The organism is Marinifilum caeruleilacunae (assembly GCF_013141825.1).
Classification (GTDB): Bacteria; Bacteroidota; Bacteroidia; order Bacteroidales; family Marinifilaceae; genus Marinifilum; species Marinifilum caeruleilacunae.
The window spans coordinates 115,344-162,820 of sequence record NZ_RZNH01000006.1 but is presented as its reverse complement, the minus strand read 5'-3'; the positions used below and the strand labels follow the sequence as shown (position 1 = coordinate 162,820).

26 protein-coding genes (1 of these 26 only partly in view) are annotated in these 47,477 nt (G+C 38.9%); 2 read left to right on the top strand and 24 right to left on the bottom strand.

Features of this window, described 5'->3' with window-relative positions; translation table 11 throughout:
- Positions 1-6,523 (bottom strand): DUF6359 domain-containing protein (locus ELS83_RS22060; protein ID WP_216616400.1); only part of this gene is annotated, 6,523 nt, incomplete at its 3' end.
- 327 nt (positions 6,524-6,850) lie between these two features.
- Here ELS83_RS22060 and yccS point away from each other — a divergent pair.
- Entirely contained in the window at positions 6,851-8,995 is a 2,145-nt protein-coding gene (yccS, locus tag ELS83_RS05960; RefSeq protein ID WP_171594621.1) for a YccS family putative transporter, read from the top strand.
- Between the two features lie 147 nt (positions 8,996-9,142).
- On the opposite strand, the gene ELS83_RS05955 is transcribed toward yccS, so the two are convergent.
- From ELS83_RS05955 to ELS83_RS05875, 17 genes are all read right to left on the bottom strand, one after another.
- Positions 9,143-10,258, bottom strand: a complete 1,116-nt coding sequence (locus ELS83_RS05955; RefSeq protein ID WP_171594620.1) for a PLP-dependent cysteine synthase family protein — start codon at positions 10,256-10,258, stop codon at positions 9,143-9,145.
- Positions 10,259-10,466: 208 nt separating this feature from the next.
- Positions 10,467-11,423: a thioredoxin-disulfide reductase gene (gene trxB, locus ELS83_RS05950; protein WP_216616398.1), complete on the bottom strand. Its 957-nt coding sequence runs from the start codon at positions 11,421-11,423 to the stop codon at positions 10,467-10,469.
- A 21-nt stretch (positions 11,424-11,444) separates the two neighbouring features.
- Positions 11,445-12,725 (bottom strand): L-cysteine desulfidase family protein, encoded by a 1,281-nt coding sequence (locus ELS83_RS05945; RefSeq protein ID WP_171594619.1) that lies wholly within the window; start codon positions 12,723-12,725, stop codon positions 11,445-11,447.
- A gap of 135 nt (positions 12,726-12,860) precedes the next feature.
- Positions 12,861-15,659, bottom strand: coding sequence for a M16 family metallopeptidase (locus ELS83_RS05940; protein WP_171594618.1), 2,799 nt, complete (start codon positions 15,657-15,659; stop codon positions 12,861-12,863).
- 358 nt (positions 15,660-16,017) lie between these two features.
- The gene (locus tag ELS83_RS05935; protein WP_171594617.1) at positions 16,018-18,009 is read right to left on the bottom strand and encodes a protein-disulfide reductase DsbD family protein; all 1,992 of its coding nucleotides are present in this window, start codon (positions 18,007-18,009) and stop codon (positions 16,018-16,020) included.
- A gap of 475 nt (positions 18,010-18,484) precedes the next feature.
- Positions 18,485-19,534 carry a 4Fe-4S binding protein gene (locus ELS83_RS05930; protein ID WP_171594616.1) on the bottom strand — a complete coding sequence of 350 codons (1,050 nt, stop codon included), beginning with the start codon at positions 19,532-19,534 and terminating at the stop codon, positions 18,485-18,487.
- On the bottom strand, positions 19,524-20,159 hold the full coding sequence (locus ELS83_RS05925) for a 4Fe-4S dicluster domain-containing protein (RefSeq protein ID WP_171594615.1): 636 nt from the start codon (positions 20,157-20,159) through the stop codon (positions 19,524-19,526). Before ELS83_RS05925 ends, ELS83_RS05930 begins: the two co-directional genes overlap by 11 nt.
- 8 nt (positions 20,160-20,167) lie before the next feature.
- Positions 20,168-21,106 (bottom strand): phosphate/phosphite/phosphonate ABC transporter substrate-binding protein, encoded by a 939-nt coding sequence (locus tag ELS83_RS05920; RefSeq protein WP_171594614.1) that lies wholly within the window; start codon positions 21,104-21,106, stop codon positions 20,168-20,170.
- 554 nt (positions 21,107-21,660) lie between these two features.
- Positions 21,661-23,241, bottom strand: a complete 1,581-nt coding sequence (locus tag ELS83_RS05915; RefSeq protein WP_171594613.1) for a DUF4369 domain-containing protein — start codon at positions 23,239-23,241, stop codon at positions 21,661-21,663.
- Between the two features lie 187 nt (positions 23,242-23,428).
- A complete protein-coding gene (locus ELS83_RS05910; protein ID WP_171594612.1) occupies positions 23,429-23,833 on the bottom strand; it encodes a thioredoxin family protein in 405 nt (134 codons plus the stop codon).
- Positions 23,834-23,912: 79 nt separating this feature from the next.
- Positions 23,913-25,796, bottom strand: coding sequence for an FG-GAP repeat domain-containing protein (locus ELS83_RS05905; RefSeq protein ID WP_171594611.1), 1,884 nt, complete (start codon positions 25,794-25,796; stop codon positions 23,913-23,915).
- A 277-nt stretch (positions 25,797-26,073) separates the two neighbouring features.
- Entirely contained in the window at positions 26,074-27,723 is a 1,650-nt protein-coding gene (locus tag ELS83_RS05900) for a DUF4369 domain-containing protein (RefSeq protein ID WP_171594610.1), read from the bottom strand.
- 140 nt (positions 27,724-27,863) lie between these two features.
- On the bottom strand, positions 27,864-29,585 hold the full coding sequence (locus ELS83_RS05895; RefSeq protein ID WP_171594609.1) for a DUF4369 domain-containing protein: 1,722 nt from the start codon (positions 29,583-29,585) through the stop codon (positions 27,864-27,866).
- Positions 29,586-29,666: 81 nt separating this feature from the next.
- The gene (locus ELS83_RS05890) at positions 29,667-30,935 is read right to left on the bottom strand and encodes a thioredoxin family protein (RefSeq protein WP_171594608.1); all 1,269 of its coding nucleotides are present in this window, start codon (positions 30,933-30,935) and stop codon (positions 29,667-29,669) included.
- Between the two features lie 117 nt (positions 30,936-31,052).
- Positions 31,053-32,270 (bottom strand): thioredoxin family protein, encoded by a 1,218-nt coding sequence (locus ELS83_RS05885; protein WP_171594607.1) that lies wholly within the window; start codon positions 32,268-32,270, stop codon positions 31,053-31,055.
- 456 nt (positions 32,271-32,726) lie between these two features.
- Positions 32,727-33,989 (bottom strand): thioredoxin fold domain-containing protein, encoded by a 1,263-nt coding sequence (locus tag ELS83_RS05880; protein ID WP_171594606.1) that lies wholly within the window; start codon positions 33,987-33,989, stop codon positions 32,727-32,729.
- A 262-nt stretch (positions 33,990-34,251) separates the two neighbouring features.
- Positions 34,252-36,144, bottom strand: coding sequence for an FG-GAP-like repeat-containing protein (locus tag ELS83_RS05875; protein WP_171594605.1), 1,893 nt, complete (start codon positions 36,142-36,144; stop codon positions 34,252-34,254).
- A gap of 766 nt (positions 36,145-36,910) precedes the next feature.
- On the opposite strand from ELS83_RS05875, the gene tnpA reads away from it, so the two are divergent.
- Positions 36,911-37,375 carry an IS200/IS605 family transposase gene (gene tnpA / locus ELS83_RS05870; protein WP_171594604.1) on the top strand — a complete coding sequence of 155 codons (465 nt, stop codon included), beginning with the start codon at positions 36,911-36,913 and terminating at the stop codon, positions 37,373-37,375.
- 478 nt (positions 37,376-37,853) lie between these two features.
- Here tnpA and ELS83_RS05865 read toward each other — a convergent pair whose 3' ends face one another.
- The 6 genes from ELS83_RS05865 to ELS83_RS05840 all read right to left on the bottom strand — a co-directional run.
- Positions 37,854-38,924, bottom strand: a complete 1,071-nt coding sequence (locus ELS83_RS05865; protein ID WP_171594603.1) for a TlpA disulfide reductase family protein — start codon at positions 38,922-38,924, stop codon at positions 37,854-37,856.
- 172 nt (positions 38,925-39,096) lie between these two features.
- A complete protein-coding gene (locus ELS83_RS05860; RefSeq protein WP_171594602.1) occupies positions 39,097-40,518 on the bottom strand; it encodes a RagB/SusD family nutrient uptake outer membrane protein in 1,422 nt (473 codons plus the stop codon).
- A gap of 100 nt (positions 40,519-40,618) precedes the next feature.
- Positions 40,619-44,371, bottom strand: a complete 3,753-nt coding sequence (locus tag ELS83_RS05855; RefSeq protein ID WP_171594601.1) for a SusC/RagA family TonB-linked outer membrane protein — start codon at positions 44,369-44,371, stop codon at positions 40,619-40,621.
- Positions 44,372-44,484: 113 nt separating this feature from the next.
- Entirely contained in the window at positions 44,485-45,684 is a 1,200-nt protein-coding gene (locus ELS83_RS05850) for a FecR family protein (protein ID WP_171594600.1), read from the bottom strand.
- Positions 45,685-45,758: 74 nt separating this feature from the next.
- Complete coding sequence (locus ELS83_RS05845; RefSeq protein WP_171594599.1) at positions 45,759-46,319, bottom strand: RNA polymerase sigma-70 factor; 561 nt, start codon at positions 46,317-46,319, stop codon at positions 45,759-45,761.
- 230 nt (positions 46,320-46,549) lie between these two features.
- Positions 46,550-47,477 carry the 3' portion of a DUF481 domain-containing protein gene (locus ELS83_RS05840; RefSeq protein ID WP_171594598.1) on the bottom strand. Its footprint extends 326 nt past the window's final position, so the window shows 928 of its 1,254 coding nt (coding positions 327-1,254); the start codon falls outside the window, past its right edge; its stop codon occupies positions 46,550-46,552.

The window sequence follows — 47,477 nt, the reverse complement described above, 5'->3', positions numbered from 1 at the left end:
AACCTGCACCAATAATCGTAATCTCGTTGCCAACCAGTGTAGCCGGACCAGATACCAACTCAAAGCTTACTGCCAGTTCCGATGAAGCGCTTGCTTCCAAACTGAAGGCTGCATCGCCATAAGTTTTATCTGCAATTTCTGCGAAAGTGATTGCCTGAGCGGCTTTGTTTACAGTGAAAGTTCTTACCACTTCTTCTGCTGCTGCATAATTATCATCACCCAATTGAATTGCCTTAACGGATACAGAACCTGCTCCAGTAATTGTCAATTCATTTCCAGTTAAAGTCGCCGGACCAGATACCAGTTCAAAACTTACTGCCAATTCCGATGAAGCGCTTGCCGTTAATTCAAAGGCTGCATCGCCATAAGTTTTATCTGTAATCTCTGCGAAAGTGATTGCCTGAGCGGCTTTGTTTACAGTGAAAGTTCTTACCACTTCTTCTGCTGCTTCGTATTCATCATCACCTAACTGAATTGCCTTTACACTAACTTCTCCTGTTCCGGTAATTGTCAATTCATTTCCACTTAATGTAGCCGGACCCGATACCAACTCGAAGCTTACTGCCAGTTCCGATGAAGCACTTGCTTCAAGATTAAAGGCTGCATCTCCATAGGTTTTATCAGAAATCTCTGTAAAAGTGATGCTTTGCGTCTTTTTAGCATTTTCCTCCGTATTCAGTTTCAATCTCAACATGATTGGATGGTGATCAGAAATACTCACATTGGTTTGAGAAGTATTATTGGTCAGCAACTGATACTCATCGTACAATTCATTTGAAATGGCAATGTGATCGATATTAGTTGATGATGTCACAACATGATCAAAATAATCCTCCGTTTCGAACCATGAACTGTAAGGTGAACTTTTACCGGAAGTCATACTGCCTTCCAAATAATCATTGTAGTCTCCCAATACAATTAAATTATCAGTAGTATAATTGGTATTCAGTTCATTCATTAAGAAAGTAGCATCTGCTAATTTTCTTGAGTGGCTGTCCTGGCAACACTTGGCGTGGATATTAATCAATTTAACCACATCCTTTTTGCCATCGATTACCACCTCTGCTTCAAACAAATATGGCATACGACCCGATGCCCAAAATTTAGAAGCATTGCCGGTATATCCATCAATGGAAGTTGTTGATCCTCCCTGGTACAAATCCGAAAACATGGAGAAATCGTTCAGATTGCTCACTGATGTTTTATTGAAAATATAGCAAACTCTCTGAGCAGGATATTCTGTTGTTGGTTCGGAATCATCATGTGAATAACGCGGACCAACAATACCTTCGTAAATTTGATCTCCTGCCAATTCGTTTAGTTTATCCACCAATGGAGTCATAAAATCTCCATTCACATTGTCAACTACCAACTCCTGAAGAGCATAGATATCTGCATTTAAGTTGATAATTTCCTGCGAAACTGCATTCAATTGTTCCGTAAAACTCGATGCACTTTTCGATTTTGAAGGAACTCCAAACCACTCAATATTCCAGGCTACAACATCCAATGTTTTATCCATTCCTAATGTAGAAGCATCTGCAATATCAGGAGAAGCCGATGAATTCAAAGAAAGTGTCAGGTTTTCCGCTCCTTTTGCTTTGTGAAGAATTTCACCTGTACTTCCATTCACCACAGCAAGCTCAGGAGTCAATCTCACCTGAATCGTCATTGGAGAAGTCTCCGTTTTAGCAATTGTAAGTTCTGAATTCCAATCTGTTCCATTCAAAGAAAGTTGGTAATTCTTACTTGCCTGAACGGTGATATCACCTTCCAATGTTTCGAAACTCAATTCATAAGTTTGAGCTGTACTGCTTTCACCTACTTCGGTATATGGGAACTGAAGGGCAGCAGTTTGGTTGTGCGACAATGTACCTGTAATTGGTACTCTTGTTCCCTCAATTACTACATCATCAACCTGGTAAGTGGTGGTAAGGTTGCTACCATTACCCGAGTATTTAAAAGCGATATAAATGCCACCTTCATAGGCTGACAGGTCTACTTCACCAGACGCTACAAAGTCAGGTCCATAAGATGAGTTATTTCGTTCATCAATGTTTGCCGGCAAAGTATTCCATGTTGCCGATGTCACATCTGAGCCATCAAAATCGGTCGAAATCAATACTTCTAAAGTGGTTCCTTTGTAGTAACCATTTTTGGTTTTAAAGTTTAGTTTTTCATTATTGTAATTCTCCAGATCGATTTCAGGGGTAATTAACCAGGAAACAATATCGCCGCTTGCCTGGTAGGCCGACATCTGCATGTACTTGTTGCTCGAGTACTCAGTAATTTCCCAGCTTCTGTCGCCTACTTCAGTTTTCAAAATCCAGTTCGAATGTGTATCCGATTCAAAATCTTCGTTTAAGAAGGCCACCGGAACCAATGCTGGATCTCCTTCGGTTCCAACCACCGAAACACTTTTTGATTCTTCCCCACTTGTAATCTCGATATTAGCTCTTACTTCTGCCCCAAGTTCCGACTCAGGAACAAATTTTACAGAAATCGTTGTTTCCGCCAGGCTTCCATCTGTAATTGTAAGGCTTAAGTTTGAAGTAAATGTGCTTCCATCGCTTGAAATCTGGAAGTGTTGAGGCGCTGTAATGCTCACATTTTCACTCAGCTCACTTGCCGATAATGTAAAGCTTTGTACTGCAGATTCATTGCCGTACTTCACCATTCCAAAATCTGTAAGTCCACCTGTTACTCTTAGTTTAGACGGAGTTGTTCCTTGTCCGCCATCCCAGGCAATATTCTTTGCTTCTCCAAAAATATACTGCACCAATTCAGGATGATCAACAAATGGATTTCTGTTTTTTTGGTAGCCAAAAATCACATTATTTCTTCTCACCTCATAAGGGTCAACCGGATCTTCCTCGTGCCATTCCAAAAGGTGGGAAAGTTTCCCGTGTCGTGCAGCCGATTCTGATGATTTGCACTGGTCATCGACTGTCATTTCCCAACGGGTAGCCATATAAAAAATCATACGTGCCACATCACCTCTTGCCGATTTTGGCGGAGTGTAACCTGGCGAGTCATTTCCAAAATCTCTCGATCCGCGATTGCTATTCTCTTGAGCATCGGTTGCTCTCAAGTGGTGACCATCGGTACCAGGACCATTTGCTGTTCCAAACCCTCCATGAGATTTTGCCCAGGTATGCTCTCGGTTCCAACCTGTACTTCCCGATACATGTGCAGATTTTGCAATTCCTTCTTCAATGTACATTTGCCATACCTGCGAAGCATTTTTAGGATTTTCGTCTCCATCTTCACACATATCCCAAACCGAACTGTAGCTAAGTTGTAACGAACCAGCCTCAATAATGTCATGGATTTTAGCTCGCAATACACTTCCGGTTAAACCTACAGCTTCACCATAATAATCAACTGGAACCTTTACACTGTTCATATGGTGGCTGGCGCTTACCGTTGCCACATACTCTTTTGGAGTCAGGTTTACCACAATGCTTCCATCGCCTGTGGTTGAAGGATCAAGGTAAACGTACTGATCAAGAATGCTGCCTGAACTTCCATCATTATCAGTGATACTGATATTTCCTGATACTGTTGTTCCCAATACAACTCCCGCCGAAGGATTCGTCAGGCTAACACTTAGGCTTTCAGTGCCTTCATTCTCCGAATCATCGATAATACTTAAAGTACTGGTTGCAGTGTTCGATCCTGCCTGAATGCTAAGTGTAGTTGCTGAAATGCTATAATCACCTGCTGTGATTCCACTTCCCGAAATGCTCAAATCAATGCTTTGATTTTCTGTCACATTTTCGGAGGTAGTAGCAGTAATGGTAATGCTTGTTTCATCGGCTTCCGAAGCTGATGTTGTTGATAAGCTAAGCTCAACTGCTGGCAATGCTGGTCCCGACGATAGTTCTTCAATCACAGCATTCCCTTCAAAAGAAGCATGACCACTATAGGTATCTCTGAAACCATCAAATTTGATTTGCTTGCCCAAATTTTCGGGATTGTCCTTTAAATTCCAGGTATCACGATTGGCACCAGCCTCTAATTTCAGGTTCAAACAATTGTCGAAATTGGTTTCATCCTTCGAATCGGCAACAGAAATGTAGTAAGCATTCTCAAATGGAGCTTCAAAATCAGTTCCAACACTTACAATATATCCATAAGCAAAATATTTGGTCGATGATTCTGCCAAAGCCAAAGCCTCTGTAATGGTAAATGGTTTTTCTTCTGATCCATCGTTTGCTTCAACATCATTATCAGTAATTGTAATATCGCCGTTAATGCTTGAGCCCAACTCAATTCCTGCAGAAGGATTACTAATCGAAACCGTCATGTTCTCCGATTCTTCCACTTCAGAGTCGTCAACAATAGTTAGAGTAGCTGTTCCGGAAGTTTCTCCTGCCATAATCGTAATCTGGTGATTCGACAGTGTATAATCATCAGTCGTAATTCCTGTTCCTGTTACACTTACATCAACAGTTTGGTTCTCGCTTACACTTTCACTGGCATTTGCAGTAAGAGTAATCACACTTGCGTCGGCTTCAGATGCCGAGTTTGTAGATAATGCCAACTCAACAGTTGGTAATACGGGTCCCGATGACAGCTCTTCAATCACACTATTCCCTTCAAAAGAAGCATGACCACTATAGGTATCTCTAAAACCATCAAATTTGATTTGCTTGCCCAAATTTTCGGGATTGTCCTTCAAGTTCCAGGTATCACGATTGGTACCTGCTTCTAATTTCAGGTTCAAACAATTGTCGAAATTAGTTTCATCCTTCGAATCGGCTACAGAAATGTAGTAGGCATTTGTAAATGGTGCTTCAAAATCGCTTCCAACGCTAACAATATAACCGTAGGCAAAATATTTTGTTGATGATTCTGCCAAAGCCAAAGCTTCTGTAATGGTAAATGGTTTCTCTTCCGAACCATCGTTTGCTTCACCATCATTGTCGGCAATCGTAATCTCTCCGCTAATGCCTGAGCCTAATTTAATTCCAGCTGAAGGATTGCTAATGGAAACCGTCATGTTTTCTATTCCTTCCACTTCAGAGTCGTCCACGATTGTTAGTGTGGCACTTCCTGAAGACGCACCTGCTAAAATGGTAATCTGATTTCCTGATAGTGTATAGTCGCCAGAAGTAATTCCTGTTCCTGCAACAGTTATATCTACAGTTTGGTTCTCACTTACATTTGCACTGGCATTCGCTGTTAGTGTAATGACTGTGGCATCGGCCTCTGATCCTGCATTGGCAGAGAACTCAATATTCACCAAAATATCATCACTGGCATTGGATGTTCCTGGTGTTGGAATACCTACCACATAAGCTGTGGTGTTTCTCGCACCGCCTTCACCATCTGTGGCCCTGTAAATGGAATGATTGTCCTTATCATTTTCCTCATTTTCATTGATCTGTCCTCCTGCGAGTAATCCAGCCAATAAGCCTGCATCATCCGAATCATTGGTATCATACACCAATAGATCAACCAAATTGTTGGTGGTAAAAGGAGTTCCGCTGGCAAAATCGGCAGCTGATGCCTGGTAGATCGCAACTGCATCGGCTCCATTTTGCAATCCATTTTCCGCAAATGTAATTCCAACATTAGCAACACCAGCATTTCCAACTACGAAAAATCCTTCTGCATTTGTGTTATTCCCTGATAAGTCAATGGCCTGGTAAGATTGATCGCTACTTCCGTTAAAAAATACAAGTACATGACCATCCATTGAGGTATTTCCTGCACCTCCATCGTATAATTCAATAAATTCTCCTGCATCCGTTCCGCTCTGATCACAATCCAATTCATTGATTAACAAATTTGAAGATACCACGCTCTCTTTCGTAACAGTAACCTGATAATCCTGGCTTGAGGCATCTTCGGCTGTAACAGTGTATGTTACCGGATTACTAAAATCCTGGGCTTCACCACTGGCCGGACTCACACTTGCTTTGTCCGAAATTTCGATTGCAGGTGTTAGAGAAGTCAAATCAGCGGAAGCTGGTAAAGTAAGACTTATGCTGTGCTCACTTTCGTTGATAGTGGCAGCCTTTCCATCGATTGTGAATGATGTAATGGCTTTGGCAGAGCTTTGTGTTGGTGCATCACCATATGCAGTCCATTCGATGTCATCCACACTAATTTGCTTGCCGCTACCTGAGGTATTCTTAATTTCTAAACTAAATACTCCCTCAACATTAATATTATTTACGACAAATTCCTGCACCGTAGTTATCGCAGGAGATTCTCCATAAGACACTCCATTGATAAACAGTTCTACTTTTCTTGTTGGAGATGATGTAAACTCTTTTTCAAGTTTACATTTAAAATCTTTAATCCCATTAGGAATATTTTCTGCTTTAATTGAGCTTGAAGATTTTCCAAAGCAAATGGACTTTCCATTTATCTGTTGGTCACCTCTACAAAGCGTATAATTCCAGGTTAAGGAGTTATTTCCTTCAAAACTGCCCGTTTGATACGAACCAGCTGAATGAGTCATTTTTGAGAAGTCTTCCAATCCCTGTCCCAGTAATAAATTGACAGGCATAAGAATCACAGTTAGCAATGCCGCGAGGCACCACTTCCGCAAGGTGTAAAGTGTTAACATAGGCTTAGTTAATAATAATGATTTGTTTAGTTTTCACTTTATCACGAAGAGCCTACAAAATGGTTGTTGAGTCGCTAAAATAGATAAAAAACCAACTCAAATATAGAACATGGATTAAGTTTATGTGAAGTTTTGATTAACAGACCTATTTTACATTTAAACATCTTACAGTATGAAGTTTATGAATGGAAAGTTTGAAATAAATTCTAAAATACACACTTTCAAATTTGAAGTTCTGCTATCTTTGTCAGTTAATCTTGATGAGCGATGAAAAATAGAATTAGAGGAAATAGATTTCAAGGACAACAGTGGTATGAATTCTGGATTCGCAATTTGTGGCGTTATCCAAATCGCTTATTGGCCCTAAAGGCGGCCATTTCAATGGGAGTGCTACTGATTCCATTTGTTGCCTTTCAAATGTCTTTTATCGGGGTAACTCTTGCTTTGGGAGCATTGGCCGGTGCATTATCCGAGACCGATGACCATCCGAAAGGAAGAATTAAAGCCTTGCTCTTAACTGTGCTCAGCTTTGTAATTTCGAGTGCTTCGGTACAGCTCTTGCTGCCCTACCCGATATTATTTGGGATTGGTCTTGTAGGTTCAACTGTTACTTTTATCCTGATTGGAGGATTGGGTGAACGCTATCGCGGAATTACATTTGGTGCCTTGCTCATTGCCATTTATACCATGCTTGGCGCCGAAATTTCTCCCAACTGGTACTTGCAAATTATATTATTACCTGCCGGTGCATTGTTTTATGGTTTGCTCTCTTTAATTCTACTTTACCTGCATCCTGCCCGATTACTTGAAGAGCAATTGGCAGATGGTTTTGAGAACCTTTCCTTATACATGAAGGAAAAATCAAAACTATTTCCAAGCGATAAATCCATACAAAAGAAAACCAGGCAAAGGCTTGCCTCTTTAAATGTGCAGATGATTGCCTCCTTGGGCCGCTGTAAGAATGTTTTGAATTCCTATGCTGATGCCATTCAGGATAGCAATGAGTTGCGTCCTTACCTGCACAAATTTATCCTTTTGCAAAGTTTACATGAACGTGCAGCCTCGAGCCATGAGCGATACGATTTGTTGAGTTCCGATTCGGACAACCGAGAAATTCTGGAAGGCCTGGGACAGTTGATGCTGCAGTTGTCACTTGCAGCGCACGAGGTATCTAAAAGCTTGCTGATGGGAACGGAATACCATCATCCTGTATCCATTAAATGGACCATTAATGCCATCAAAACTCAACTGAAAGAAATCAGGAAATCTGCGAAAAAGAACGATCTCGGTTTACTTTTACAGAATTTGAATCAATCGCATATTTCCCTGCAAAACATGAATTTTAATGTAAGTTCCGGCTTTTTACCACGAGTTGACAAAGATACAAACAGCTTGTGGAACCGATTTACAAGTCAGTTAAACTGGAACCACCCAAAATTAAAATATGCATTTCGTTTGTCGACCTGTTTTCTTTTGGGTTACATTTTAATGCTTTCCTTTGATATTGAAAAGGGGTACTGGATATTGCTAACAAGTTTGTTTGTTTGTCAGCCCAGCTATAGCGAAACACGACAGCGCCTGTTCCAAAGAATTCTGGGAACAATTACAGGTGTTGTAATTGGTGTTTCGGTGGTACAAATTCTACCTACAGCCGGAGGACAGGTTGTTTTGCTTTTGGTAGCCAGTTACCTCTTCTTTTCATGGTTAAAAAGAAATTATGCAACATCGGTAATCTTTGTTACTATTTTTGTAATTGCTGCCTTTAACCTGATTGCCGACAAAGGCGTTGTGGTGATGATTCCAAGAGTGATAGACACTGTAATCGGAGCTGCACTTGCCATTCTGGTGGTTCGCTTTATGTGGCCCGACTGGCAGTACAAACAGTTGCCCAACCTACTGGCATCGGCAGTTGAGAAAAACAGGAATTATTTTAACCGGATCTTGCTGGAGCATGAATCGCCAAGCGAAGATGATCTGCCATATCGCATTTCGCGTTACCAGGCTCACCAGGCCGACAGTTCATTGTCACTGGCATGGAGAGGCATGAAACTTGAACCAAAGCGACACCAGAAATTGCAAAAACGTGCTTTTTCGATTACCTATCTCAACCATGCGCTTCTTTCCTATTTATCGGCACTTGGAGCGCATCGAAGCATTGCTGATTATATGAACGATGAAGTGAAATTGATGTACCAGGAAGTTGAAAAGACATTGCATTCTGTAGCATTATCTTTAAGAAAGAACGATTCTCAGTGCTCATCGGAGGAGTTAAACCTTGTACTTGAGAAAATTGGAGATCGCCTTGAGCATGCTGAAAGAGGAACACAAAGACAAAAATTGGTATTGCTTTACAATATTGCAGAGGTAACCCAGCAGTTGGTGCAAAAGGCTTCGCAAATTAGTGAGGAATAATTGGTGCATGTTTAAACAGATTTACAAATCTTGAAATAAAATTTTACTTGTAGATATACTCCATTCAAATCAAAAGCATATAATAACTTTCTACAAAAAAACCTCTGTCGGTAATGACAGAGGCTTGAGATATGGAAATTAGATTGATTAATTTCTTCGCGGACAATATGGCAATTTCACCATTTCGTATGCATCATGATAATTTCCTTCGACACAGTCGGTAGGATCACAACAAGTGTGACACACTCGTTTAAAGGCTCTGAATTTATGCAAATCAACACTTGGTGCCATAAAATCTTCTTTTACTGGTTCTTCACGCATTAAATCGGTACTCAGGTATTTCTTATTGTCATCGGCAAATATGGTAACCACTACAGCATCGGGTCCTAATTCTTCCTGAAGTTTCAATGCTCCCAAAAAGTTTGCTCCCGATGAAATACCGATTCCAATTCCCAAAATAGATGACAATTTCTGCGCCATAATAATAGCGTCACCATCGTCAACACTTACAATATCATCCAGCTTATCCAATTCTACGATTGATGGAATAAACTCATCAGAAATTCCTTGAATACGGTGTTTGCCCACTTTGTAACCGGTAGTCATTGTTGGCGAATTGGAAGGCTCCAGTGGATGAACTTTAATCTCCGGATTCTGTTCTTTCAGGAATTTTCCTACCCCCATTACAGTACCTCCGGTTCCAACACCTGCTACAAAGGCATCAGGTTGTAAGTTTCTATATTTTAATTGCCACCACAACTCTTGTGCTGTTGTGTTGTAATGAGCTTCGCAATTGTCCCAGTTGGAAAATTGGCGTGGCAAAAATGTTTTCTCATCTTCTTCGGCTAGTTTATTGGCCATTTCAATACTTCCAAGGAAACCACCTTCTTCTTTGCTTACCAACTGAATATCCGCTCCATAGCTTCTAATCAGGTTGATTCTTTCCTGGCTCATCCAATCGGGCATATAAATGGTAACCGGATGTCCCATGGCACGACCGATTCCTGAAAAAGCAATTCCAGTATTACCACTGGTTGCCTCAATAATACGATCTCCTTCTTTTAAAGCTCCGCTTTGATATGCTTTCTGCAAAATATGAAAGGCCATTCTATCCTTGATACTACCTGTCATATTCAGGTATTCGGCTTTAGCATAAATGGTTCGTGTTACTCCTTTGTATTCAAACTCAATTGCCAGCAAAGGTGTATTTCCAATCAAACTGGAAATTCCTACAAGTCTTTTGCTTAGGGGATTTGTAATCATTTTGTTAGGTTGTTATTTAGTTGTTGAACATATTTTAATTTATAGAGATCTGTTTATCTCTTATTTTTTTTTAAAAGAGGCAATCTCGCATTATAAAAACATGTCTGAAAATTTGTCGAGATTGCCTGCTTCGCTGAAACTTACACTTAAAATTCGATATTATGGAAGATCAAATCTTCTCAATGAATGCTTCAGAGAGAAAATTCAATTAGTTCAATTCTGCCAAATATCTTTCTGCCTCCATAGCTGCCTGGCAACCAGAAGCTGCAGAAGTAATGGCCTGACGGTATACAGGATCCTGAACATCGCCACAAGCAAATACACCTTCAACATTTGTTTTTGGTGTTCCTGCTTCGGTTAAAATGTATCCCTGCTCGTCAGTATTTACATATTTCGAGAAGATATCAGAATTTGGATGATGTCCGATTGCCAGGAAAAATCCATCAATGGCAATTTTCACCTCTTCTTCTTCCGAAGTTCCGGCCTTCTTAATTAAAGTACAGCCTTCTACTCCCATATCTCCAGTTAATTCTTTTGTATTGTGCTCGAATAAAATTTCGATATTCTCTGTTTTGAAAACTCTATCTTGCATTGCTTTAGAAGCACGCAAGTGGTCCTTGCGAACAACCAAATACACTTTATTACAAAGTCCGGCAAGGTAAGAAGCTTCCTCGCAGGCAGTATCACCACCACCTACAACGGCAACATCTTTACCACGATAGAAAAATCCATCGCAAGTAGCACAAGCCGAAACTCCTGATCCTTTATACTTCTCTTCGCTTTCCAGTCCAAGGTATTTTGCTGTTGCACCTGTAGCAATAATTACCGATTCAGCTTCAATTTCTGTTTTGCCATCAACGGTAACTTTATATGGTCTTTGCTCAAAATCTACATTGGTAACAATTCCCCAACGGCAATCACAACCAAATCGTTCAGCTTGCTTTTTAAGCTCTCCCATCATTACCGGACCGCTAATTCCTTCCGGATATCCCGGAAAGTTATCAATCTCGGTTGTTGTAGTCAACTGACCACCAGGCTGTAAGCCTTCATAAACCACAGGATTCAAATTGGCTCTTGAGGCATAAATTCCCGCAGTATAACCTGCTGGCCCCGAACCAATAATCAAACACTTTACTTTTTCAATATTATTCTCTTTCACATCCATCTTTAATCTATCTTTTATAGCTTATGATACCTTTTTCATTTTCTCCAACATGGTCTTTAGAATCACCTCATCAGTAACTTCCATTCCCTCGTTTGCCAGACGTCCGATATTTCGAATGGTCGCCTCAACATCATCATCAATAATCCCATTCATTCCGTTCAGCACATTGTGGTTCATGGCCAATAGAGATGACTGGATTGCAGCACTAACACTTGCCGAAATTTTATGAGAACAACCGTACTTCGCACCATCGCAAATCATACCGGTAACACTACCCGTCATGTTTTTCAATGTCATGCCCAACTGCTGGAAATCTCCGCCCATAATATAAGTAATACCGCAAGCTGCTCCTGCAGTTGAAAGCAATACTCCACACAAGGCTGATAGCTGACCAACAAAAGATTTCATGTAAATGGTTGTTAGCAAAGCCAATGCAAGGCCTCTTAGCAAGTTATCCTGCTCAACTTCCAACTCTTCGGCTGCAACAACAACCGGAAGTGTTACACTAATTCCCTGATTACCACTACCGCAGTTCGACATTACCGGCATAGTACTACCCGCCATACGAGCATCCGAAGCAGCTGCCGTTAACATGATTGATCGGTTCATCAAATCAGGAGAAAGCAAACCTTTCTTAATGTTCAACATCATCGATTTACCCACTTGCAGGCCATAATTTCCGGTCAAGCCTTCTTCTGCAATCGATTTGTTCAGCTTAATTCCTTTTTCGATAAAGCGAATCTCATCAATATCAACCGTGTTGATAAATGCATAAATATTTTCAAAACTCCACTTCGAGAAGTCTGTACCTCCTTTGTTTTCAGAATTACAAGCATTGCTGTAAATTACTTCGCCATTTCTCTCAACTGCTACAATGTTTGTGTGTCGATCCTGAATTACTACTCGTCCTGTGTTATCGCCATTGTGGCAGATACACTCAATGTACAACTTTGGCACATCGTATTTTACATCAACTGAGACCTTTCCCTGGTCGACAAATGCTTTTGCCAATTCCATTACATCATTGCCGATGCCATCCAAAACTTCCAATCCTGCTGTTGGATCGCCCCCCAAAGCTCCCAAAGCTCCGGCAATTGTTAATCCAACCATACCAGAACCAGGAATTCCTACTCCCATACCATTCTTTAAAATGTTACCACTTACAAAGAACTCTATGCGTTCAGGTTGTAGTGTTAACACTTCACGTGCCTTAGCAGCTGCATATGCTACTGCTACTGGTTCTGTACATCCAAGAGCCGGGACAAATTCTTCCTTCAGCTTTTGTAAGAAAACTTCTTTCATTATTAGAGTTAAAAATTAAATGTTTGTTGTTTTTGTTTTTTGGTGGTTAATTGTTGTTAGATGAAAGAACGGACCGGCCGGCCCCTTACCTCCGACCGATCCAAAACTAAACCAAAACAGACTATTGATTTTGTTTTACGAATTCTTAGGGTTCATCACTACCTCAACAGAATCGTATTTTTTGAATAATTTTTTAGCAAATTCTTTTACTTTCTTCGTGCTAATACCGTTTACAAGTTTGTTGTAGGCTTCGGTATTGGTAATCGCCTCATTGTTCATTAATGATGACTGAATTACACTTAGCCAGAAGCTATTTTGTTTTACAGCCTCAGCTCTGTTCTTGATGTAATTCTTTTTGATTTCTTCAAGATCAGTTTCGTTCACTGTTTTTAGAATGTCTTCGATTTCTTTGTAAACCAAACCTCTTAATTTCTCTTGCTTTTCAGGAGCACAATCGAAACTAATAGAGATGCCAACATGTTCGTATGGACGCTTACTGATTGAAGGACGTACACTTACTCCGTAAGTTCCACCTTCTTGCTCGCGGATGGTTTCCATATATCTTTTCGATAACAATTCTGCCACAACTCTTGCATACATTCTGGTTTCAAGATTGTAATCCATTTCGTTATTCACAGCAAGGTAAACGGTAGATTTAGGCACTTGCATTTCTCTTTCGAAGATATTTTGCTTTTTGCCTTCGCCCATGCGTACTTTTCTGTCTACCCAGTTCTCTGCTCTATCTTCAGAAGCAATGCTACCAATGTACTTGCGAATTAATGGCAAGTGTTTTTCTTCATCGATATTACCTACAAACAGGAAGGTAAAGTCGCTTGCATCTTTAAATCTTTCCAGGTAAATGCTCTTTGCTTTTTCAAAATCGATGTTGTTTACAAACTCATCGTTGAACATTAAAGCACGTTCGTGGTGGTTTGCCATCATCTGACCAATTGTATCTTTCAATGCTTTGCCATTATCAGCTTTCGCATTTTGAAGATTGTTCTTAATGGCACCCATTTGAGCCTGGAACACATTCTGGTCGAATCTTGGGTGTTCGAAATACTGATACAATAATTGTAGCATGGTTTCGAAATCTTTTGGAGAAGCAGATCCTGAGAATCCTTCAGTAAATGAACCCAATTGAGGTTTTACACCTGCAATTTTACCCGTTAGTTTCTTTCTTAACTGAATGGCATTGAATTCACCTACACCAGAAATCTGTGCTAGCATGGTAGCCATTTCTCCCGATTCCATCTCTTCTCTTTCAAGAAGCGAGCTACCTCCAAAACTATAAGAGCTAAACAAGATTTCATCCTTGCTGTAATCCGTCGGAAGAACAACCACTCTTGCACCATTCTCTAATGTATATAGTTTCGCATCAGTACCTTTTACTGCTGATTCCTCCAAAAACTTCTTCTCAGTCAATTCATCTGTTACCAATGGAGCATCACCTGTTTCATCAGCGTAAGCTTCGATATTTGAAGTCATTACTTTCTTTAATGAAGCAAACAACTCTTCTTTGGTAGGGTATTTAATTTCTTCCTTATCAGGACCACTTAAAGCAAATACACTGTTGTTGATATTGCCATAGTGTCTCAAGATTGAGTTTACCTCGTTAATTGTAATGCTTGGAATGGTTTTCTGACCAAATTCTACTTCCCACTCTACCGATGGAGCTGGATTTGCACTCAAAAAGTGCTTTTGGTAAGTTTTTGCCCAATCCTCATTCGAGATTTTATCTTTTCCTTGTAAATAAGATTCATAGCTTCTTAGGAAAGAAGTTTTTACTCTTTCCAATTCCGATTCGGTGAATCCAAAACGTTGCACTCTTGCAAATTCAGTCATGAATGCTTCGAATGCTTCAATTTCTTTATTTTCTTTTGGAGCAACACCAATGTAGTTCGCCTCTTTGGTACGACACATTTCGAAATTGCCAACCTGCATTCCTACAGCTGGACAATCAGGATTTTGCATCAACTCTTTCAAGCGGTTATTCAACATGGTGTTGAACATTCCCTGTACCAAACTTTCGCGCATGTAATTCTCGTCGCGTGTTGTATAAGCTGGCTTACGGAAAATCCAGTTGATAGAAACTGATTTTGCTTCTTTATCTTTTGCCAAAATGTATTGTGGCTCTTTGCTATCTTCTACCTGGTAGTATACTCTTTCGGCAGCATTTTTAGGCATTGGAATCTTTGAGAAAAGAGCCTGTACCTTAGCTTCCATTTTATCTACATCGAAATCACCTACTACAACTACTGCCTGGTTATCCGGACGATACCACTTCTTGTAGTAATCGCGCAACTGCTTGTGCTCAAAATTATCGATAACATCCAAATCACCAATTACATCGCGTTTAGCGTACTGAGAGTGATTGTACATTACCGGGCTGGTTTGCGAATTGATACGGAAACGAGAATTTCTACGAGTTCTCCACTCTTCGTGAATTACACCTCTTTCTGCCTCAATTTCTTCTGCTTCCAACAATAGGCCACCAGACCAATCGTGAAGAACAAGAAGAGCAGAATCGATTAAATTTTCGTTACCAGTAGGAAGGTTACTGATATTGTATACTGTTTCATCCTGAGCAGTATAGGCGTTGATATCTCTACCAAACTGAATCCCATTTTTCTCAAGATAGTTAATCATGTTTTTTCCAGGGAAATTTTTAAGACCATTAAATGCCATGTGCTCCAGAAAGTGAGCCAAGCCATTTTGTGCATCTTCTTCCAGAATTGCACCCACGTTTTGCACAAAGTAAAGACTTGCTCTGTCTTTTGGTTCTTCGTTGTGCATTACATAATAGCTCATTCCATTAGATAGCTTACCATGCTTTACCTTAGGATTCAAAGGAATTGTTGTAGTATTTTGCGCCTGGGTCATTCCAGAGAACAAAATCGTACTCATTACGAGTAAGGTTAAGAATTTCTTCATTTTGTTGTTTTTTTAGTTTTTCTCAAAATCATTCCGAGAGTTCTTTAGTCCGAGACTAAATTTTTATGAGTTTGCACTCACTAAAAAATTGGTTTTGGTAATCGGTTTTCTAATGAAAAAGGGTGTGAGCAGGGAGTTTATAGATCAGATATTGGGGTAAAGTTCTTGACTGCCCTGCTCGTAACCACTAACTAGTATTTGTTGTTGTAATTTTTTGATTTTGGTAGTTGTATGTTGATTTTAGATCAGATAACAGGAGGTGATTCCCTCCCATTATCTATATCTACCCTTACTAACCATGTTTTCACTAACAATATGAAAACTTACTAACTAATCTAAACTACCTTTATATAAAGCTCTACTTAACTGTTTGAGCTGTTACTTTTTTTTTGAAATTTTCCTTTCCTTCATCAAGGAACTTCACAAATTTGCTTACATCTAAATCGTAAGCTGTTGGTTCTGTTAAATCGTTGCCATTTTCATCAAGAAGTACATAGTATGGCTGAGCGTTTACATTGTACTTGCGAATCTGTAAATCAGCATTCTGTTTTCCAATGGTTTTCTTCTTCTTGCCATCGTATTCTGATACATACCACTGATCTTCCGGCAATTTTTTCTTATCATCAACATATAGTGCAACTACGATAAAGTCTTCCTGTAACCTTTTCAATACTTCAGGATCTGACCATACGTTCGCTTCCATTTCGCGACAGTTAACACAACCATGTCCTGTAAAGTCAACAAAAATTGGTTTTCCTTCACGTTTAGATGCTTCCAATGCTTCATCATAGTCAAAGTAACCTTGCAAGCCGTGAGGCAAGTGCAAGAAATCTGAATACTTTGCTTTATGAGCTGTATTGTGAGCAGGTGCTCCTCCGCCAGAGTTCTCTCTTACAATCTGACTCAGGTTAAAGTCGTGAGTTGCTTGTGGAGGTGTAAATCCTGATAACATTTTTAGTGGAGCACCAAACATACCCGGAATCATATATACTACGAATGAGAATGAAGCAATGGCCAACATCAATCGTGGTACGCTAATACTCTTTAATGGGCTATCGTGAGCGAACATTAATTTTCCTAACAGATAGAAACCTAATAGTGTGAAGATTACAATCCAGATGGCAATGTAAACTTCTCTATCCAGTAATCCCCAGTGGTAAGTCTGATCGGCAACACTTAAGAATTTTAAACCCAAAGCCAATTCAAGGAAACCTAATACGACTTTAACAGAGTTCAACCATCCACCTGATTTTGGTAAGTTGTTCAACCATCCTGGGAAAATTGCAAACAATGTAAATGGCAATGCAAATGCTAATGAGAATCCTAACATCCCAATAATCGGCATCAATACTTCACCACCTGCCGATGCAACAAGAATTGAACCTACAATCGGACCGGTACATGAGAATGAAACCAGCACCAAAGTAAAGGCCATAAAGAAGGATCCCATGAAACCACCTTTGTCTTCGTTGGCTACCGATTTGTTTACCATCCAGCTTGGCATTGTAATTTCAAACATTCCGAAGAATGAGAAAGCGAACAGTACAAAGATCAGGAAGAATAGAATATTTGGAACCCAGTGAGTACTTAGGAAATTGGCAAAGTCTGGTCCCATTACCACGGCAAGGATGGTACCAATTACAGTGTAAATTGCAATAATTGAGAATCCATAAAAGAATGCATTCATTCTTCCTTTTGCCTTGTTACCACCACCTGAGTGCATAAAGTAACTTACAGTCATAGGAATCATTGGGAATACACATGGTGTTACAATGGCAAGTAAACCACCAACAAATGCTGCAATAAAAATGGCCCAAAGACCTTTTTTGCTTTCCTTATTTTCTGAAGTAGAAGCATCAGCTACAATAGCTTTTTCTTCTACATTACCTATTTTAAGATCGAATTCATCATCGCCCATAACACACTGGCCTGTTTCATCAGAACAAGTCTGGAATTCGAAAGTACCTGCAACATGTAGAGGTAGTTCTTTTACCTTAATGGTTTGGCGCATCTCACCTTCATTTTCGAAGTAGCTTACTTCACCTTCCCAAATGTCATCGTACTTTTTGTGAGCGTTGATTGGCTTAACGTCTCCTACTCTTTCGTAACTTGAATTCGCTGCAAATTCGAAAGTAATTAAGATCGGACCTAGATCCGGATCGAAATCGTTGGAGTAAACGTGCCAGGTTTTGTCAATTGTTGCTTTAAAGACAACATCTAATTCGTCTCCTACTTTTACATCTTTCTTAGAAAACTCCACTTTCCACTTGGTAGGCTCTATCACCTGCCCGAAAGAAAGTCCGCTAAAAACCATCATTAAAATGGCTAGAATTGTAATTTTACCTTTCATCTGTTTCTTTTTAGTCTTAACTGGTTGTCACCTTAATTTGATCAGATTACAACCTGTTGGGTTGATTAGTTGATTATTTTTGGTTTTAACCTTTGCTATAGAGACAACCAAAATCTCTATTTGGGTGAACGAAATAAGTAAAAAATATCGTTAATTAAGGTTAATAATTAGCACATTAACAGACACCTAGAAAACAATCAATTATTTATATTGTTTAATTCAAACTCAGTAAACTCACTGATTATCTAGAGCTAGGAAATTCAAGTACAATCCAGATTAGATAAAAACTGTATGTGAAAAAAAAATTAATTTTTTTTTACTTTTTTTTCACTGATTGTTATTCACACCCCTTTTTTGCTTAAAATCCGTAAATAATAAGCTCGTTTTTGATTTCAGACTGACGTTATTTTGCTAGCAAAAACAAAAAAAAACCATCCCGAAGGATGGTTCTTTACTATGATGTTGATTCTTTATTTTAGAAAGCATCTTTCTTACAAATATCATTACACTTATTACACTGTACACAGTCGTAATTCGACACGTATGAGTATTTGTTTTTTCTATCGATGGCAATTGCTTGTGTTGGACATACTTTTTCGCACATGCCGCAATACACACAATTGTGATCTTTAATTTTTCTTGGCTTGAACGAAAAGAATGATACTACTCCCAACAATACACCATAAGGACACAAGAAACGACAGAATGGTCGTGGCACCCAATATCCCAAAACAAGTATTGCAATTAAATACAACCATGTTCCAATGCCGAACGCCAATAAAAATTTAGGTTCCATTGGATGTCCCAGGATATACGCCAAAGCTTGTTCGAACCAGGTTTGTCCTGTAAAGAACAATACTTTGTAAGGCTCAACCTCACAAACAAAGAAGCAGGCACTCTGAATGGCAAAATATACCGTGGCAATTAGCATTAGAATTGGTACAATTTTAAGTGCATTATTCAGCTTTTTTGGAAGCTTGATGGTCTTTTTAGATTTCTGCACAATATGCTGTACCGCTCCTAATGGACAACCTGATGTACAAAACACCCTACCAATGATTAAAGCTATAATCAGTGGAACCATAAAAATAATAAGGCTGGCCAATCCAACTTCTGCCGGTGTTATCAGGCCCATTGTGGTATTGGAAATGGCTCCAACCGGGCAAACACATCCTCCACGTATAAAACCCAGGTAGGCAAATGTAATAATAGCCATTAGTGTCATCGCCTTTTGCGATTTCCTTCTCCAAACCAGGAATACACCAATTAATATCAATAAAACCAACACACCCAAATCTACAAATACCATGTATTCAGGAGTTGGAAAATATTCCTTCGGAATGTAATTGTCCTTAAACTCACGGATATTTCCCCTGCTCAAATCATCAACACTATGACAATCGTGGCTCTCTTCCTGCACCGAAGGTAAAGCCATACTGGTATTTACCGATGCTATTAGTGAAAACATTGCAAAGGCAAGTGTCAAAAGTACTCTCATATTCAATTTTAATCCTTTACGCGCCATATCCGTTCATATCGTTTTGAGGGTACTCCAATTCATAAATTCCTTTAAAATCATCTTCTGGACCGATATACAAACGATCGATTGCATCTTCCGGACAAATTCTGGCAATGTCGCATGAATTGCAATTTAAACACAGGTCGGGACGAATAATCAGGAACATTGATTTTGTTCCTTTATCGGTACAAGCTTCGGCACATTTACCGCAACCTGTGCACTTGTCGTGATCAATATCGTAGATAAAGTATCCATCTTTGCCACCAGAAAAGTTCTTACGTGTTACTGCATCGTAAGGACAAACTCTTTCTCCGTCGCTCATGATTTTATCTGAATCGATTTGCTTATTGGAAATGTGCCCGTAGCAAACCACGCAGCAAGAGCATTTTTTCTGATCGTTCACAGCTTTCACTGCCGATGGTGTGCGAACACAACCTGTTTCACATTTTCCGCAATTGGTACATTTATCAGGATCAATTTGCCAAACATATCTTGATCTTGGGCCTGCGGTATCCTCATTCAAATGTTGACCTACAATTCTGTAAGCTATCCCTCCAAGTGCAAGCGCACATGTGGCCTGACCAGCTTTACGCAAAAAGCTGCGTCTGTCCCAATTCTTCTTCTCAGTCATAGTTTATGTTAGTTTTGTGCTATCGGTTTTTTGTATGGATTTGGAATCCACGATGCAGGTTTCACAAATCCTGCGCTTAACATTCCTTCTGGCGATTTGTCTTTCGATAAGGCCAACAAAGCATTCTGGAATCTCATGGCATCTTCTTTCGAGATCTTTTTTCTGTCGATTACCACAGAACACAATGGCATTCTTTCTGTTTCACCAATTACTCTAAAATCTTCCTCGCTGGCAACATCAACTGCACAACTTGCCGACATTACGTAATCAGATACAATAGCAACTTCGGCCTTCTTATCCATTAGTTCGTTGATACTTTCAAGACAACTTGCTTTGTAGTAGATATTTCCAGGCTTGATATTCAGGCTATCCAACTGGCGCAAAGGAGCATGGTATTTTTCGTAAGCATCTTCCTGTCCTGCAACCAATGTTCTGCCATTGATATCGGCCAAAGTTTTAATGTCGGAATCTTTTCTTACAAGGTAAACACCTGTTAACCACTGATTGTCGTATACATCAAGAATATCTGCAACTCTTTCGTAACGCAACTTGTTCTCCTTTGTCAACATGAAAGCATTCCAGGGTTTTGTAATTACACCATCATGAGTTTTGGCTCTTAACTGATCCTCCATCATGTATGGTTCCATATAATAGGTAATCTGTAAATCGATATTGAATTGTTCCAGCAATTGTTTCTGAAGCTCTTCATACTCTCTTGCTGCGATATCATGAATACAGGCACATGCTGTTTTCTTGCAATAAGTATCGTTCAGGGCAAGATTAATGGTTAGCAATTTATCATTTGGCGATGGATCGCCACAACAAGGCATAAATGCTGTTTCTTCAAACCCTTCATCTTTCTTTACTTCTTTCTTAGGCTTCTCGTTACAGGCTGCAAACACACTTATTAATAGTGCAATTGCTGATAATTTAATTAGTGATTTCATGTTATTAAGCTTTAATATACTACATCGGATTCCCCTATCATCTGTTTGTGGTCAACAGATCAAAATCCCTATACTGTTAATTCAAAATTGATCAAACTTATAAAAAAAGGAACACTTTTTCTGTCAGGGAAGTTTTACCAACCTCGCTAAGTGTTTGCCTATATGACACTATTCCTGTAAAAATGGATGAATAAAAAAGTGATTTTCTGCATTATTCATAATCCCTCTAAATAAAATCCTTTTTCATGTCTCTTCTATCACCTAAGATCGAGAAGTTCCTTTTTAGTTTTTTCTGCTTTACGATTAGGACACCAAACTTATTAGTTTGGATGAATGATTGGTTTCAATTTTAACCTTAATTAACTGGAAGGCTTGTTTAAGGAGAGTTTTAGTAATGTTTATTCACTTTATTTAACCTAAATAGAGTGAATTTACTTGTTTTGACATACCCAATTTCTCTCCATCCTTATTCATTAAGAGGATTGGGCATGTCATTTTTTTAACTATCAGTAATACAACTCAACATTGCTATATCAAACGATGCTAAGAACAAATTAACTTACCGATACACATTTAATCATTCCTTTTTCAGGAGAAGCCAGGTACAAATTGTCTTTGCTGTCAACAATCATTGGAATGTAAGAGCAACCTTTTACCAACTCCTCGATTCCTTCAATTTGCTTCGCTCCCTCGCTGCTGAAAATTTTAACACGTGTTGGATCCTTTTCTACCGTAACAATAGCACCATTATCCAGGTAAGCAACACTCACAGGATTACAACATCCATGAAAATCGTTTACCGATTTACCTCTCTTGCCAAATGCCAATAAGTTTTTGCCGCTTAAATCGTAGGCCTGTACTCTAAATGCTCCAAGGTTGGCAACCAAAACTTCGTTCTTGGCATTGATCGAAAAATCCAAAATGGCACAACAAGGTCTCATGTCTTCCAAAGCAGCTTCTTTTGCACCAGTTTTCGCATTAAACACACCAATTATTCTGCTTTGCCAGTCGGCCACCAACAGTTTTCCTTCGGCAACACGAGCTCCCGTTGCAGTAACAATTCCTTCCAGCTCGAAAGTGCTTTTCAGCTCTCCTTTTGTATCGAAAACACTACACTCAAACGCATAGGTTTCATCAATTTCCATCGTTCTCCCTCTAAATTTCCTGCTTACTTTTTTTGTCAATGGATACATCACATAAATCTGATCATCCTGATCTACAGCTATTGAAGTTGGCAGTGATGCCAGGCTTGGCTTAAATTTGCTGATCTCTTTTCCTTTTGCATCTACAATCTGAATGCTACCATCTTTAGTAAGTGTACAAACATTATCGTTCGAGAACATCCCCATATACACAATATTGGTATGATTACTTCCTGCAAATGCCTTTTCAACTTTATACGATACATTTTTGGCTTTGATAATTTCCGATGGATCCACATCAGTGAGTTCCATGTCTTTCAATTTGGTTTTAAGGGCTCTTACCAATGAATTGTCCATTTTTGGATCTAACATCGCCAGAACTTCTCTCACACCTTCAGAATCTTCACCGTGAGCCAAACGTAAAGCCAAATAAGCCGAGTAGTATGCATCAGGATGGGCTTTAATAAACTCACGATTTACATTTGCACTTGCCTCTTTGTAAGCATTAATATCTTCATCAGTAAGGCTTGCCATTTTCTCCATATTCTTGCCATAATACTGATCTCTTACTTGCTGGTCTTTTTCGCGTATCTCCTTCTCGTGTTCATTCACAATGGAAGCTTCCATTTTAATCACTTCCATGCTAAACATTTCTCCCATCATTGGGTGCGTTTTAGAGGTAAGCTTCACTTCCAAAGTATTCACGCCGTTTTCAACATACAGTCCGAAACGAACATCTTTTTCTTTGATTTCCATGAATAGGTCTTTGGGTTCATCCAATAGATCTCCGGTGATGGTGAACTTCCCGTCTTTTACTTCATACTTTACAGGATTTGGATCGTTAAAATCCTTCTTTAATAAAAGCGTTCCATTTTCATATCCGTGAATGGTTCCGTTTAGGGTAAAACCAGCTTCTTTTTTTTGGGAGTTACAAGCCGAAAGCATCATTAGAATGCTTAACAAGGCTGCTAAAGTCTTCATTTTAAGTTTCATTGTGTTGATTTTGTTTATTAGATTCCTTTGTATAAGTCAAAAACACGATGAAATCAAAATAGAATTAAGAAGGAGCTTACTTTTAAAGTTAATTAAGGTTAATTGAAAAAGAATCGCCCCAACAAGACAAAAAAATTCCTGCCTCTTTTGAGAAGCAGGAATCTTTCTATTTCAATTTTAGATGAACTTATTTTGCCAACTCGAGCAACTGTTGTTCATTTTGCATTCCTTTAATTGTCTTTACTTCTTTGCCAGAAGAATCGGCAAAAACCAAAGTAGGATACACTTTAACACCGTATTTTTTTGCAATTTCAGGACCTTCTCCCTTTTCAGCATCAATTTTAAGGCAGATAAACTTCTTATTGTACACCTTGCCAACACTTTCGAGAGTAAAATATTTTTTCGCCATTACTTTGCACGGACCACACCATGAGGTGTAAAAATCCATAAACAGTTGTTTTCCTTCTTTCTTTGCTTTTGCTTGTGCTTCGGCATATGTTCCGTGGAAGAACTCAATTCCCTGGGCTTTTACTGTAGTTGATAGAAACATCATTACTACACCAACGAACAATACCATTTTCAATTTCTTCATTGTAAAAATTTTAATCTTGTTAGACATTTTGTTGTTTAAACACTGCTAAGATAGCAAAATATGTGCCTATATCGATAAGTTAGAATTGAATCGTTTCACGGATTGTTACAGGTGGCAAACACATATCCTGATTACAAGTCTGGTAGGTAATTTTCACACCTACTTTCTTGTCTTTAACTCCGTAAAAAGCTCTCCCCATTTTAAATACCTGCTCGAAAACCAGTTCTTCGCCTTCGAATTTTGCCGTTCCCTCTGGATTAAACATTTCGGGAGTAGCAATATCGCCTGCAAGGCTCACTCCTTCGCAAGGTTCAAATTCAAATGTGGTTACCACATAATCGTTCTCCCTGTTGTGCTTGGTATCGGCATACAAATACCACCCAGCTTTCATTGTAAATTTTGCCCTGATTACCATTGGCGTGGAATATGGGTTCGGATCTTTAGTAGCTTCCAAAGAAACAGTTACAGGTCCGCTGGTGGTAGATGCTGTCTGATTGGTTTTTAATTTGTACACATCAGGCAAAACAAAATCTTTGGCCTCCTTGTACTCCTTAATTGTAGCATTTGATTCTGCTTTCTCTCCATACATTACATACACATATCCGCGATGACGGGAGGAGTAAATATCTCTCACCTGATCGTCTAAAGGACGTTGATAGAACCATGGAATTTTACCATCTTCTCCTGCAAAGCGCTTCTGCATTCTACAGGTTTCTTCATGGCGATTTGGATCACCATATCCATGTCCCAAATCTTTTCCAACGCGTGGCAATCCAAAATGATCCAGTGGTTTCCATGCCAGGGAATCTACAATTCTATAGTCCTGTACAGAAATGATACTCATCCCAATCAACAAATCGTTTACGCCGTCGTTGTTATAATCTTCCACTTTTACCTGGGTTGCTGATCCCGGGAATGGCCTGTCGCTGCCATTTTTGGCAGTAAACAATGGGCGGCGTTGCTCAAAGCGAATGCCTTTTGGAGTTTTCACGCCACGGAAAAACTCAATCGGATTTTGTCCTTTGTACGAATAAGTCGAAGTGGCCAGTAAATCAAGTACTCCATCGCCATCCCAATCGATTGGCTCGATATAGGATTTCATATCTCCCGAAATCGGACCTACATATTTTTTGTTGTGCTCATCAATCACCTCCTGATCCATCAGTACTAGTGCATTTCCTTCTGGATCGAGCAAAAGTTCTCGGTATCCGAATTTAGGCTTGGTCTTTGTTCCAACATTCAGGGCCACACGAAGGCCACCAGATCCTGCCACGAACAAATCATATAAACCATCGCCATTAAAATCGGCAAAGTGAGCCGAAGTGTAATTCCAGTAATTCAAGCTTTTGCTATCGGTCAGTTCCAAGCCGTTGATGTATTTTCTTGGATCGCCTTCCTGCTCAACTTCTACCACTGGTTTAAAACCATTGGCTGTTCCTTCCCACATCGAGATTATGCCTGGATTGTAGGAACCTGTTACCATATCATCGATACCATCGCCGGTTAGGTCTATAAAGCGTGGATGCAGGCCAATACAACACCAGTAGTAGGCAGTAATAGTATCGCCAGCTGTATCTAATGCATATTCGAATTTTCCTGAATATTTAGGAATTTCGTTACTTCCTTCGTTCAGGTGAACCTGCAGGAAAGAACCTGTTTCGCCTGTTTCGAATTCACCAATCAGCAAGTCTTTTTTTCCATCCCTGTTCCAATCGTATAAAGCCGGATAGGCGTAACCATGCTTTTCTGTCATAATTTCGTCTATCTCTCCCTGAATTTGAATGGGCTGACTCAAAAGAGGTGCACCCGGAATGTTTTCATTTACAATTTCAGGAATGCTCAACATGTTCTTTGTTTTCATGTTCTTGGCAGGTTTGTAGCTAATGCGATCGGAGTTTTTTGTCGCACATGCAGACAGTAGCGCTATCGAGCCTGCCAGAACAATCCATTTTGAATATCTCATATTGTATTTATTTGGTTAGATTAAACATGCAACTGGTTTTTGTTGCTTATTTGTAACTTAAAAACACTCTAAATAAAATATGGGGTGAAGAGAAATCTTAAAAAAATACAGAAAAGTCTTTTTTTTAATGATACTCTGACAAATAAAGAGATACAAAAAAAGGCAGATTTTCGAATGAAAACCTGCCCTTACCAATCATTTAAACTAAACCTCTAATTGGCAATCAAAACCTACTTATTTTGCCAATTCACTATGAAATATTTAAATCCCAAAATATTTACCCTTTAATTACGCATTTTACCAAACCCTTATTTGGCGAAGCCAGGTAGATGTTATTCTGACTGTCGGAAATTACCGGGATGTGGAAACATCCGTCTACCAATTCGTCAATTCCTTCGATTGGTTGCGCACCATCTTTACTGTATACTTTGATTCTTGTTGGAGTTTTTTCTACAGTAATTACACAGTTGTTATCGAGTTTACGAACACTAACCGGATTACAGCAACTCCAAAAATCGTTGATTCCTTTTCCTCTTTGCCCAAATGAAACCAATTTCTTACCCGAAAAATCGTAGGCATCCACACGGAAAGATCCAAGGTTGGCAACAATGATGTTCCCTTTCTTATCTACATCAAAATCTAGAATTGAACAGCATGGTCGAAGATCTCCCAATTTGGTAACAGGCGTACCATCTTCTTTTTTGTAAATCTGCATCAACTGGCTTCCAACATCCGACACCAAAAGTTTGTCCTCATAAATTCTCGATCCAGAAGCCTGTTTCACTCCTTTTAGCATGAACTCTTTCAGCAAATCACCCTTCTTGTTGTAAACCAAACATTTTACTCCTGCCGGCGCCATATAGGTTGATGTTCGTCCGCGAAATTTCCTGGTTTCCTTTTTTTGTTTTCCTACACAGATATAGATCTGATCCTGATCGTCAACTGCAATGGTTGATGGCAAGCCATCCTCTTGCACTTCGAATCGGCTTAGTTCCGCTCCATCGGTAGAGATGATCTGAACAAAAGTCTTGGTTTTTTCTACCTCTTTCCCATGACTATTGTAATTGTCGTGCAAGTTTGTTCCTGTTAAAGCACACAAATTGTTATCCTTAAAAATAGACAAGTAGGAAACGTTGGTATGTACAGCACCTTTAAAGTTTTGATCTACCTTATAGCTTACACTTTCAGCATTGGCCACAAACTTGTCCAGTCCTGCTTCTGTTTCCAGCATCATGTTCAGCATGTTAAACATTTTGGCTACATAAGGGTGATTTCTAATCGAAGGATCGATAGGATCGGCCCAGGTTTTCAAATATGCAGCACTTTCGCCACCAGTTTTTGAGGTTAATCGTACCCAAATTAAATCAGCCCCATATGGATTAGTCGGATTATTCTTGATAAAGTTTTTCTGGAAATCCAGGTGTGCTAATTTCTCTTTCTTCACTTTTTCTTCCGCCTCTTTTTTCTCTTTCTCAGTCTTAGCCTGATAAACAAGTGAGCTATATTCATATGGACTCATGTGAGTTTTGAAGAATTCAGCACTTGCTTTGCGGTACTGGTTAGCACCATCCTGCATAGGTCCACCACTCACCTGGTTATCTCTCCAGTCTTTTCCTCCAAGCATTGTCATATCAGCATTTTCGGCCCAGAATCTGGCTCCCCATTCTCCGTCCAATTGTTCAAGTGTTAATTCCTCAGGCATTGGAAAATCATGATTCATACTAAATTTTCCTTCTTTCACTTCCAGGGTATCTATCGCCACGTTGCCCACGCCATCTTTATACACCGATGCCACAATTTTACCTTCAGCAAAAGTGCTTACCGTTCCGTTTAGATTAAAACCACCTTTTTTAATTTCTTCTTTTTTTGCATTACAAGCAGATAAAACCACTGTAAGCACTAGTAAACCTGCAACGAATTGCTTCATTATTTTCATTTGGCTTATTTCTTTTTGTTATTGTTTATTGAGTAAACACCTTTATTTAAAATAAGGGTGAAGAGAAAAAAGGCAGGCCATTACAACCCGCCTAAAAATCGCATTAGTTAATATTCAAATTCATGTGATATCTACATCACAATACATTTTACCAAACCTTTTTCGGGAGATGCCAGGTAGATATTTGATTTGCTATCAGACATCACCGGGATGTGGAAGCATCCTTCTACCAACTCCTCTATGCCTTCTATCATTTTAGCTCCTTCTTCGGTGTAAACCTTGATGCGAGTTGGTGATTTTTCCACTGTAATTACTGCTCCATTGTCCAATCGGCGCACGCTTACAGGGTTACAGCAAGAATGAAAATCGTCGAGACTTCTTCCTCTTTTCCCAAATGAAACAACTTTCTTCCCTGATAACTCATAGGCATCAACACGGAAAGAGCCTAGGTTTGCAGCCAATACCTGTCCCGATTTTTTATCTACATCAAAATCGAGAATTGAACAACAAGGGCGCAGGTCGTCGATTGTAGACAAAAGCTTACCATCTTCCTTGTTATAGATCCCCAATGCACCTTTACCCACATCAGAAACCAATAGTTTATCCTTATAAATCCTTGCCCCGGTAGCATACTCACGTCCAGCCAATTCGAAAGTTTTCAGTTTGTCACCTGTGGTATTGTACACATTACACTCAACACCTACATTTCTAAGCTGCTTCGATTTTCTGCCTCTGAAGTTTACCTCAATTACTTTCTGCAATGTAGACAATACGTAAATGTTATCCTGATCATCCACAGCGATTGATGAAGCCAAACCATTTGCATTCACATTGAAACGCTTCAATTCTTTTCCATTTGGGTCGATAATTTGAACGAAGAAGTTTTTAGCTTGTTTCTTCTCACCAGTCATATTGTGAGAATTGTAATTGTCGTGTACGCCAAAATCACTCACAAGTGCACAAAGTTTATCATTCTGCATCATCGATAGGTAAACTACATTCTTGTGAACCGCTCCCTTGTACGAATTGTCGACTTTGTACTTCACGTTGTGCACGCCAGCTACGAATTTGTCTAAGCCAGCCTCTGTTTCCAACATCGAGTTCAACATTTTGAACATTTTCGCCACAAATGGATTTTTGCGGGTATTAGCATCGATAGGATCAGCCCATTCCTTCAAAACGGCAGCACTTTCACCACCTGTTTTAGAGGTTAATCGCACCCATACCAACTGGGCGCAATAAGGATTGGTAGGATTGTTTTTGATGTAGTTTTTCTGGAACTCCAGGTAGGCCAATTTGGCTTTCTTTTGCTCTTCCTCTAAAGCCTTCTTCTCAGCTTCTGTTTTGGCTGTATGAATCTTCCCATAGTAATCCATTTCGCTCGGGTGATTCTTGCTATACTCTTTTTGCGCCTTGCTATAATGATCGGCTCCTGCTTGCATTTCACCACCTGTTACCACGGCTACATATCGATCCATCGATTGACCACCAAAATGCAAGGTTTCCTTTTTGGCAAGCAGGGTCATTACGGCATTTTCAGCCCAAAAATTAATGTAAACCGATCGGTCGTCTGTCTCAAAAGACAATTGTGTAGGCACGGGAAAATCATGACTAAAGGTAAACTTCCCATCTTTTACCACTACTTTTCCCAATTCTTTCTCACCATAATTGGTACAGGCTTTAAGAGTTCCATTAAAACCTTCGATCGTACCATCCAGCGACATCCCAGGTTTATCATCTTGTGCTTGCTTTTCTTTGTTCTTACAAGAACTTGCAAAAACGCTCAATACCAAAATCAGCATAGCCATCTTGGTCATCGAGAATATCTTTCTTGATTTTGTGTTTAGTTTCATTGATTTTGTTGTTTGGGTAAACCAGTAGCAGGATCATTCAAAACAATCCCAATACTGGTTAATTTATTGATGTGAAAGATCTTATTTTAATGCTTGTAGCTTTTCTTCCATTAGGTTTTTAAAGTAATCTGCACCTCGCCCATCTTTTGTCATTTCAATTACCTTTTCGTAACATTCTTTGGCTGTTTTTTTATCACCAAGTAGTGCCGAATATTCTCCCAAAGAGATGGTAAGACTTCTGTCGCCAGGGTATTTTTTCAAGCCTGTTTTTAAGATTTTCATTACGCGTTTTGCATGCGCAGGAGTAATGGCATCCTTAGCTTGTAGTAACTGACCAGCTGAGGTGTTGTAAGAATACGATTCAACTTCTCCCTTTGCCAATTCATATGCCAGGTATTTGTCGTTCCAATCCAGAACACCATCTAAATCTTTTTTGTACAAACAAAGTCCCGATTCTCCAACCATGGTCATAATCTGGAAAGTATCCTCTGCATCCGCATCAGGTGTATCGGCATATACCTTTGCCAATCGACCGTGAACTGCAGCCAGGTATTCGCGAAATTTCAAATCGCCAGTACGATATGCCTGGTGAATAGATTGATTGTTTGTTCTGAAAATGAACATGGAAAGATCTGCATTTGGAATAACTTTCGCCCAGGCTTCATAATTGTTATAAATGTGTTCCACAAATGGATTTCCGTTGTTTGGACCATCCAAATACATCGAAATCAAGCGAAAATCTTCCTTGTTCATCATTTCGTGAGGTTGTTTACACACGAAATACCAGGAAGCCATTTCGGCAAACTTTTCAAACCATGGAGTTTGCTCTTCGCGTGGTAAAGTTGAAGCATAAACTCCACCTGCAAGAATCAGGTTTCTTACAAAATCGAGGTTTCTATTCCCCTTTTTGTATGCCTCGAATTGCTCAAGAAATGGCTTTTCTTCGCCCGTAACCTGTTTCGCAAAGCTGATAAAGAAACCTGCATCGGGAGTAGCTCCTACCAAACGCTTGTTTTCTGTTCCATCGGCATTAAAGAAAATCATTGTTGGAAAACCTTTCACCTTATTTGCTTCTGCCAATTTTGGACCTTCTCCTTTTTCGGCATCAACCTTTAAAGAGATAAAATTTTTGTTGTAATAATCGCCAACTTCTTTTTGTGTGAAGATGGTTTCCGACATTTTTTTACAAGGGCCACACCATGTAGTGTAGAAATCTACAAATAGCAATTTGTTCTCCTTTTTAGCTTTTGCTAAAGCTTCAGCAAAAGTGCCGTGTTCGAATTGAATTCCCTGTGCAGAAACAGACAGTGAAATCACCGCCATTACTGCCACCAATAGTAATCTTTTCATTTTTTGTATTTGTTTTGGTTAGATTAATTTTTCAGATTTGATTGCTGTTCAGCAATATGAAAAAGCAAAAGCACTGTCAGGCTTAATTCGCTCTGACAGGCTTTTGAGAAATATCAATTATCTTTTTGGAAATGAAAGCGGGCTTAGCTCCTCTCCCTTTAGTAAATTTTGCACGATTGAATATGGCCAGGCTGATTTCTTTGATGTAGCATATTTTTCAGCTTCTTTGGCATATTTTTTAGCAATTTCCTTTGCTTCACCTGTTTTACCAGCTTTGTAGCTTAAGTAAGCATAAGCACCTACCGAAAAGAAATGAACGGGAGTGGCATTCAAACCTTCTTCATACTTTTTGCGAATAAAATCGGCATGCTCAGGCTTTAGCTCTTTTGCTTTTAAGGCCGAAAAACCAACCATTTGATCAAAGCCAAGAGGTTCACCATACTTTTCCTTGTATTCCATCATTTTTAGAACATGTTCAGCTTCTTGTCCGTTAAATCTCAACATATCACGATCGAAAAGATCTTTTGCCTGATCAGCATAAGCTGGAAAATCTTTTTTCATGGCTTCAAAAGTAGCTTTGAGTTTTGCCTCATCACCCATAGAATCGTATAAGGAAGAACAGAACCAGGCAACAGCATTTGCAGCATCTTTTAAGAGTGGAAATTTTTCCTTGTTGTTAACTACTACATTGTAGAATTTGTTGCCATAACGAGCTTGCCAAAATGCCATTAGCAAAGGCTTTCCTTCCCAACGTTCATTTTCTGGATAACATTCATACATCATGTACCAGTCGTCGGCACTTGGAGGTCTGTGAGTTGCAGCCATTCTGGCCTGGAAATATTCATCGAGAAAAGCAACTGAACGCGCTCCTTTTTTGAACTCTTCCTGGTACCACGCCCAATCTTTCTTTTCCAAACCAAGGGCCAGGCGCCCCAATCTTAAAAATCCTTTTTCATCACCTGCACCTATTGAGGTTCCTTCGTAAATCGATTTCCCTTCGGCATCGGTGAAAGTAAATGTTGGAAAGCCTTTTACTTTGTATTTCTTTGCCAGCTCGGGCCCCTCTCCAACTTCGGCATCTACCTTGTAACAGATAAAGTGTTCGTTGTAGAATTTACCAACCGACTCCAGCGGGAACACATTTTTCGCAATGGCTTTACATGGTCCGCACCATTTGGTATAGAAATCGATAAAAATTTTCTTGTCTTGCTTTTTAGCCTCAGCCAGCAACTCTTCATAAGTTCCATGGAAGAATTTCATTCCTTTTCCTTCCTGATGTGCTTTTACTGCAATTGTTGCCATCAAGAGGCAAGCAATCATTACTAATCTTTTCATTGTATATGTTTTTGGTTAGATTAATTCGAACTTCATTTACTTATAAGTCCCTTTGTATTTGAAGAACACGCACTCTTTCCAATGGAATGAAGGGAAGAGTGAGAATTAACCTTAATTAACCTTCGAGCGGTTAATAATGAGTAATGGATAACTAGTAATGGATAATAATCTCTTGAATTTTTCCTCTTTTCTTTCGTCGCATGCATTGAATTACAATAATGATGATCACTAGTTGCGACGAGAGATTTACCAACCATAAGCCAGGATGACATTCGCTGCGCTCATTTGCCCTGGGCTGAAATGAAATGCCCTTTCAGGGCTAACTTGCATTCATTACAGCTAGTTTTCTAGTCAAGAAACTTTCCTGTTTACCTCCAGATTCATGTATTTTTTTGACTAAAAAAGCCATTCCCCCGTACAAGGAATGGCCTGAAACTACTCACGATTCAAAGCTAATTATAGCGCTTGAATTTTTTTGGTCATATTTTCTTTATAGTAATCAGCATGTCTGCTGTCTTTGGTTAATTCAATTACTTTATTGTAGCACTCTTTTGCTTTTTCAGAGTTTTTAAGTAATGCGTAGCAATCTCCTTTATTTTCGATAAGTGTACTTGCATTGGCATCTAATTTTAATCCCAATTCGATAAATTTCATCAACCTTTTCACCTGCTTTTCGCTAATGTAATCTTTCGAAGCATGCAAACAGTTGCCAACAGTAGCCATATAGCTTCTGGCATCCAACTCACCTTTTTCTTTCTGGTATGCTTTGTATTTTTCATTCCAATCCAGGTAGCCGTCTACATCTTTTAAACCATGCAGGCAATAACCAGCCTCGGCAACATAGGTCATCACCTCATGCGTATCATTTGCTTTTCCATCGATATGAGCCTGGGCCAAACGACCATGTATTGCTGCCAGGTATTCACGAAATTTCAAGTTTCCCTTCTGGTATGAATCGTGAATCGACTGGTTGTTTGTTCTCAAAATGAACATGGTTAAATCTTCAACAGGAATCACTTTCTTCCAAGCCTCATAATTATTGTAAATGTGCTCCACAAATGGATTTCCGTTATTCGGTCCATCTAAATACATTGAAATCAGACGAAAGTCGTCTTTGTTCATCATTTGCTGTGGTTGTTTGCAAACAAAATACCAGGATGCCATATCAGCAAATTTTTCATACCAAGGGCCCTGTTCTTCGCGTGGTAAAGTTGAGGCATATACACCTCCGGAAAGGATTAAGCTTCTTACAAAATCCAGATTTCTATTTCCCTTTTTGTAAGCTTCATACTTCTCTAAAAATGGCGTCTCATCGCCTGTTACCTGCTTGGCAAAACTCAGGAAGAAACCCGCATCAGGAGTTGCTCCTACCAAACGCTTGTTTTCAGATCCATCGCCATTAAAAAAAATCATGGTTGGAAAGCCTTTTACATTGTATTTTCCTGCCAATTCTGGTCCCTCACCTTTTTCAGCATCCACTTTTAAAGAAATGAAGTTTTGGTTAAAAAAAGCACCAACCTCATCTTGAGTGAAAATGGTTTTTGACATTTTCTTGCATGGGCCACACCATGTGGTGTAAAAATCTACAAACAACAATTTGTTTTCTTTTTCAGCTTTTGTCAAAGCTTCGGCAAATGTACCTTGTTCAAACTGAATTCCCTGTGCATTCACACCTACACTAAAAATTGCAAGTAATGCAATCAGTAATACTTTCTTCATTGTTTATCTCTATTTTTGGTTAGATTAATTTGAAACTTATTTTCTAAAAGTCCCTTTGTTCTAGTAATACACGCATGCTTGATTATGGAATGAAGAGCTGGATGAGATTTAACCTTAATTAACCTTCGAGCGTTAACAATGAGTAATTAATAATGTGTAATAATCTCATTGACTTTAAGACTTTTGGACTTTTGGACTTTTGGACTTTAAAAAAGACCATTCCCCATTACAGGAAACAGTCTTTTCACCCTAATCAAAAAAACTATCGCATGCTTACATTAGCTTTTACATCCACCACATGTTCTTCGGGTGGCAAGCACATTTCGTTGTTACAGGTTTGAAACTTGATCTTCACCTTAATATCCACCTCTCTTAAAGGTTTAAAGTTTTTATCCATATATTGCTCTCTTGTTGGGCGCTTCAATGAAAACTTCTGCTTGAAGCAAACACTATCTCCCTTATAAACTACCATACCTCCTTTTGGCGTTTCTTTCGGCATTACCAGTTCACCAATTTTATCAACACCATCTGGCAGTTCAACACTAACTACTGTTGGAATAAAGCCAGCCGATATATTGGCTTTGTTTTCGGTATACAGGTACCAATCTTTTTTCAACTTAAAATCAATCTCAAGCATATGTTCTTTTCCATACTTTACACGCTCTGGCGATTTTATCGTAAAACTTACCGGTCCTTTCGTTGAGGAGCTTTTAACCAACTCATTTTTCCATGGCTTACGTTGGAAGGCTGGTTGGGCTTCTGCTTTTTTTGCTATGGCTTTTGTATCACTCTTTTTACCGTAAAAAACGAATGTATATCCTCTGTGACGCATGGTCAGATACTTGTAATCATCCAGATTACCCATGTACATTCTGCGAGTCCAGCCCATGGTATCTGCTTCAATCTTTTTAATTGCTCCTTCAACACCACCTGCCCATTTAATGGTACGACCAGCATCTTTACCAGGCATCTCAATTTGCATATCTTTTACCCATCTCCAGGCAATTTCCGGTACAGCATCATATCCGTTAATGGTTGGGATGGAAATTCCCATCACAATATCCTGTACGCCATCATTGTTATAATCCACAACAGTGATCATTGGCTGACAACCCGGCATTGCTTTATCGCCATTTAGCTCGCTAAACAGTGCTCTTTTAGCTTCGAATCGTAAACCTTTATCGGTTTGAACACCTCGGAAAAATTCAACAGGATTGTGTCCTTTTTGGTAATATTCATGCGTAACCAATAGGTCTAATACTCCATCGCCATCCCAGTCTGTTGGTGTCATGTAACCTTTGCCAACTCCTGCCAGGTTAATATAGGTTCCGTCTTTTTTAGCTTGTTCTACCCATTTTTGCTCAGGATCATTCACTTTCAGGATACTTCCATCAACATGGTGCAAATATTTTCTCAGGCCAAACTTGGGTTTTACTTTTGTGCCTTTGTTTAGTGCTACACGAAAACCGTCTGATCCACCAACAAACAAATCCAATAAACCATCACCATTGAAGTCGGCAAAGTCGGCCGAAGTGTAGTTCCAGTAGGAGTTTGCTTTCGGATCCCATGATGGATCGTCATGTGTAAGGCGAGCCCCTTCAACATATCCTTCCTGGTCGATGAAAACCCGAGGTAGAAAACCTTTATCAGAGCCTCTCCACCAGGAAATCTTTCCAGGATTGTACTGACCAGACAATATATCTAAATGCCCATCGCCATCCATATCTACAATTCTTGGATGAATTCCGATACAGCACCACTGATGATTGGTAATGGTATCTCCCTTGATATCCGTTGCATAGAAATATTCACCAGTATATTTTGGTTTCTTATCAGAGCCTTTATTGATATAGACTTTGATGTTTGATCCTGTATCTCCCGTTTCGAACTCGCCCAATAACAAATCCTTCTTTCCATCTTTGTTCCAATCGAAAAAGGCAGGATAGATTAAACCATGTTTCTCGGTTCTGATTTCATTTTTACTTCCAGTCAATAGTATAGGGTTCTTTAAAAGTGGAGCTCCAGGAATATCTGCATTTTTAATTTCCCTCATTTTAGGAAAGTTCTTGGTTTTCTCCTTGTCCTCTTCCCTGTTTTGCGCTGTTGCGGATAACACACAACAAACCACTAATAGTAGGTTTACAATTCTTTTCATATGTTCGTTTTTTACGTACAGTTGATTAAAAATCTTTTCGTATTACTTGCATTTGGAGTTAAGATCTATCAGACAATCTAATCAGACCTTTATCTCTTTTATTAGTAAAACACGCACATGTAAATTGGGGGTGAAGAGAAAAATGAAATTAACCTTAATTAACCTTATTCAATTTTCTACTAGCCATTAAGAATGATAGAAAATATGAAATAGGCGGTGTGATTAATTGTTCAAGGTGATATTTTATACCACGGTGCGATGCACCTTTTGATATGTACTAATCCTTAGGCTATAAATATGTCGGTGCGCTGCACCTTTAGACCGCCGAAAACCTGATTTAGATAATTTTCTGTATTAGACACTTTATTTACCATTGGCTAAACGAGCCACAGMGTGGCGAAGCATTTATARCCARATRAATAATSAATGAAATTGAGGTGCAGAGCACCGTGATATGGTTCATATTAAATTTATAATTAARGTAAATACCACGGTGCTAAGCACCTTATTGCTTTGTGCTAATCTTTAGGCTATAAATATGTCGGTGCGCTGCACCTKTAGACCGCCGAAAACCTGATTTAGATAATTTTCTGKACTAGAMACMTTATTTACCATTGGCAAAAAAGCCACAGMGTGGCGAAGCATTTATARCCARATRAATAATSAATGAAATTGAGGTGCAGAGCACCGTGGTATGAAAATTTATTTTTATCTATATTATTATTTTATTTACTTTAAACCTTATTTCACCCTAAATATCAACAATATGGCAAACACTTATTCTCAATCTTACATGCACCTTATTTTTGCAGTTCGGAATAGAAATGCCTTAATTCTTGATTCCTGGGCTTCAGACTTAGAAAAATATATTACAGGCATTGTTCAGGCTGAAGGACATAAATTAATTGCAATCGGAACTGCCCATGATCACATCCATATCTTTATTGGCTACAATCTAAACAATCCGATTCCTAAGCTGGTAGAACAAATCAAAACTTCATCCAATAAATGGATTAAGGACAAAAAACTTTGTCCTTTTCATTTTAGTTGGCAAAATGGATATGCTTGTTTCACTCATTCTCACTCCCAGATTGATCGAGTAGCTAAGTATGTTTTAAACCAGCGAGAACACCATATAAAGAAATCTTTTAAGGATGAATATTTATCAATTTTAAAGAAGAATGACATCAAATTTGAGGAGAATTACTTGTTTGATTTTTTTGAAGAATAACTATGGTTTATTGATTTTTTACAAAATCAATATGCACGTTATCAATGGGGATGCAATTCTGGTTATAAATACTGCGGTGCTAAGCACCTTATTGCTTTGTGCTAATTTTTAGGCTATAAATATTTCGGTGCGCCGCACCTATAGCTGCCATAAAACCTGATTTAAATAGTTTTCTGTACAACCCACCTTATTTACAATCGGCAAAAAAACCACAGAGTGGCGAAGCATTTATAGCCAAATAAATAATCAATGAAATTGAGGTGCAGAGCACCGTGGTATGAAATATTTTAAAGAAGAAATTGGTGAAAATATTACGGTGCGCTGCACCTTTGGATTGCTTTACAAATTTGAGCTATAAATACTGCGGTGCTCTGCACCTTTAGACCGCCTAAAAACCTGATTTAAGCACCTAATTTTTCTCTATAAAACAAAAAACTCCGACCTGGCAGCCGAAGTTTACTTTCTAATAAAATCAATTCTATTGATATAGCTTTTTGAGCATCTCTTCGAGCTCCTGTGGTTTTAATCCATTGGCTACAATTCTACCCTCTTTATCCAAAAGGAAATTATCAGGAATAAAATTGATTCGGTATGCATTGGCAATTGCATTATCGTAATGGTTCAATTCAGAAACATTGATAAACTCTTCGATTCTATCGTAGGCAATAGCTTCTTTCCACAGTTTTTTATTGCTATCGAACGATACGCTTAACACCTGGAAGCCTTTGCTTTTATATTGTTCCTGAATTTTTTTGATGCGAGGCATTTCTTTTCGACAAGGTCCGCACCACGAAGCCCAGCAATCCACAAATACATAACTATTCCCCAAAACATCATCCATTTCAAATCGTTCATCATTCGATGTATTGGCCGAATAGGAAATAAATTTTTCGCCCAATTGCCTGCGATCACTGGCATCACAGAATTTCAAAATCATCTTAAACCTCTCTTCACGTTTAAACTTTGGTTTTAGGTGTTGAATGATGTGCTTCATGCTTTTTTGATGATTCCCACCGGAATACAATAAATAACACAAATCGCTGGCAGCGTATAAGGACATCCAATGGTTTGGATATTGATGAATTCTGTTTTCAATTTGCTGAATTAATTCATCAACTTTATCTTTCTGCAAGCCACCATATTTACTAATAGCACTCTCAAAATCTTTCTGAAAATGATGCTGTAAAGAATCAGATACTGAACCTTTGATTTTAATTCGCTTCTCGTCTTTGCGATCCAAAGCGGCATCAGCAGTAAAATATATTTCAGAATTTTCGAGCACAAAGCTGGCATAAAACTTTCCTTTTTCGCTCGACATGATGCTAAAGAAACCAGGATGATTTACTTTGCCTGATAAGGTGAACTGCCCGTCTATAACAAAGACAGAATCCATAGCGGCATTGCGTTTGGCAACAAAATCTTTGGGATAGTAAAGGTATTGATCCTCGAAATTTTCAATGGTTCCGTGAATAATAAAGCCTTTTTCAGGCTGTTCCATACCGCAGCTTAACACTAATAAAGCTGATATGATCAGAAGAATATTTCTCATTTTGAGATGTTTGGATGTCACAATTTACATTATTCCAATAATTGCGCATCCCATGCAGGAAGTACAATTACCGGAGTTAAAAACTCGCTTGCATTTTGGTTGTTGTTAGTTGTAAGTAGTAATCTCCGATTCCAGCAATAGGAACCGGAGATTGTATGATAAAGGTCAGAGATTATTCTCTTGGATTCTGTTTGATCTGGCCATTACTTGTATTCACTACAGCAGCGCCAATAGGTGCAGCCCAGTTTATAGAGTTTGCCTGCCATGTCACACTTCCTCTTGTTAAAGAAATACCCGCATTGTGAAGTGCATTTAAACGCTTGATTTCAAAGAAACGATATCCTTTCACATGGAATTCTCTTCTTCTCTCATCAAGAATCATCTGGATAGCTTCAGCCTGATCTGTTGTCGCTAACAAGTGACCATCAGCAGCTACAACAGTAGCGTCAAATCTTTTCGCACGTAGCGTATTTGCAGCATCCAAACCACCTGCTACATCACCTGTTCTTGCAGCCGACTCTGCTTTAATCAATAACAATTCAGGTACAGTAATACCCATTGCATATCGATAGGAAGAGTAGCTGTTTTGAGCATAATGATAAATTGTTTTACTCGGATCGTTAGGATCTGGATAAGTTGATGAATGTTTTGCGATTCGCAAGTCATTCACTTTATCCGTAAATACAGCTGCTAAGGCATCTGAGAATCTTCCTGCTCCTACAGTGTTAGGATAAGCTCCTGTAGTAACAGGGTATGTAGCTCTAAATAGCACGTGCTCAGGATTATCTAATCCCTTAGGGATATAATTTCCAGCAAAAGGATCATAGTCGTTATAATCAATTAAAGTTGAGTTATGTGCCAAGGCTGCATTTGCTTGCTCCAATGCATTTGCATAATCGCCCATGTGCAGGTAAACACGTGCCAATACGCCTTGTGCTGCTGCTTTGTTAATTCTATCGATGTACGGACGACCTTCCATCAATAATGGAATTGCTGTAGTTAAATCTGTAACGATTTGCTCATAAACAGCATTCACCGATGCTCTAAGCAAAGATTCAGATTGGTCGGCATACTTAAACAAAATTGGTACACCCGACTCTTCTTCAGCCGCAGCAGGCAATCCGTAATGCTGACCAAAGATATTTACCACACGCCAGTAAGCAATTGCTCTGTGAGTTAAAGCCTCTGCTTTGTACTGGTTTATTCTTGCTTCATCACCAGTAACTTCTTCTAATACTTGCAGAATGTAATTTGCTTTTGTAATTGAACTGTAATGGTAACTCCACTCTCTATCTTCCTGAGATTCATCATGGAAAACCGGATCCAAATTATAAATGGCCGCATTTTTACGATACCAACTTTGAGAAGCCCAATATGAAACTTCTTCTTCATTCAATGTCAAATTATCATTAACCAAGAGTTCGATAACACTACCAAATGCTCCAAGTCCATAACTATCTGTACTTTCCAGCAAAGCATTTACATCGTCTAAATCTTCTGCAATAGCCGATCCCTTTGGTGTGATATCTACATAATCGTCACACGAAGCAAAGAAAATCGCTGCAAATAGTATTAATATATTTAGTTTTTTCATCTGTTACTTTTTTATGTGTTACTTTCAGATGTTCCCAAATTCTTTGGGAGTCCGTTAATTAAATTTCCATTCAATTCACGGAACTTGTATTATTCATTATTTAAAAATCGATCTTTGCTCCTACTACAAACGACACAGGAACTTTGATACCCGGACGATATGCTTGTGGGAAGTTACCACCAAAGTAGATTGATCTACCTGAGAATGGTACTGATTCAGGATCGATATTCTTGCTGTTTGCAGTCCACAGCAAACCTAGGTTTCTTACCTGGAACATTAGGCTTGCTCTTGAGATACCCACTTTCTGAATCAATTCCTTGTTGAACTCATAGTTTAAAGTAATATCCTTTAACCTGATATGAGAGGCATCGTGCATTGCATAATCTGATAATTGGAATGCAGTTTTTCTATTATAACTTGCTTGCGATAAACTGGTTGGCATAGCAGGAATATCTGTGAAATTTTCATCTCCAGCCTGTTTCCAAGCATTGGCTACATCCACATGTTTGGTTTGTGTATTATCAAAAGGTTCTATATAAGGATATTTAGCCAATAGATTTTCCTGGAATACGTGACCAAATTTGTAAGTCAACATTGCCGAAAGTGTAAAGTTCTTGTACTTAAACGACTGACTTAAACTACCAAAAGTAGGTGCTGTAAAAGGCTTGGTTACCACCATATCTTCCTGGGTCATCGAATCAAATTCAGGATCGTTCCACTTGATAATATCACCATTTCTATTGTAGACCTGAGGATCACCATTCTCGTCCAAACCTGCCCACTTGTATCTTACCTCAGCACTTACATCTTCTCCAATTACCTTTGATCTTCCTCCGGTAATATCATAATAGTAACTAGAAGCACTAGTTGGTACACGCTCACCAAACTTCTTCACCTCATTTTTATTATAAGAGAAGTTAAAAGCAGCCTGCCATTTAAAATCCTTAGTTTTAACCAGGTCAGCTTGTAAGAATAACTCAATACCACGGTTTTTAATTTCACCGGCATTAATCATTACCTTACCCAATGCGTAAGATGGATTTGATTCTTCTGTTACCAACAAATCTTTAGAATGTTTATCGTAAACATCAATCGAACCTCTTAATCGGTTAAACAAACCAAAATCGAAACCTAAGTTCACAGTAGTTGTTTCCTCTGGTGCCAGGTTAGGATTACCAGGATTATCAATAGTAGCATATGGTCTTCCTGTTGTCCAGCTTGAAGATGCGAAACGAATGGTAGTCATTGTTGTTAAACCACGACGCATGTTACCATTCACACCGTAAGATCCTCTAAGCTTTAATTCATCAAGCCATTCAGCTTGCAAGAATTCTTCTTTGGCTGCGTTCCACGATCCACTAACAGCCCAGTACAAGTTTTTCGATAATTTTTTGTTGATACCAAATGCGGTTGCCTGGTCAACTTTCAATGATCCTTCGATATTGTACTTCGCTTTGTAAGAGTAACCAAAGTTTGAGAAAGAAGAAACTGTTCTACTGATTGTTTCTGGAACATATAAATCGTCATTCTGGAATGAACCATAACCTAAATAAGTATCATCAATTTGTCCATGATTAGAAGCCCATTGGTTTTTCTCGAAAGTAGTTGAGTACAAACCTGTTTTGTCACTATAACCTACGAACTTTTGCTGGTTGCTTGTATATTCATTTTCTGTAGCTTCCATACCAACAGTACCACTTACTACATGGTCATCGGCAAATACTTTGTTAAAATTCAGGCTACCTCTTAAAATGCTATAAGTAGTTACAGTCTTCTTTCTTTCCAGCCACTCGCCATAAGGAACAGCTCTTGTAACGCCTGAACCCGTACCGTCATCAATTGCAGTGATATACGAATTTTGTTCGCGTCTCATCATATACTGCTCAACAGGGCGATGGTTTCGAATGGTATTTTCAACCTTGTTTACCTGATATTTTAAATCAGCAGTTAACCAATCGGTAACTTTATAATTCAAACCTCCGGCCAAACGCAAGTTGTAATTTTTATGATTGTTGTCCTGGTATCTCGAATCAATAATAGGACTGTAAGAATAATCATCAAAACCTTTCGATAAAAATTCATCTTTAAATGGAGCATAAACATCTTTAATGGCTAATGGGTTGCCACTAGCATCTGTTAACTTATCGTAACGGTTAATTACCGTTCCTGTATAAAGTGCTCCAACACCAATTGCATTATAATTGGTTTCCGATGTTGCCAAACTCACATCAACTGTCGCTCTTAATCTTTCATTTAATTTTAGATCAGTTGTCAACGACAAGTTTAAGCGTTCAAAATCATCACCTTTGTTCGGACGCTTTTCATCGGTATGTGAAATCGCTAAGTTATAGAATGCAAAATCGGAACCTCCGTTAATGTTAACCGAGTTTTGCATGATTGTACCACCTCTTAGGAATTTGTCTTTGAATTCTGGCAATACATCATTTTGTCCTAAAGCAGTTAACTGCTGATCTCTTTCCGTTTCAGAAATTGTTCCTGCATAAAAATCGGCCCAAATAGAACTAAATGCATCCATACTGGTATATTTATTACCCCAGTTCTCTTGAACAGGATATGGATATGGTCCCCAAGCAGGATTCCACCATCCAGGAATAGCAGCGTAGTTAATGGCATTATAGGCAGTATTGCTGGTAGGATTTAATTTCATATAGGCACTTTTTGCCGCAATAATATCAGGTGAGCTTGCAATACCTAAATCTCCCAAATCCATTTTTGTTCCGAAAGTAAAGTTCGTAGATAAGGAAACTCTAGGCTTTCCTTGCTTACCACGTTTTGTCGAAATTACAATTACACCGTTGGATGCACGCAATCCCCAAAGTGCAGTTGCCGCTGCATCTTTCAGTACGTCAATCGACTCAATTGTAGAAGGATCGATATCGTTAAAAGGACCTTCGTATGGGAAACCGTCAACAACAATAAGTGGTTGTCTGTTTAATGAGTTTCTTGCTTGCATTTCCGGATCAGATGCTTCCCCTTCTTCATCGAAAGTGGAAATACCACGAAGAACAAGTTCTAATCTTTCTTGTCCACCATCAGGAGAAACACTTGTAATATTCAAACCTGTTGATAAACCTTCCATCTTATCGTCAAGGTTGGTTGTTACCTGTCGGTTCACATCTTCCTGAGAAATTTTTGTTGAAGAAGAAGATTGTCTTACTCTACTGGTTTTGGTATAACCGGTAATTACAACTTCACTTAATGATTCTGTATCGGCAGTTAAAGTTACATTCAAAACTTTTTGACCATTAAAGTTTACTTCCTGAGGCAACATGCCCACAAAAGAGAATACAAGTACAGCTGATGGTTTCTCCAGCTTAAGCATGTAATTACCATCTATATCAGTAGCAGTACCAATTGATGTCCCTTTAATTACAACAGACACACCCGGAAGAGCAACTCCATCCTTATCGGTAACTGTACCTCTAACTTCATATTTCTGTACCGGAGTTTTAATCATCGGCTTTGGAGGAGCAGGCATTAAAATGATTACCTTATCTTCTACGGTGTAGGTTATTTCCGTTCCGTCCAAACATTCATCAAGGATTTCCTCGATATGAGAACCGTAAAAATCTGCATCGTTAATTTTAACACTTTCGATCTCATCGTCGGAATAAATAAAGTCAAATTCGCTGTTACTTTTAATTTCCTTCATTAAATCGTACAGACTAGCATCCTTAAACTCAACGCTAAAGGTAGTTTGCTGAGAATACACGCTTGCTGATATTTGCAAGCTAGCCAGTAAGATAATAAGCCAGGTAATTTTCATAACACGCATCAATCTTCTGAACTTCTCCCCGGGAGGGAAAAGTTTGCACAAGGCCAATTTTTTCATAAATTTGTATTGGTTAGATTAAACATTGTATTCCCGTCATGGAATACTTTATTTGATTTCGAAGCAGGGAATGTTGCCGCATTTCCTGTTTCTTGGTTTATATACTTTAGGTTTTATTTTTCTCTAATCTGGATGACGTTGTTTTTAATTACAAATTGAACATCGGTTGTCTGTTCCATCTTATCCAAAATATCGTTGATATTGCCGTATCGGTCAATTCTGGCAGTGAAACGTTTGTGCTTTAACTCATGAGTTTGGAAGAATACTTTTACATCATACCATCTTTCCAGCTTTCTCATGATATCGTTTAGAGTCTCTTTTTCAAAAACAAATTTTCCATTTTTCCAGGCGATGTATTGCTCCACATCCACCTCTTTGGTTTCCACTGTTTTCGAAAATCTATCGTAATCGGCTTGTTTGCCCGGAATCAAATCAACAGTTTCGTTGTTTCCCGAAAGCCCTTTAGCATTCAGTCGAACAGCTCCTTCAACCAATGTGGTCTGAATACTTCTTTCTTCAGGATACGCCATAACATTGAACTGGGTTCCCAAAACCTTAATTTCCACATCGTTAACATCAACGATAAAAGGTTTTTTCAGGTCTTTCGCCACTTCGAAATATACCTCGCCCGAAACTTTTACTTTTCTTTTATTACCAGTAAACCGAACCGGGTATCGAATTTCAGATTTGGCATTCATCCACACTTTGGTTCCATCCGAAAGGGTTAACTGATACTCTCCTCCAACAGGTGTTACTACGATATTTTCTGCTACCTGTCCTGCATTCGCAGCATCTTCTCCAGTCTGGTAATTCAATCCTTCCTCACCTTTTTCGATTAAGGATCCATCCTTCTCGCGAATTAGATCGCTCTCTTTGTTTTCAAGGTTTACAGTGCTACCATCGGAAAGGTAAAGCTGCGCCTTGGTTTCTCCAGCAGGAATTTCTACAGACACCTGACTAACGTAATTTTGTTCTGTATTAGCTACTTCAAAAATCATGTATACCGCCAAGGCTAATGGCAATGCAATAACTGCAGCGTATTTTAGGAACTGCGTAAGCTTACGCGACTTATTTTTTTGCTGGAATCTTACTCTCCAATCTACTTTCTTGCGAGCCTCTTCAATATTGAATTGCTGATATTGAGAAATCCGATCAAAATCGATGGATTTTTCACGAACCGAATCCATAATCTCCTTCTTTGCATCCTCTTTTTCAAGAAGATCCAATTGTTCCTTCTCTTTTTCGGTCAATTCTCCTGTTAGCTCTTTTACAAGCAGTTCGGCGAGTTTAATATGTTCTTTTGTGTGATTCATTTTTTCCTCTTGTATAGGTGAAACACCTTCATTTAAAAACAGGGTGAAGAAAAAAGAAAAAAAAATACATTTTTTTACATCCAGAGGATATGCAGAATTAAATCGAAGATATTCTGCAGTTTAGATCGTAATGTTTTGTAGGCAATTGCCTTTTGTGTTTTTACCGAATTTACTGATATTCCAAGATCATCGGCGATTTCCTGGTTCTTTAATCCCTGCATACTCAATTGCAGGATTTTTTTACACTGTGGAGGTAATTCATCAATGGAATTGGCGATAATTCGACTTGTTTCTTCCTCAACCACCTGTTTTAGGTAGTACGATTCCGATTCAACCTGCTTCACCTGATGAGATTCGTATTTTCTTTTTACTTTTTCGTGTCGGATTTCGTTTAGGCAAGCATTTCTCGTTGCCTGGTATAGATAGGCTTTAACAGCATTCAAAGAGTTAAACTCCTCGAATTTGTCCCACAATTTTACAAAAACTTCCTGTACCAAATCTTCCCCGTCGGAAGCGACTACGAGAAATCGCCCGGCGAACATGCAGAGTGCTGAATACATTTCATTGAATAAATCATTATAACTCAGCGACTCATTATTCTCAACGGTAATGGTTTTATCAGAATAGGTCTTCATTAATAGTGGGTTATTTGTGGGCAAAATAGTGTTTTTTTTTTAGTCTGTGCAAATTCGTTTTGCTAAAAAAATCTGGTTCACCCTTCGCAATCACTTAGTTATCAAAGAATAATTTTGTTTTAAAATATTTTAACAGTTCTTTGTCAAAACTCACAAATACATCCTTTTTAAACACGAAAAAACCGCCCCTGTAAAAGAGGCAGTTTGCATAATATGTTTATTTTGATTTTTTAGAATCCAAATCGTGGATTTACAACCGTATTAAACATGGAACCAAAGGAATAGCTAATTCCAACAGATGTATAAAAATTATAGTTCGACTGAACCTGGTTTCGCTGCAGAATGATATCATTGATATCAACACTACGTGCCGCCAGATTAATTTGGTTCCTGGTAATTTCGTAGTTACCACTCACATTTAGCGAGAAGCCTTTAAACAACCTGATACTGGTATGTAAACTAAAATTAAAGGAGTATAGTGAGCTGTCATCAAGGATACTTTTGTATTCGACTTCTCCTGATAAATCGCCCCATTTTTGTCTCACACTTGCACCCAAATTTAAACTGTGTTCCCACAAATATTCGGTGGTTTCGTTAAACACCGTTAGAATCTGATAATCGTTATACAATCCTCCAACTCTATACGATAGGGTAAGCTGTTTCTGGTTAGAAACCTTGTAAGGGAAAAAGCTGTATTCTATGGCTGGTTTAATCGATAAGCTTAAGTCGTAGTTTGCAAAATCCGACATTTCAAGATTGGCAAAAGCACCCACCGACCAATGATCTGATATACTGATTGCTTCACTTACATCCAGCGTAGTCGATTTTGTTTTACTCACCTCCTTAAACTCTCCGAATGAATATTCCGATCGGTTTGAATTATGTCGTGCGCTCAGGTAAAATTTGTGTTTGTCGGTTACTTGTTTACTCGAAAAATTAAAGCTATACCTACTCGACTCTGAGGTCTTCTGACCGCTCATGCTACCACTGGCACCCACTTGGAAAACCCAGTTGTTCCAAGGATCTTTTGAATCTTCCTCTGTAGGCTTTTCTTCCACAATTTCACCGGCTTCTTTTTGCTGCCTTTCTTTGTATTCTCTTTGCCCCAACTGAATCCAATAGGTCGATAATCCCATTTCAATGGCAACTTTCAGCTCT

Bases quoted from the DNA above. Each gene is read 5' to 3' on its own strand.
- ELS83_RS05880 (WP_171594606.1), bottom strand. From the start codon at position 33,989: ATGAAGAAAGTATTACTGATTGCATTACTTGCAATTTTTAGTGTAGGT.
- ELS83_RS05900 (WP_171594610.1), bottom strand. From the start codon at position 27,723: ATGAAGCAATTCGTTGCAGGTTTACTAGTGCTTACAGTGGTTTTATCT.
- ELS83_RS05850 (WP_171594600.1), bottom strand. From the start codon at position 45,684: ATGAATCACACAAAAGAACATATTAAACTCGCCGAACTGCTTGTAAAA.
- ELS83_RS05890 (WP_171594608.1), bottom strand. From the start codon at position 30,935: ATGAAAAGATTACTATTGGTGGCAGTAATGGCGGTGATTTCACTGTCT.
- ELS83_RS05905 (WP_171594611.1), bottom strand. From the start codon at position 25,796: ATGAGATATTCAAAATGGATTGTTCTGGCAGGCTCGATAGCGCTACTG.
- ELS83_RS05940 (WP_171594618.1), bottom strand. From the start codon at position 15,659: ATGAAGAAATTCTTAACCTTACTCGTAATGAGTACGATTTTGTTCTCT.
- ELS83_RS05865 (WP_171594603.1), bottom strand. From the start codon at position 38,924: ATGAGAAATATTCTTCTGATCATATCAGCTTTATTAGTGTTAAGCTGC.
- ELS83_RS05955 (WP_171594620.1), bottom strand. From the start codon at position 10,258: ATGATTACAAATCCCCTAAGCAAAAGACTTGTAGGAATTTCCAGTTTG.
- ELS83_RS05945 (WP_171594619.1), bottom strand. From the start codon at position 12,725: ATGAAAGAAGTTTTCTTACAAAAGCTGAAGGAAGAATTTGTCCCGGCT.
- trxB (WP_216616398.1), bottom strand. From the start codon at position 11,423: ATGGATGTGAAAGAGAATAATATTGAAAAAGTAAAGTGTTTGATTATT.
- ELS83_RS05895 (WP_171594609.1), bottom strand. From the start codon at position 29,585: ATGAAACTAAACACAAAATCAAGAAAGATATTCTCGATGACCAAGATG.
- ELS83_RS05860 (WP_171594602.1), bottom strand. From the start codon at position 40,518: ATGAAAAAACTAAATATATTAATACTATTTGCAGCGATTTTCTTTGCT.
- yccS (WP_171594621.1), top strand. From the start codon at position 6,851: ATGAAAAATAGAATTAGAGGAAATAGATTTCAAGGACAACAGTGGTAT.
- ELS83_RS05925 (WP_171594615.1), bottom strand. From the start codon at position 20,159: ATGACTGAGAAGAAGAATTGGGACAGACGCAGCTTTTTGCGTAAAGCT.
- ELS83_RS05855 (WP_171594601.1), bottom strand. From the start codon at position 44,371: ATGAAAAAATTGGCCTTGTGCAAACTTTTCCCTCCCGGGGAGAAGTTC.
- ELS83_RS05915 (WP_171594613.1), bottom strand. From the start codon at position 23,241: ATGAAACTTAAAATGAAGACTTTAGCAGCCTTGTTAAGCATTCTAATG.
- ELS83_RS05920 (WP_171594614.1), bottom strand. From the start codon at position 21,106: ATGAAATCACTAATTAAATTATCAGCAATTGCACTATTAATAAGTGTG.
- ELS83_RS05910 (WP_171594612.1), bottom strand. From the start codon at position 23,833: ATGAAGAAATTGAAAATGGTATTGTTCGTTGGTGTAGTAATGATGTTT.
- ELS83_RS05930 (WP_171594616.1), bottom strand. From the start codon at position 19,534: ATGGCGCGTAAAGGATTAAAATTGAATATGAGAGTACTTTTGACACTT.
- tnpA (WP_171594604.1), top strand. From the start codon at position 36,911: ATGGCAAACACTTATTCTCAATCTTACATGCACCTTATTTTTGCAGTT.
- ELS83_RS05935 (WP_171594617.1), bottom strand. From the start codon at position 18,009: ATGAAAGGTAAAATTACAATTCTAGCCATTTTAATGATGGTTTTTAGC.
- ELS83_RS05885 (WP_171594607.1), bottom strand. From the start codon at position 32,270: ATGAAAAGATTAGTAATGATTGCTTGCCTCTTGATGGCAACAATTGCA.
- ELS83_RS05875 (WP_171594605.1), bottom strand. From the start codon at position 36,144: ATGAAAAGAATTGTAAACCTACTATTAGTGGTTTGTTGTGTGTTATCC.
- ELS83_RS05845 (WP_171594599.1), bottom strand. From the start codon at position 46,319: ATGAAGACCTATTCTGATAAAACCATTACCGTTGAGAATAATGAGTCG.